Source organism: Sphingobium wenxiniae, assembly GCF_007830065.1.
GTDB lineage: Bacteria > Pseudomonadota > Alphaproteobacteria > Sphingomonadales > Sphingomonadaceae > Sphingobium > Sphingobium wenxiniae.
Map to the genome: position 1 here is coordinate 111,117 of NZ_VLKK01000006.1, position 55,417 is coordinate 166,533.

Sequence of the window (55,417 nt, forward strand, 5' to 3'; positions counted from 1 at the left end):
TGGGCGTGGCCTATAGCTGCGGCACCGGAGGCATGGGCATCGACCTGGTCGAGGCGCATAAATGGTTCAATCTCGCCGCGCTCAAGGGCAGCGGGGAAGGACAGACGATGCGCGCCGAAATCGCCGAGGAAATGACCGCGCGCGAAATTGCCGAGGCCCAGCGCCAGGCGCGCGCCTGCATCGCCGCGACGCAGTTCGGCGCCGCCTGAACCGCACGGAAGTCCGGATCGGACGGGAGCCTGCGTTGCAGGAACTGATCCGCCTTAAGCCCGATTGACGCGGGCAAGCCGCCGAGGCGCTGTTTCCGGCATCGTCAGGACGATGGGCAGCACGGCGCAGGCAACGATCGCGATCATCGCTCCGGGCACGGACGCCCAGCCAGTCCGCTCCAGCAGCAACTGGGCGACATAAGGCGCCAGGCCGCCGAAAATGGCCGTCGCGGAGGTAACGCCGAAGGCCAGGCCGCTAAGGCGTCCTTCGCCGGGGAACTGCTCGGCCGTTGCCGCCGCGGCGACGGCGCTCACGCCACCGGCAACCAAGGCGAGAACAACCGCGCCCGGCATTCCGTAGGCATGGGCCGAAGTCCCCATCAACCCGAACATCGCGATCGGCAATGCGGCGCTCAGGATGGCAAGTCCGGCGAGCACCGGCTTGCGCCCCCAGCGGTCGGACAAGGCGCCGACGAACGGGGTGACGGCGATCACGGCAACCGCCGCGATCGTGGCCAGCCACAGCGCGCCGGTTTCGTCGATCGCCCTCGTCGACGTCAGGAATACCGGCACATAGGTGATCCCGACATAGTAGGTGATCGAGCCGAGCGCCGAAATCGCGAATCCGCGAACGATGCCGGCGCGATGATGGGCGAGGCTGTGGCGCAGCGGATTGCGGGGAATCGTGCCGCGCACCCGTTGCCGCTCGAACTCGGGCGACTCCCGCATGGTTGCGCGGGCCAGCAGAATGGCGGCCGCAAGCCCCGCGCCGACGAGGAAGGGTATGCGCCAGCCCCATGAGACGAGCGCCTCTTCAGACATGGCGCTGACGGTGAGGGCAGCAACCGCGGCGGCCAGAAGCGCTCCCGCCTCGCTCGCTGCGGCGGCGAGCGAGGCGATGAGGCCGCGCCGGTCCTCCGGCGCGCCTTCCAGCAGATAGGCGACGACGCCCGTATATTCGCCGCCCACCGAGAACCCCATGATGCAACGGATGGCGAGCAGCAGTGCGCCGGCGGCTGGCCCGATCCGGGCGTGGGTCGGCAGCAGCGCCGTCGCCAGCATGGCGAACGTCATGAGCGTCATCGACGCGAGCATGGTCTGCCGCCGTCCATAGCGATCGCCGATGTGGCCGAACACCATCGCGCCGACGGGACGCATCAGATAGGCGACGGCGAAGCCGCCGAGGGTGACGAGGATCGAATCGCCGGCTGTGAAGAACACCCGCGAGAGCACGGTGGCGAGATAGAGATAGAGCGTGAAATCATACCATTCGACGATCGTGGAGAAAGCCGCGATCGCGAGTGAGGCGCGCGGCAGACGGGGGGAAGCGCCGTGCGGTTCGTCCATGCGCGTGCGGCCCGGCTGGGAACTAACGTCGGCGATCGCCGGTTCATGCGTCATCCTCTCGTGCAAAGGAACGACAGCATGGCGCTGAAGGCGATCGGCCTCAACTGCAGCCTGAAAGGTTCAGGCAAGGAGCCCTCTTCCACCGACAAGATGATCGCGCTGATCGCCTCGGAACTGGCCGGGAGGGGGGTCGAATGCACCGGAACGGTCAGGGTCACCGATCTGAATGTCAAGCCCGGCGTCACGTCGGACGAGGGCGAGGGCGACGACTGGCCCGATCTGCGGCGCCGAATCCTCGCGCATGATATCCTCATCTTCGGCACGCCCGTCTGGCTCGGACAGATGTCCAGTCTCGCCAAACGCGTGCTGGAGCGAATGGACGCATTCCTGAGCGAGACGGACGAGCGGGGGCGGATGCCGAGCTATTCGAAAGTCGCGGTTCTGGCTGTCGTCGGCAACGAGGACGGGGCGCACGGGATCAGCGCGCATGTCTATCAGGGGTTGAACGACACCGGTTGGACGATCCCGGCGGGCGCGGTATCCTATTGGGTAGGCGAAGCCATGGGTAAGACGGATTTCCAGGATTTGCCGCAGGTGCCGGAGAAGGTGTCGCAAGCGGCGGCCATGGCGGCTTCGAACGCCGCGCACCTCGCGCGGCTGCTGAAGGATGAGGCATATCCGGGCGTCAGCAACTGAGACGCCGCACCGGCCCGCAGGGCGTCAGGCAAAAGGCGAAGGGCGCCCGCTGGTGAAAACTCCATCGTGAAAGGCACAGGCATGACTGAACTTATGGCCGACGTCGCGAGCGATTTTGGCGAAGCGGTCATCAGCGGCCTGTCCCAGCCGCGCAGGATCATTCCGGCTCGCTACCTCTACGACGTTCGCGGCTCCGAACTGTTCGAACAGATCACGCGGCTTCCGGAATATTATCCCACTCGAACCGAGACGCTGCTCCTGAAGCGGCATGCCGCGGATCTGGGAAGGCTGTCCGGGCGAGGGCGCCCGGTGGTCGAATTCGGGGCCGGTTCGGCAGCCAAGACGCCGCTGCTGCTGGATGCGACCGGCGCTACGACCTACGTGCCGATCGACATCTCGAAAGAGTTCCTTGAAGGAGCGATGGCCCGGCTCGCGGTGGCCCGCCCGGCATTGCGGATAGTGCCGATCGCCGGGGATTTCACCCATCCCCTGAAGCTGCCGCCCCTTGCGGGGCCGTTGACCGGCTTTTTTCCCGGATCGACCATCGGTAATTTCGATCACCGTTCCGCCGTGAACCTGCTGCGCTCGCTTCGCCAGACGCTCGGTCCCGCCGCCAGCCTCGTAATCGGCATCGACAGCCGCAAGAACTCCCGCCTGCTGGAGGCGGCCTATGATGACGCGGCGGGGATCACGGCCGCGTTCAACCTCAATCTCCTGCACCGCATCAACCGGGAACTGGACGGCACGATCCCGATCGACGCCTTCGAGCATAGAGCGGTGTGGCATGACGGCCTTGGCCGGGTCGAGATGCACCTCGTCGCGAACCGCGATGTCGCGTTCGCCGCCGCGGGACGGCGCTTCTCGATGGGCGCGGGGGAAACGATCCACACCGAAAACAGCTACAAATACACGCTGGAGGAAGCCCGGCTTCTCGCGCGCGCCTCGGGCTGGGAACCGCTCGCCTTCTGGACCGATCCTGACGGGCTGTTCGGATTGCACGTGTGGACCGCAGCCTCCGACGAGCTTCAGCCATGAGTTCGCGGCTCCAGCGGTGCGAAGGTCCCGACCTCTTGCCCGAGCGGCAATATCGGGCGGTGCGCGCGGCGACGGAGGCTTTAGCCGCACCCCTTTCGTCCGAGGACTGCCAGGTGCAGTCGATGCCCGACGCGAGCCCGGTCAAATGGCATCTGGCCCATACGAGCTGGTTCTTCGAGACGTTTCTGCTTACGCCGCTGCTGCGCGGCTACCGGCCAGTCGATCCGGCCTATTCCGTCCTGTTCAATTCCTATTATGTCGGGGTGGGCGAACGCCATCCGCGCGGGCGGCGGGGGCTATTGACCAGGCCGTCGCTCGAAGACGTCTACGCCTACCGCCGGCATGTCGATGCGGCCATGGCTGAAATGATGGCGTGCGTTCCGGCGGCCTCGTGGCGAAACCGCGTCGAGCTTGGCCTGCATCATGAGCAGCAGCATCAGGAACTGATCCTGATGGACATACAACACGCGCTGTCGTGCAACCCGCTTCAGCCGGCCTATCGCGCAGGAGAGGCGGCGCACGGGGATGGTGCGCCGACGCAATGGGTCGGAGTGCCGGGCGGACTCTATGAGATAGGGCATGACGGGAACGGCTTCGCCTTCGACAACGAGGCGCCGCGCCACCGGGTCTGGCTTGAGCGGTTCGAGATCGCCGACCGGCTCGTCACGGCCGGCGACTATCTCCGCTTCATCGAGGCAGGCGGCTACCGCTCTCCCCAACTGTGGCTCTCGGACGGCTGGGCCGCGGTCGAAGCCGACGGCTGGGCGGCGCCGCTCTACTGGCGCGAGGGCGGGGACGGGTGGACCTGTTTTTCACTCGAAGGGCGCAAGCCCGTCGACCCTTCCGTCCCGCTGCTCCACGTCAGCTATTACGAAGCCGATGCGTTCGCCCGCTGGGCGGGTTGCCGGCTTCCGACCGAAGCGGAATGGGAAGTCGCGGCCGGTCAATCCCGGCTCCGCCAGTGCGATGACCGCGCGTGGCAATGGACCGCCTCGCCCTATGTCGCCTATCCCGGCTACGTCCCCGCCACGGGCGCCATCGGGGAATATAACGGCAAGTTCATGGTCAACCAGTTCGTGCTTCGCGGCGGCTCGCCGGCGACGCCGCCGGGGCACTCGCGGCCAAGCTATCGCAACTTCTACCCGCCCTCGGCCCGGTGGGCATTCAGCGGGATCAGACTCGCTCGCGGCTAAGGGGCCGACGCGGAACCGGCATACGCCGCGCCTTGGGGATCGACCGCTTCGTCCGCCGCATCATCCTTTCAACCTCCCGGCGTGCCAGGCGACATGCTCCGCCATGAAAGTGGAGATGAAATAATAGGAATGATCATAGCCCGCCTGCATGCGGATCGTCGCGGGAATGCCCGCGCGAGCCGCCGCCTCTTGCAGCAGGTGAGGCTTGAGCTGTTCGTCGAGGAAGGCGTCCGCCGTGCCCTGATCGACCAGCAGATCGGGCAGGCGCGCGCCGTCATCGATCAGCGCGCAGGCATCATAGTCCCGCCACGCGGCCCGGTCGGGGCCAAGATAGCCGGCCAGCGCCTTCTCGCCCCACGGACAGTTGAGCGGGCTGGCGATCGGGGCGAATGCGCTCACCGAACGAAAACGCCCCGGATTGCGCAGGGCGATGGTCAGCGCGCCATGCCCGCCCATCGAATGACCGGTGATGCCCTGCCGCGCCATGTCGACCGGAAAATGCGCCGCGGCCAGCGCGGGCAGTTCCTGCTCGATATAGCGGCGCATATGGAAATGCCCTGCCCAGGGCTCCCGCACCGCATCGACATAGAAGCCGGCGCCCTTGCCGAAATCATAGGCCGCGTCGTCGGGCACGTCTTCGCCGCGCGGAGACGTGTCCGGCGCAATGAAGACGATCCCCTGTTCGGCACAGGCCGCGCGGTATTCGCCCTTTTCGGTCACATTGGCATGGGTGCAGGTCAGGCCGGAAAGATACCACAGCACGGGCAGCTTCGTGCCCGGCGGATGATCGGGCACGAAGGCTGAAAAGGTCATCGGGGTGCCGGTGGCGGCCGAAGCGTGGCTGTACACGCCCTGGACGCCGCCATGCGCCTTGTTGATGGAAACGGTTTCCACCGGCGTCACATCCGGTGGAGGCCGCACAGCTTGTTGCCGTCCGGGTCGCGCAGATAGGCAAGGTAAAGCTGCCCCCCGCCTGCCTCACGCACGCCCGGCGGGTCTTCCACCGACTTGCCGCCATTGGCGACGCCGGCCTCATGCCAGGCATCGACCCGTTCCGCGCCGTCCAGGGCGAAGCCGATCGTGCCGCCATTGGCGTGGCAGGCGGGTTCCCCGTCGATCGGGTTGCCGACCAGGAACATGGCGCCTTTGTGCAGATAGATCAGCCGCCCCTTGGGATCGGTGATCGCGGGCTTGCCGCCCATCGCGGCGAACAGGGCGTCGTAGAATTTCTTCGACCGTTCGGTATCGTTCGAACCGATCATCACATGGCTGAACATTCGTCATCCTCTCTTGCTTGAACCTTTTGCCACAAGTCCGCGAGCGGCCCGGCAGGCTCCGGGCGGGTCGCGGCCCGCATTTCTATTGCATATGCCGCATCCTTTCCCACCCTTTCAGCATATGCCAGCCAGCCATTCAACCGGGCCATTCAACCAGAATCGCCTACCGCCTTTTCCACAAGACCGCGCAGCCATCTAAGCCCCTCGTCCCGGTCCCGCCTGACGCTCCACATCAGCCGCATCGGCGTGGAACTCGTGCGGTAGGGCGGCGCGAGCAGGCGTATGGCGGGGCCTCCATGCGTTTCGGCGACACGGCGGGGGCATAGCGCGATCATGTCCGTGGCCTTGACGACTTCAAGGGCGGACAGCGTGTCCGGCACGATGATGCCGATGCGGGGCGTCAAGCCATGTTCGGCCAGGGAGCGCGCTATTTCCGCATGTTCCATCGTTTCCTTGACGGGCCGGTCGCGGGCGGTGGCGCGGTAGAAGTCGGTCGCGCGGATGTCGACATGCCGCCAGTGCGCCAGTTCCGCGATCGTGAGCGGGCCGGACCCGCGCGGGTGATCCGCGCGCACCGCGAACACGACGTCTTCGTGCCGCAGCAGCGTGCTGCTGAGACCCGGCAATGGCCGGTCGACGGTGGCGATGGCGAGGTCGGCCCGTTCCGATTCGAGGTCGGCCTCGAAGCTGTCGTCAATCTGCCTGAGGTCGAAGCTGATCGCCGATCCCGCGTCCTCGACGGCGGCCGCCAGCATCGGAGCCAGCTCCATGCGGAGCGACAGGAGGCAGCTGATCCGAAAGCGCCGGTCGCTGTCGCCGGGATCGAAACGGCGCACGCTCAGCGCATGGTCGAGGATACCGAGCGCCTCGCGGATCTGGGGGATCAGGTCATCCACCCGCTCGGTAGGCTCCATCCCGTGCGGCCCGCGCCGGAACAACTCGTCGCCGAGCGTGGCGCGCAACTTCCGCAGATTGTGGCTGACGGCCGAAGGCGTGATAAAAAGACGGCGCGCCGCGGCCGTTACGCTCCGCTCCTGATACAGAGCATCGAGCGTGCGCAACTGATGCAGTTGCAGCCCGCCGGCTGCACCGGGCGATGAGGAGGAAGCGGGAGTGAGCGCCGTGAACATCGTTCCCGTCAATGTGAGTAATATTCAATCGACATGCAACCGGGATGATCGCTATTCAGTCACGGGAAATGCCGGAGGGTGAATGTTGACACAGATTCGCGAAGCGTCCGTCGATCCCGTGGCCGCACCCTTTTTCCTGCCGCTCCAGTTGCGCGGCCTGACGATCCGCAACCGCATCGCAATGGCGCCGATGACGCGGGAATTTTCACCAGGCGGCATTCCGGGGCCGGACGTGGCGGACTATTATCAAAAGCGCGCGGCCGGCGGCGTCGGCCTGATCGTCACGGAAGGCACGGGCATCGACCATCCCGTTTCCGTCGACGGCACGAGCATCCCGCAACTCCATGGCGAGGCGGCGCTCGCGGGGTGGAAAGCCGTGATCGACGCGGTCCATGCCCAAGGCGCGGCGATCGTGCCGCAATTGTGGCATCAGGGATGCCTGCGCGATCCGCTTCGTTCCGCCTATCCCGAGCAGGCCGGCCACCGGCCGTCCGGCTTGTGGGGCACGCCGGGCCTGGTATCCTACGAACCGGACTATATCGCGCGGGTGAGCGGTCCCACCGAACCGATGACCGACGAGGAGATCGCCGACGTCATCGCCGCCTTTGCCCGCTCGGCGCGCAACGCCGCCGCGATCGGCTTCGACGGCATCGCGATCCATGGAGCGCACGGCTATCTGATCGACACCTTCTTCTGGCGCGACACCAATCGCCGGACCGACCGCTGGGGCGGCGATGCACGGGCGCGGGCCGCATTCGGCGTCGAGGTGGTGCGCGCGATCCGGCGGGAGATCGGCGAGGCGATGCCGATCATCTTCCGCTTCTCCCAGCACAAGCAGCAGGACTATAAGGCGCGCTTCGCCGACACGCCCGAGGAGCTGGGTATTATCCTGGGCGCGTTGTCCGATGCGGGCGTCGACCTGTTCGACGCCAGCAGCCGCCGCTTCGACATGGCGGTGTTCGAGGGTTCCGACCTGACCCTGAGCGGATGGGCGCGCAAGCTGACCGGGAAACCCAGCATGGCGGTGGGCGGCATCGGCCTCAACAACTGGCTTCAGGACACGTTCAAGGGCCGGGGCGAGACGATCGCCGTCAACAATCTCGATGAAGTACGCCGCCTTTACGACCGCGGCATGTTCGATATGATCGCCGTTGGACGCGCGCTCATCAGCGATCCTCAATGGGTCATGAAAATGCGCAGCGGCGAAGCCTTCGTTCCTTATGATGTAACCAGCCTTGGACGCCTGACATGACAGCAATACTGACTTCCACGCTTTTCAAGCCGCTCACCGCACGCGGCGTGACCATCCCCAACCGCACCGTCATGGCGCCGATGGGCCGGATGTTCGCGCAGAACCATGTGCCGCATCCCGATGCGCCGGCCTATTACCGCCGCCGGATCGAAGGAGGGATCGGCCTTGTCATCACCGAGGCGACCGGCGTCGACCACCCGCTGGCGGCCGATCATGGCGGCACGCCCCATATGCATGGCGAGGCGGCGCTGGCCGGCTGGAAGAAGGTCGTGGACGAGGTGCATGGCGTGGGGGGCCTCATCTTCCCGCAGCTCTTCCACCAGGGGATGCTGCATGGCGGCGGCAATCCCGACGTGCCGGTGAACAGCTTGCGCCCGTCCGGGACGATCGGCACCCCCGGCCCGACCAGTTTCGCACCGCAGTTCATCGAACGCGCGCTGGCGCCTACCCGGCCGATGAGCGAGGAGGAGATCGCGGACGCCATCGCCGCCTATGCCCGGTCGGTGAAAAATGCCGTCGCGGTCGGCTTCGACGGGATCGCGCTGCACGGCGCGCACGGTTACCTGATCGACAGCTTCCTGTGGGGCGAGAGCAACCGGCGCACGGACCGCTGGGGCGGCGATCACAAGCAGCGCACGGCTTTTGCGGTGGAGGTCATCAAGGCCGCCCGCGCGGAAATGCCCGACGACATGCCGCTCGTTTTCCGCTTTTCCCAGCACAAGTCGAGCAATTATGACGCGCGCAATACCGAAACGCCGCAGGAGCTGGAGGCGATGCTCGGCCCTATCGTCGATGCGGGCGTGGACATACTCGACGCGAGCATCCGCCGCTTCTGGCAGCCCGCCTATGAAGGTTCGCCGCTCAACCTGGCCGGCTGGGCCAAGAAGCTGGTCGGCAAGCCGGTGATCGCGGTGGGCAGCGTGGGCCTGGGCTTTACCGCGTCCGAAACGTTCATGAAGACCGGCACCGAGCAGGCGGACGATAATATCGCCCTCCTCATGGAGCGGTTCAACGAGGGCGAGTTCGACATGATCGCCATCGGCCGCTCGCTGATCAGCGATCCCGACTATGTGAACAAGCTGCGGCGCGGCGAGGAACCTGTGCGCTTCTCACGCAAGGCGCTGGAAACCCTGGCATGACGCAGCGCCTCCCCCTTGCCGGCAAGGTCGCTCTCATCACCGGCGGCGGACGCGGGCTCGGGCGGGCAATCGCGCTGCGGCTGGCGGGCGACGGCGCGGCCGTGGCGGTGGTCTCCCGTACCGCCGCGCAGGTCGAACAGGCGGCGGCGGACATCCGGGCGGACGGAGGACAGGCGCTGGGCTTTGCCTGCGACATGACCGCTCCCGGCGCGACCGCGGCCGCGGTTGCGCGGGTCGCCGCCGAACTGGGGCCGGTCGATATCCTGATCAACAACGCGGCCGACACCAGCGTCGAGGGTATGACGGGTTCGGTCGAAACGGTCGGCATCGCACAGATCGAGAACCAGATGCGCACCAGCCCCTTCCTGGCGCTGGAGGCGATGCAGGCATGTCTCCCGCATATGCGGGAGTCGGGCGGGCGCATCATCAACATGGGGTCCGCCGTGGGGACGCGCGGCATGGAGGGGTTCCTGCCCTATGCCATGGCGAAGGAGGCGGTGCGGGCGCTGACCCGCGTCGCGGCGCGCGAATGGGGCCGTTACGGCATCACCGTCAACGCCATATGCCCCGCCGCCGATACCGAGGCGGCGCGTGACACCGTCACCAGCGGCGTGCTGGACAAGGTCCGCAGCAGCGGCCCGCGCAGCCCCATCAACCGGCTGGGATCGCCCGAGGATGATGTCGCGCCGCTGGTCGCCTTCCTGGCGGGACCGGGCGCCGCCTATCTGACGGGCTACACCTATATGGTGGACGGCGGCGGAAGCATCGACGCGGCGCGGTGAAGAAAGGTTTGGAGGAATTGTGACCGATCTCGAAAAGCTGCTCGCCATCGAGGCGATCAAGGACATTTTCGCCAAGAAGCTGCGCTATATGGATCTCAAGCAATGGGACGATTACGCTTCGCTGCACGCGGAAGATGCCTATTCCGAAACCTGGAAGCACAGCCTGCCCACGGACGAACAGCCCATGACCGCGGATGGCCAGCGCGGGCGCGTCGTCGGGCCGGAGGCGATCGCCGGGCAGCTCGCCCGGGTCTTTACCCACCCGACGCCGATCACCTCGGTGCATCATTGCCACGGGGCGGAAATCGAATTCCTGTCCGATACCGAAGCCAGGGGTATATGGGCGATGGAAGATTCGCTCTGGTGGCGGAATGGCGATGTCGAGGAACATCTCCACGGCTATGGCCACTATCATGAGACGTTCCGCAAGACCGGCGGCCGCTGGCTGTTCACATCCCGTCAGCTCATCCGTATCCGGGTCGACATGACTCCCGATTTCTGGTCGCGGCTCACAATGGCCTGACCGGCATCAGGGACCCGACCGGCATCAGGGCACCATCTCGTCAATGTGCCGCAACATTGCAAGGGCATCGGGATCGCCGGTCATCAGCCGATTGGTCCGCCGCCTGATCATCCATCGCGCCTTCCGCCGCACCAGATCCCACCGGTTGGCGGATATGCGCCAGGGGAAGAAACGATCCTCGCCCTCATGCTGGAAGACGCAGCTGTAGTTGAGTGCAACCGCCTCGTCTCCCGCGACGGTCACATAGGGCAGGCCCATGACATGGCAGATTCCTTCGGGCACCTGACTGAAATGCCGCGTTTCAAAGGCGCCGGCGATCGCCTCGCGCCCTTCATAGGCGCCCAGGCCGCCGATGTCGTAAACGCCGTCCTCGGTCCACAGCTCCGCCAGATTGCGCGCGCGTTCGAGCCGGTCGGACGTATCGACCAGCGGGCCGTAGCTGGCGATGAGCTGGCGGATTTCGATGTGATCGCGCTGGAGCCGCACCTCCTGCTCCAGAGCCGCCAGCCTTTCCTCGATCGATGTCATATTCCTCTCCTCCACGGCCCGCCCGGGCGATTCCCGTTCGCAACGGCGCCGACAGCGCCATGCCCTTCTGCCCCAGCACCGCATCGTCCCGCACAGCTTTACCCGATCGCCCCTATCCATCAGATAGATGATCACCCGATACGCCGGCTTCCTTGAAATCCTCGATTGCAATACTGAACCGTTCAGTTAGGCCAAAACCGGCGTTGACGGAGCCTCTGGGAGAAATGGGATGAGTGTCTGGTCTTATAAGGGCAAACGGGTCGTTGTGGCCGGCTGCTTTTCCGGCATGGGCGAGGCGACGGCCCGCGAACTGGTGGCGCTAGGCGCCGAAGTGCACGGCGTCGACATCAAGGAGTCGCCTGTCCCGCTGGCATCCTTCACCAAGATCGATCTTCGCGATCCCGCGTCCATCGATGCGGCGGTCGAGGCGATCGGCGGCGAAATCGACGCGCTGTTCAACTGCGCGGGCCTGCCGCAGACCTTCCCCGCCATCGAGGTGATGAAGGTCAACTATATCGGCATGCGCTACTGGACCGAAAAATGGCTGCCCCGGATCAGGAAGGGCGGCGCCATCGGCATCATCACGTCGACCGCGGGCATGGGCCACATGCTGCACGCCAGGGAAATCGGCGAACTGATCGCGATCCCCGACTTTGCCGGCGCGGTGGCGTGGGCCGAAGCGCATCCCGATCTGGTCGGCGACGGCTATGCCTTCTCCAAGGAGGTCAGCTCCTTCTGGACCATGCTGATGGGAACGATCACCATCAAACAGGGCGTGCGGATCAACTGCGTCGCGCCGGGGCCTACCGAAACGCCGATGATGCCCGACTTCGAATCCGTCGCGAGCGCCAAGATGATCGACGTGTTCATTCAGCCGATCAATCGCCGCTCCAAGGCCGTCGAGCAGGCTTATCCGCTGATCTTCCTGAACAGCGATGCCGCCAGCTTCATCAACGGCCATATCCTGAACGTCGACGGCGGCTTCGTCGGCGGCGTGATGACCGGACAGATCGATATTCAGGGATCGATCGAAAAGGCCATGGCGAGCATCTGAGGCCGGCCTTCCCTCCCCTCCCCATGAACGAGGAGGCGATGGGAGCCGCCAAGAGGGTTGGTGCCTCACGATATGCAGCCGCATGAGGCACGCACCGGCAATAAACCGCGTCCCGCCGGCCCGCCGCTATATCCTATGATCATGGCCCTAACGGGTCATGCGCGGCCTTTCGGCATGACCGGATTGTCCTCCATGGCCCGGATGCCTGAGCGGTGTCGTCATGAACGGACGCGATATCTCCAGCACATTCGATACGAAATCGTCCATGGGTACGGCAGATAGCGGGACGGGTGCATCGGGTTGGAAAATAGCGGCCCTTGAGATGGCTAACCTGCTCCATGCCCGTGGGCGCGCTCGTTCTTCCTTCCTTGCCTTTGACGCTTTGATCGGGACAAGCTGCCAGAGGGGAAAACCATAGCCCATTACAGGGCACGACCTTTGCTGGACTTTGTTTGAGGAACTGAAATGTCGGACAGGATTGCAATTGTTACGGGCGGCAGCCTTGGCCTGGGCCGGGAGGTAGCGCGCGGTTTGCTGGCACAGGGATATCGGGTCGCGATATTCGGGCGCAGCCAGGCGTCGCTGGATGAAGCGGTGGCGGATCTGGGCGGCGACGTCCTTGGCGTATCCGTCGATGTCGGAAACGAAGCCTCGGTTGCCGCTGGCTTTGCGAAGGTGGACGAGGCGATGGGCCCGGTCACCACGCTCGTCAACGTCGCGGCGATCTTCGAGCCGTTTGCGATCGAGGAGGCCACGGCGGAGCGGATATTGCCGCTGGTGCACATCAATTTTTGCGGGGCGGTCTATTGCATGCGGGAGGCCGTGACGAGGATGCGGCGGGCCGGACATGGCGACATCGTCAATGTATCGTCCGAATCCGTGCGCCAATCGACGCCGTTCTTTTCCATCTATACCTCGACCAAGGCCGCGCTCGAAACCATGACGACCCTTATGGGAGAGGAATTGCGGGAGGACGGCATTCGCTGCACGATCTTCCGCGTCGGCCGGATGCATAGCCACGGCGCCGCCAATACCAGCTGTTCGCCCGACCTTCTTCCGCGCTTCATCGACCGTTGCGAGGTCACGGGCGCAAGTTATTGGACGGGGGCGGGCATGCAGCCCGCGTCAGCCGCACTCGCCTTGGTCAACCTCCTGCTCACACCGCGCGATGCGCGCGTCGAACTGATCGAGGTGCGGTCCTATTGATCCGGGCGGGCTATCGGCTCCAGGGCGCATAAGGCCGGTACGGCCGGCGGGACATGATATGGCGCGGCACGCCCTATCATGTCCGCCCTAACCAGCGGTCAGTTGATATCCGAGCGGTTCAGGCTCGTCTGGAGACCCTTCTCGCCCATGCTGAGCGTCGATGTGGGAATGCGATACATGCGCATATCCATAATGACATATACGGAGTCGCCGCGGATGCTCTCGATGGCGGCCAGGCGGCGGCCCTTGGCGTCACGCACGACCTGACCGACCTTGGGCGTCAAAGGCGCAGCGGCCGGCGTTGCCGCATCATCCTGCGCCAGGGCGCTGCCGGCGACAGGGACCATTGCGGCGATAGCGAGAATAGGAAACAGGATGCGAAGCATGGCAAACTCCATAATATTATAAGCGCGGCCCCTTTGCCGCAGACAGTATGTTTCCCCAACATTGATTTACTGCCGTAGTCAATGTTTTTGATACGGCGCAATAACTTCGTCCGTGATGATGCAGAGCGAGAGGAAAAATACCGATATTGCAAGCCCGGACGCGGATGCTGACGACGGTGGAGGATTGTTTGCCCGTGCGATCGGATAGCGGTGGGATAGGTACGGCACTGGGCCGCAAGAAGGACTGAAACGCGCGCTCGATTATTGGAAGCGGCGCGCGAGCTGCTTCAGACCGTACCGCCTTTCGGTCTGACGGCGGCCGCTAACACCAAGGCCGGCTGAGCGGCATCGGTCCCAACAGAAAAGGCCCCGGACTTTCGCCCGGGGCCTTTCTTCAACTTCAACCAGAGATCATGAACCGAATTTGTAGAGCAGTTGGAGGCCAACCGTCCGCGACTGGCCGAGGATGAAGCTGCTCACGCCGACGCCGGACGGCGAGGTCGAGCCGCCACCTATGCGGGTATATTCGTTCGTCAGGTTCTTGACATAGGCGGTTGCCGTCACGCCGGTTTCGCCGATGTCCGCCAGCCTGACGCGCAAGTCGAACTGGTGCTGGGACGGAACCCTGACTTCCACCTGCTGGTAATCCGTATTGTAGTGGAAATCCAACGATGCGCTAAGATTGCCGCCCAGGACCTGTCCCGGAACGTCCACGGTCATGTTCCCATTCACGGTCCATTTCGGCTGACCCTGAATGATGATGGTCGTGGGCGCATAGCGACCCGCGCTCGTCAGAAGGTTCAGAAGGGCGGGGTTAAGGTTGATCTTGTCCACCTTGGTATCGACATAGCCGACATTGCCGCTGAGGGTCAGCCCCTCGATCGGCGTGATGCTGGTCGCCAGTTCGAAACCGCGAAGCGTGATTTCGCCCGCATTGTCGGTGGTCGTCTGGGTGCCGTGGCGAACCAGGGCGCCGGGGACGCCGCCGACCGAGCAGTCAGAGACGCGGCCGCCCGTCAAGGCTTCCGGAATACAGGTGCCGCCGTTCAGGTTGGACGTGTTGATCGGCAACTGGTTGTTCTTGTCCTTGCCCGTGAATACGGCCAGATCGACCGATCCCCGCATACCGCCGGCATTCCAGCGGAACTTCGTCCCGATTTCGTAATCGGTCAGGGTTTCGGGCTGATAGGTCTGCGCGGACGCCAGATAAGGGTCGAAGATCGGCGTATTGTAGCCGCCCGCCCGATAGCCGCGGCGGGTGGTCGCATACACCATGAATTGAGGCGTGACCTGCCAGTTCAGGCCGAACGTATAGGTCAGCTTCTTGAACTTCGCCTTGGGCAGCGACTCTGCCGTGATGTCGGCCGCCACGTCACCGGAATTGCACGCATCTTCCGACGGAATGATGCCAGCCTGACCACCGGCGGAGGTAATGAGCATCGACGGCCCGAACGGATTGACGGTCTGGCCCGTCGTGCAGACGGACTGCGAATCCCAGGTCTGACGGGCGCCGGCCGTGAAGCTCAGACCTTCCACCAGGGCGTCCAGCGCATAGTCGATCTGACCGTAGACCGCCTTGCTCTTGTTATACAGATAGGTGGTCGAGAGCGAGTGCGAAAGACCGAAGAGCGCGTTGACTTCCAGTGCCTGGTAGCCGCCCAGACCATCGGGCTTTTCCGTGTAGTAGAAGCCGCCGACCGTATATTTCAGCCTGTCGTCGAAGAACGAACCGGCGAGCTGAAGCTCCTCGGTGATCTGCTTCAGGCGAACCTGCGAGGCCGTGGTGATGACCGGCAGCGGCAGACCGCTCAGCGAGGTGTTGCTGAAGGAGTCGACCGAGCGATAGCCGAAGATGTTCTTCAGCGTGTGATCGCCCAGGGTCACCGAGGTCGTGTTGGTGATGCCCTTGACGATCGTGCGCGCCTCCCAGGGATCCTCCGTGGCATATTGGATGCGCGACTTATTGCCGGCCGCCCTGAAAGCGTTGGCGGCGACCTGGTAATTGCACTGGATCTGGTTGGTCGCGCACTGGGCCAGCGCCGGAATGATGGCGTTGGCATAGACATTGCCGAAGAACTGCTGATCTAGCGGCGTATCCGGTCCGCCGATACTTCCCTGAATCGCGGCTGGCGAGAATTGATATATCGCCGGAAGGCCGTTGTTGAAGCTTCCGAACGATGCGGTGACCGTGCTCGGAATGCCCCGAATCAGGCTATGATCGAAAACGGTGACGTTTTTGAGCCAATCCGTCGGCTCGATCAGCAAAGACGCGCGGAACGAGGCGGTGCGATATTCGTCGACATTGCGATTGGAAGGCACTAGCTGCCCCGGCGTCGCGAAGCCCGGGCTGTTGGCCGGATCGGCGAAATTGAGCTTGCTCATGTCGATGGTGTACGGACTGAACAGAAATGTTTTCACGTTTCCGCCGTCGTGGCCGATCTGCCCGGCGAGGCGCAGGGCGATCTTGTCCTGGACGATGGGCAGGTTGATCGCGCCCTCGAACTGGGTGCGGTCGTAGGAGGCGAGGTCGACCGAGCCGTAACCGCTGAACTCATGGGTCGGCGCCTGCGAATAGGTCAGTATCGCGCCACCGATCGAGTTACGACCGAACAGCGTGCCCTGCGGACCCTTGAGGACCTGAATGTTGGCCATGTCGAACGTCTGGATCAGCGAACCGTAGTTCGGAAGCGGCACGTCGTTGAAATAGGTCAGCACGCCGGGCGCGCCGGTGCCCGTGACCGCCTTGGACTGGCCGCGCAGCACGACGAAGGGATTGGCCACGGTGCCGCCGCCGGCAATGTTCAGGCCAGGCGTCAACCGCGTCAGTTCGAGCGTGTTGGTGACGCCCTTTGCCTGGAGCTGGTCCCCGGAAAAGGCGGTGATCGCGATCGGAACCTTCGACACGTCTTCCGCGCGGCGGCGGGCGGTCACGATGATGGCATCGCTGTCATTGCCGGCAGCGGCCTGGGGCGTGGTATCCGTTTCCTGGGCGAAAGCACCCGTAGGCGCCATGACCATGCACGCGGCAGCCGAAGATAGAAGAATATACTTTTTCATATGTCCCTCCCTGAAATAGGAACTTGATTAACCAGATCGTTTATTTGTGGATTGCCCAAACGCGACGACGGCGCCCGTTCTTCGGGTCGCATCGTGCGGCTTTACGTCTTTGGGGAATGCCTAAAATCAAAAAACAGCACCTCCCCGCAACGTCTTTTATTGGCCTATCACTGCCCTGCGCGGAAATGTGCGGAACAGCGTGGCGTGAAGACGCAATAGCGTGGCGGAGCCTGTGCCGCAAGTCCCGCGCACGAAATAACTTACAACTGGTATGTAGCAATCGGGCGCCGGACGGCCCATCATATCCGTGCGATTTGGCGGGTCAGGTTCCCATTGCACGGCCCGCATCTTTACTGATACACCAATGAATAACTATTAATCATAAATGAGATGGAGGGCGATCGAATGGGGCATGATTATACAGGCAAGGCGGCGCTTGTCACCGGGGCCGCGTCGGGTCTGGGGCAGGCCACGGCGCTTGCGCTCGTGCGGGCGGGCTGCGGCGTGCTGGCGGTCGACGTGGCGGCAGAGGGGCTGGCCGCGACGGCAGCCGCGGCGCAGGCCGGGCCAGGTTCCATACAGACGCTGACCGCGGACCTTTCGGACCTGGAACGCTGCGCGGCCGTCGTGGAAAAGGCGGTCGGCGCGTTCGGACGTCTCGATCTTCTCTGCAACATCGCCGGGATCGCGCGGATGGACTATATCGCCGCCGTGACGCCTGAGCAGTGGCGGCGCATCATCGATATCAATCTCGCCGCGCCCTTCTTCCTGTCGCAGGCCGCGCTGCCGCATCTGATCGAAACAAAGGGCGGCATCGTCAACGTGGCATCCAGCGCCGGCATCCAGGGACAAGCCTATATGAGCCCCTATAGCGCCAGCAAGGCCGGGCTGATCGGCTTGACCAAGGCGATGGCGATGGAGCTTATCCATGCGCCCGTCAGGATCAATGCCGTGGCGCCCGCGGGCATGAAGACGCCGATGGCGGCGCCCGGCCATCTGGTTCCGCCGGAAGGCTTCTCCGTCGATCTGCTGATGCGCTATGCCGGCATCCGCGAGCAGGCCGATCCGGAAGCGGTGGCGGACTTCATCCTGTATGTGGGGTCCGGGCGCGGCGCCTTTTTCCATGGCGCGTGCCTCAGCATGGATCAGGGGCAGACCGCGGGCTGACCGGGAGGGCGCGCGTTGAAGATCGAACCCTTTACGATTGCCGTGCCGCAGGAAGAGATCGACGCCCTGCGCGCGCGCCTGGCGGCCACCCGCTGGGCGCCGGAACTGGGCAATGCCGATTGGTCCTACGGCGTCAACGGCGCCTATCTGCGCGACCTTGCGGCCTATTGGCGGAACGGGTTCGACTGGCGGGCACAGGAAGCGCGGATGAACGCGTTCCCGCACTTCAGGACGGAGATTGACGGCGTTCCCATCCATTTCATCCATGTGCGCGGAAAGGGACCCGACCCGGTCCCGCTCATGCTCAACCATGGCTGGCCATGGACCTTCTGGGATTTTCAGGACGTCATCGCCCCGCTTGCCGATCCGGCCGCCTTCGGGGGCGATCCCGCCGACGCCTTCGACGTGATCGTGCCGTCCTTGCCGGGTTTCGCCTTTTCAGGGCCGCTGCCGCGCGAGGGGATCGGCTATGTCGAAACCGCCGACCTCTGGGTCCGCCTGATGCGCGGCCTGGGCTACGATCGTTTCGTCGCCCATGGCGGCGATGCGGGAGCATTCGTATCGGCACGCCTCGGACATGCGCATGCCGATGCCATGATCGGCGTGCACCTGAACCTGCCGGTGCTGCCGGGCGTGCCCTTCGATGCGATAGACCCGGACGATTTCGGGTCCGAGGAGCGCGCCATGTTCGAGGCGCAGGATTTCGAGGGACGCCACCTGACCCACCTCATGGTCCACATCCACGAGCCGCAGACGCTGGCCTGGGCGATGCACGACAGCCCTGTCGGGCAGGCGGCCTGGATGCTGCACCGCCGCCGGGCGTGGAGCGATTGCGGCGGCGACGTGGAGACCCGGTTCGACAAGGACCGCCTGCTCACCCATTTTTCGCTGTTCTGGTTCACGAACAGCTTCGCCGGCTCGATACGCTATTACCGGGCGTCCGCTTTCCATCAACCCATGGGGCTTGCGCATCACCGGTCCCCGGCGATCGAGGCGCCCACCGGCATCGCCGTGCTGCCGCGCGAGCTGGGGCATCTGCCGCGCTCGCTCGTCGCCGCGCACAGCGACCTCAGGCATTGGTCCATCCTGCCGCGCGGCGGGCATTTCGCGGCGGCCGAGGAACCTCAACTGATAACCGGCGATATTCGCGCCTTCGTGCGGCCCTTGCGCGCCGCCTCGGGCAAGGAACGGTGATGCCGCAGGCCGGGCAGCGCACGCCGCCGATCCGCGGGACAAATACAGCCCGGTACAGCACCGGCCATCCGTGCTATGCCGCTGAAATGGAGACAGGATCATGAACGGACTTCTGGGCGTTGGCGTTATCGGGGCGAGCGTGGCGGGGAGCTGGGGCGGACAGGCGCATATTCCGTCCATTGCCGCCTCGCCCGACCTCACGCTCGCCGCGATCGGGACCAGCCGGATGGAAACGGCAAGAGAGAGCGCGGCGCATTTCGGCGCACCGCTCGCCTTCGACGATCCCGCCGCTCTGGCGCGCGATCCGTCGGTGGATATCGTTGCCGTGTGCGTGCGCGTGCCGGAGCACGAACGGCTGGTGATGGCCGCGCTCGACGCGGGCAAGCATGTCTATTGCGAATGGCCGCTGGCGCGCGACACGGCGGAGGCGGAACGCCTGGTCGCCGCCGCGCAGGCGGCGGGCGTCGTCCATCTGGCGGGGATGCAGGCGCGCGCGGTGCCGCATATCCTGCATCTGAAGCAACTGATCGAGGCGGGCGAGATCGGCCGCGTCCTTTCCGCCTCCCTCGCCATTGCCGGCCAGTGGTCGCCGGTGTTTCCCGCCAGCATGGAATATCTGCAAAAGCTGGAGAGCGGCGGCAATTACTTCACCATCGCGGGCGGCCATGCGATCGATGCCTTTCGCCATGTGCTCGGCCCGGTCGCGGAACTGATGGCAACCGCGGCGATCCAGGTGCCGGAGGTGCAACTGTTCGATGCGGGCCGCGCGACGGCCCGCACGGCGCCCGATCATTTCGCCTTTTCCGGCCGCCTCGCATCGGGAGCGTTCGCATCGTGCGAGGTGCGGGGCCTTCCGGCGGGCGGATCGGGCCTGCGCTTCGAGGTCAATGGAGAGAAAGGTTCGCTGCTGATCACCGCTGCCGGGGCCAATCCGATGATCCAGATGTCGGATCTGACCCTGTCGCGGGTGGCGGAAGATGGCGCGCTGACGGCCGTGGAGCTGCCCGCCGACTGCTTCTGGGCCGATGCTTCGGTCGGTCCCCATGCCATCGGGGTCGCACAGAATTACGCGCGGCTGGTCGAGGCGATACGGGGCGGCAGGCCGGTGCCTGCCGATTTTGCCGCGGCGCTCGACAATCATCGTCTGCTGGACGCCATCCGGCTGTCGGCGGCGGAAGGGCGCAAGGTGGCGGTCGGGGCCTGAAGAGGCAGGCGGCCGCCCGGTTGAATCCATCAAACAGGCGTGGATTCAACGCCGGCCGCTGCGCAGCCGCCACGGCGGGGCCGGTGGCGCTTTCGCGGCGCCCGATAACGGCACCGGCATGGCGCGCCATGCGGGAACCAGCTTTCTTTCATAGCGCCAATTGGCCCAGAGCTGCTGCATCATGCGGGACGCGGTGCGCGCGCGGCTGGGCCGCGCCAATGTGAAGCCGGAGGCGGCACGGTCGGCCAGCGAAAGGGGAAGATCGGCAAAGCCCCCCATCCCGATACCCGGCAGGCGCCGCGCTTCCCGGCATAATCGCTCGAACCGGCGCATGACCGCGCGGTTGGGCCGCTCCCGGTCGCGGGAGAGCATTTCGAAGCTGTGCGTGACGACCATGAAGACATCGTGCCGTTCCTGCGCGGCATGGCGCAGCCCCGCCCGCATTTCCGTGGCGGACAGGGCGCAGATCTGCGCGGGCCGGAAACGGCCCGGACGATCCGCTATGCCCGAAACCGGCAGTTCGATCACGCCCAGCCTGCGATGCGGCCCGGCGAGGCCGTCGACGCGGATGTCGCAGCCATTCCCCAGATAGGCCAGGTTGACGCTGCTGTCCCATGGGATGCCGACGCGGGACAGGGCGCGCAACGTGTCGTCGTTCGCGCCGAAATTCCCGGCGCGAAAGGCGGTGACGGCCGGCGCGCCCGCCTGTTCGAGCAAATTCCTGCCGAGATCCAGAAGCCGCGTCTGGTCGGCCAGGGAAAAATCGCCGATATTCCGGCCCTGCCGCCCCTCCACCGGCGATGCCTTCGCCCATTGCAGCCATTCGGTATGGACATGGAGCTGGATTTCATGGCCGCGCTCGACGACAGCGGCGACGATGGACCGCAGGAAGTCGGGGCCGTAGACAAGCGCGGGCATCGGATCGAGAAAGAAGACGCCCTTGACGCCGTGACGCTCCATCAGCGTCATCTGCCAGCCTATGCCATAGGGCTGGCCGTCCACCTCGCCCCATATGGATCGGCGCAGATTCTCCTCCAGCCCCGCTCCGCGCTGGAAAAGCGCGGCGGACAATTCGGTATCGACGGTGATGCACAGCATGGTCATGGGCGAGGAGAATCTCCGGGGCATGACGGAGGTTCTAGCCGCCAGATGTTAAGGACCTGTAATATCGCCGTTCCGGGGCCGGGTTCCGCTTATTCCCTCAGCGCGATCATGGAAATCTGGCGGCCATAATCCGCCTCGCCGCGATGGCAGGATCGGCGGTAGCTGTAGAAGCGGTCGGCCTGGCCATAGGTGTCCTGGTCCAGCATCTCGATGGTGCGGATTCCGGCGTCGGCCAGCCGCGCGGCGACATAGGCGGCGATGTCGAACTGATGATGCCCCTCCCGCCCCGGCGTGAAGAAGCGCGCATTTCCGGCGTCGTCCGCTTCGAACCGATGGACGAAATCGGCCGTCACTTCATAGGACGCCCGGCCGATGCAGGGGCCGATGGCGCAGGCGATGGCCTCCCGCCGCGCGCCCAGCGCTTCCATCGCCGCGATCGTGTTGCCGGTGACGCCGCCGATCGCGCCTTTCCATCCGGCATGGGCCGCACCGATCACCCCGGCCTGCGCATCGGCGAAGAGCACGGGCACGCAGTCGGCCGTCAATATGCCCAGGATCAGGCCCGGCCGGTCCGTCACCATGGCGTCGGCGGCGGGCCGCGCCTCTTCCGCGACGGGACCGCCGACCGTCACGACATCGGGCGAATGAACCTGCCGCACCGTCACCAGCGCAGCGCCCGGCAGCAGCGCGTCGCGCGCCAGATCGCGGTTGCGGAGTACCGCTTCCCGGTCATCCCGCGATCCCAATCCCACGTTCAGGCCGCTGTGGATGCCGGTCGAAACGCCGCCTTTCCTGCTCGCAAAGCCGTGCATGACACCCGTCAGGCTCCGCGCCCGCAGCAATTCTATCATCCTGTTTTCCTTTGCGGCCCTTTGAATAGGCGTGTCCCGGATACGCAACATACTTGCGCGGAGCGGATTAGGCGATAGGTTCCGCTGCAAGGACATAGCGGGAAGGGCGCGCGCCGCCCTCGGGGAAAAGATGATGATTAAGGGGCTGCAACCATGATCTTCGGACGTATCAAGCCTCTGGACGCCATATTGGCCACGGCGGAGAAGAAATCCCTCGTCCGCACATTGGGGCCGATCCAGCTTACGCTTCTGGGGGTCGGGGCGATCATCGGCACCGGCATTTTCGTTCTGACCGCCGCCGCCGCGCAAAAGGCCGGGCCGGGCATGATGTGGAGCTTCGTGATCGCGGGGCTGGTCTGCGCCTTCGCGGCGCTGTGCTATTCCGAACTCGCCTCGATGGTGCCGGTTTCGGGGTCCGCCTATACCTATACCTATGCCGTGGTGGGCGAACTGCTCGCCTGGATGGTCGGCTGGGCGCTCATCCTCGAATATGCGGTCGCGGCCAGCGCGGTGTCGGTGGGATGGTCCGGCTATTTCATGGGCCTTTTGAAAAGCGTGACGGGGCTGGAACTGCCGCAGGCGCTGTCCGCCGGTCCCGTGTGGACCATGAACGGATTGATACCCCATGCGGACTTCACCCATGGCTTCATCAACATCCCGGCCATTGTGATCGCATTGGCGGTGACGGCGCTGCTGGTGATCGGCACGACGGAAAGCGCGCGCGTCAATGCCGTGCTCGTCGCGATCAAGGTGGCGGCGCTGACCGCGTTCGTCGTGCTGACGCTGCCGGTGCTGGACACAGGCAATTTCTCGCCCTTCGCCCCTAATGGCTGGTTCGGGCCGGAAGGGACCAGCGGCATGGGGATCGTCGGCGCGGCGGCTTCCATCTTCTTCGCCTATGTCGGCTTCGACGCGGTTTCGACCGCCGCCGAGGAAACCAAGAACCCGCAGCGCAACGTGCCCATCGGCCTGATCGGCAGTCTTGCGATCTGCACCGTCTTCTACCTCTTCGTCGCCGCCGGCGCGATCGGCGCGATCGGCGCGCAGCCGGTGGTCGGCCCTGACGGCGGGCCGGTAGCGCCCGGATCGCAGGGCTTCGCCATCGCCTGCGCCACCGCCGCCCATGCGGGCGATCTGGTCTGCTCCAACGAAGCGCTGGCCCATGTCCTGCGCGCGATCAACTGGACGGTGGTGGGAAATGCGCTGGGCCTCGCCGCCAACCTTGCCCTGCCCTCCGTCATCCTGATGATGATGTTCGGCCAGACCCGCATCTTCTTCGTCATGGCCCGCGACGGCCTGCTGCCGGACAAGCTCGCCAGCATCCATCCCAGGTTCAAGACGCCCCATGTCGTCACCATGGTCACGGGCGTCTTCGTCGCCATCGCCGCGGCCCTGCTGCCGGTGGGTCAGTTGGCGGATATCTCCAATTCCGGCACGCTGTTCGCCTTTTTCATGGTGTCCATCGCCGTGCTGGTGCTGCGCGTGAAGGATGCGGACCGCCACCGGCCTTTCCGCACGCCTCTCGTCTGGGTGATCGCGCCGCTCGCGACCGTCGGCTGCGTGTTCCTGTTCCTCAACCTGCCCGTCGACGCGCAGATGGTGCTGCCGATCTGGGGCGGCTTCGGTCTGGTGCTCTATTTCCTCTACGGCCATCGCAAGAGCCATGTCGGGCGCGGCATCATCGACATTCATGAAGAGGACGCTGACGCGCCGCCCTTGCCGGTGCCCCCGATGCCCGGCGCGCCGACGCCGGGCGGCAGGGACGCCTGATCGAACGGGGCGGGGTTGCGAAGGCGGCTCCGCCCCTTCCTCATCCCGCGCGGCGCAGACCGGCTGCCGGAGCCTCCCCGACAAAGGGCAGGACGTTGGCGATGGCCCTGTCGACATAGGCCGCCTTTTCCCCCACGGGCGCCACATAGTGCAGCGCCGCTTCCGCATCCGCGCGGGTCGCCAGGCGCAGGATCAGCCAGGCCGCGAGATACTGGCTGGCAAGACAGCCGCCCGCCGTCGCCACATTGCCATGCGCGACGAAGGGGGCTTCGATCACCTCCACGCCCGCCTCCTCGACCCAGGGCTTCGTCGTCAGGTCGGTGCAGGCGGGGAGCTTGCCGATCAGCCCCAGCTTCGCGAGCAGCAGCGTTCCGGAGCATTGCGCCCCGATCAACTGGCGTTCGGGGTCCGGACGGATTTGGCGCAGCATATCGGCGTCTTCCGCGATCCGGCGCGTATGGATGCCGCTGCCGATCAGGACCGCATCGGCCTGCGCCGCATAGTCCAGCGGCTCTTGCCGGGCGATGGCGGCGCCGTTCATGGACGTCACGCTTTCCGTCGGCGAGGCGATGGCGATTTCCCACCCTTGCGGGCGCATCCGGCCCAGAATTCCGGCCGCTATGAAAGAATCGAGTTCATTGAACCCATCGAACGTCAATATGGCTATCCGCATTCCTGCCCTGCCTTCTCAAATCCCGGCCTGCCTTGAACAGGTCCATGCGGGCGAATCCAACGCCCGTATAGGGCCAGTCGGCGCGATCCGGCCCTGAAACCCGGCGGCGTTGCACGTCGAAGCGGGATCAAAACGGCAGATCGGTTGTTTGCGCAGCAGCGGCTCCTTCCGGGGCTTCCCAACCGGGCCGATCGCCACCCTGAACCCGGCTATCGAGAGAGAGGATCGTCGTCATGGCCCGCTATGACAGGCTTCGGAATCAGATGGTGGATGTCCAGATCGCGCGGCGCGGCGTGCGGGACGAGCATGTCCTGGCCGCGATGCGCGCCGTCCCGCGCGAACATTTCGTTATCGAAACGATGGCCGAGTTCGCCTATGAGGATTCCGCCCTGCCGATCCAGGAAGGGCAGACGATCTCCCAGCCCTATATCGTCGCCGTCATGATCGAGGCGGCGCAGGTGCGCCCGGGCGACCGGGTGCTGGAGGTCGGCGCCGGGTCGGGCTATGCGGCGGCGGTGCTTGGCCGGATCGCCGGCCGCGTCTTGGCCATCGAACGCCACGAGGCGCTCGGACAACTTGCGGCGGAGCGCATGCGGGCGCTTGGCTATGTCAATGTCGATGTGCGGATCGGCGACGGGACAAGGGGATTGCCGGAAGAAGCGCCTTTCGACGCGATCCTGGTCGCGGCGGGCGGGCCGGCCGTGCCGCACGCGCTCAAGGAGCAGCTGGGGATCGGCGGCCGTCTGGTGATCCCGGTCGGGCAGGCCGGCAACCAGACGCTGTGCAAGGTCACGCGTCATTCCGCGACCCGTTATGAAGAGGAGAATCTGGGCGCCGTCACCTTCGTCCCGCTGATCGGCGAACAGGGGTGGCAGGAGGACGGTCGCCGCGCCGCGACCAACCATTTGCCCGGCGCTTCCCGCGGACAAGGCCCGGCCGGGATGATCGCCGATGCCGCCGAGGATCTGCCCGCCTTCGACGATCCGGCCTTTGGACGGCTGTTCGACCGCTTCGCCGACCGGCGCGTCGTGCTTCTGGGCGAGGCAAGCCACGGGAGCAGCGAATTTCATCAGGCCCGCGCCGCGATCACGCGTCACCTGATCGAATATCACGACTTCACCATAGTGGCGGTGGAAGCGGACTGGCCGGATGCAGCGGCGGTCGACCGCTATGTCCGCCATCGCGGCCCTCATGGCGATACGGAACAGCCCTTCCGGCGCTTTCCGACGTGGATGTGGCGCAATACCGATATCCATGCGCTGATCGCCTGGATGCGCGGCCATAATGCGGGCGTCGACGACATGGCGCGGCGGGCGGGCTTCTACGGCCTCGACATCTACAATATGTCGGGGTCGATCGGCGCCGTGCTCGACTATCTCGACCGCGTCGATCCCGAAGCGGCGAAGGTGGCGCGCCAGCGGTACGGCTGCCTCACGCCGTGGCAGACAGACCCCGCAACCTATGGCCGCGCCGCGCTCAGCAAGGGCTATGCGGAATGCGAGCAGGCGGTGATCGAGCAATGCCGGGACTTGCTGAAGAAGCAGCTCGACTATGCCGCTGCGGACGGGGACGCCTTCCTCGACGCGGCGCAGAACGCCAGGCTGATCGCGTCGGCCGAGCGCTACTATCGGATCATGTATTATGGCGGCGCGGAAAGCTGGAACCTGCGCGACACCCATATGTTCGAGACGCTGCAAAATCTTCTCGAAGCCAAGGGGCCGCACGCCCGCGCGATCGTCTGGGCGCACAACAGCCATATCGGCGACGCGCGCTTCACCGACATGGGCGCGGTGCGCGACGAGATCAATATCGGCCAGCTCTGCCGCGAGGCGTTCGGGCGCGAGGCGGCGCTCATCGGCTTCGGCACGCATGGCGGCACGGTCGCCGCGGCGGCGGACTGGGACGGCGCCATGGAGGTGAAGCGGGTGCTCCCTTCCCGCCCCGACAGCTATGAGCGGCTCTGCCACGACAGCGGCAGGGACCGGTTCCTGCTGGACCTTTCTCCCGGTGCGAACGAGCCGCTCCGACGGCGGCTAGCCGAGCCGCGGCTCGAACGCTTCATCGGCGTCATCTACCGTCCCGAAACCGAGTTGCAGAGCCATTACAGCCAGGCGATCCTGCCCGAGCAGTTCGACGCCTATGTCTGGTTCGACGAGACGCAGGCGGTGACGCCGCTCGGGCCGGAACATCATCGCGGCGTGCCCGAAACCTATCCGTTCGGGGAATAGGCCGGCGGCGCGCGGACAGATGCCCCGCGCATGTTGAACATCTTTCGACACCGCGTATAGTCGGACAGGTGCATCCAAGCGGCCGTTCGCGCGTTGGCGCAGAAGAGAACGCGCCAGGCAAATGGAAAGGACCAAGCGCGATGGCGGATTTGCCGGAGCTGGACATCTCCCGCCGGGGCATGCTCGGCGGAGGCACGGCGACCGTCGTGATCGCGGCGAGTCCCGTTGCAGCAGCACAGGACAAGGAGCCGATGCAAGCCGATCCGCCCGCGCCGATACCGCTCAGCTTCGAGGTGAATGGAGAGAAACGCGATCTCACCCTCGACTCCCGCACCACGCTGCTCGATGCGCTTCGGGAGCATCTGCACCTTACCGGCACGAAAAAGGGCTGCGACCATGGCCAATGCGGCGCCTGCACGGTGTTGGTGGACGGCGTGCGGATCAATTCCTGCCTGACACTGGCCGTGATGCACCAGGGCGACAGGATCACGACCATCGAGGGGCTGGGCACGCCCGATAGGCTGCATCCGATGCAGGCCGCGTTCGTGCAGCATGACGGCTATCAATGCGGCTACTGTACGCCGGGGCAGATCTGCTCGGCGGTGGCGGTGCTCGACGAGATCGGGCGCGGGGTGCCCAGCTATGTCGCCGCCGACCTGACGGAGCGTCCCCGGATGACCGACATCGAGATGCGCGAGCGGATGAGCGGCAACATCTGCCGGTGCGGCGCCTATTCCAACATCGCCGAGGCGATGGCCCAGGTGGCGGGAGAGCGCGCATGAGGGCCTTCACTTATGAACGCGCGGACTCCGCGCGGGATGCTGCCGCCAGGGCGGCGTCCACGCCGGGCGCGAAGTTCATCGCGGGCGGCACCAACCTGCTGGACCTCATGAAGCTGGAGATCGAGACGCCGCGCCACCTGATCGACGTGAACGGCCTGGGCTTCGACAGGATCGAGAAGACCGGCGACGGCGGCCTTCGGATCGGCGCGCTGGTCAGGAACACCGACCTGGCCGCCGACATGCGCGTTCGCAAGGATTACGGCGTGCTCAGCCGCGCGCTGCTGGCGGGCGCCAGCGGGCAGCTGCGCAACAAGGCGACCACCGCCGGCAACCTGCTCCAGCGCACCCGCTGCCCGTATTTCTATGACACCAACCAGCCCTGCAACAAGCGCAAGCCCGGATCGGGCTGCGCCGCGATCGGCGGCTATTCGCGCCAGCTTGCGGTGATCGGCTCCAGCGAATCGTGTATCGCCACCCATCCGTCCGACATGGCAGTGGCCCTGCGCGCGCTCGACGCGACGGTGGAGACGGTGAATGCGGCCGGTCAGGCGCGGGCCATTCCCATCGCCGATTTCCACCGCCTGCCCGGCGATACGCCCCATATCGAAACGGCGCTGGCGCCCGGCGAGTTCATCACCGGCGTGACCCTGCCAAAGCCCATCGGCGGACGGCATTATTATGAGAAAGTGCGTGACCGCGCCTCCTACGCGTTCGCGCTCGTGTCCGTTGCCGCGGTGATCCACAAGGACGGCACGGGCCGCGTGGCGCTGGGTGGCGTAGCCCATAAGCCGTGGCGCGTCGAGGCGGCCGAAACGGCGATGCCCGAGGGCGCGCGGGCGGTGTCGGCCCGCCTGCTCGCGGGGGCCAGGCCCACCCATGACAACGCCTTCAAGGTGCCGCTCGCGGAACGGGCGCTGGCGGCCGTAATGATGCAAGCGAGGACCGCATGAAGTTCGACACGCCGGCCGGCGCCAACCCCATCGACCGCACGGCGGTGGTCGGCCGGCCCCACGACCGCATAGACGGGCCGCTCAAGACCACCGGCACCGCCCCTTACGCCTATGAGCATCATGCCGAGGTGCGGAACCCCGCCTGCGGCTACATCCTTGGTTCGGCCATCGGGAAGGGACGGATCGGGGCGATGGACCTGGCCGAGGCGAAGACCGCGCCCGGCGTGCTTGCCATCGTGACCGCGCAGGATGCGGGCAAGCTGGGCAAGGGGAAATTCAACACCGCCAAACTACTGGGCGGCCCCGATATCGACCATTACCATCAGGCGATCGCGGTGGTCGTCGCCGAGACGTTCGAGCAGGCCCGGGCCGCGGCAGCGCTGATCCGCGTCGACTATATTCGCGCCAAGGGCCGCTTCGACCTGGCCGAGGAATTGAAGACAGCGCCGCTTACGGGCAATTCCAACGGCGGCGCGCCGCCCAAGGAAGCCCGCGTCGGCGATTTCGAGCAGGCCTTTGCCGCCGCTCCGGTAACGCTCGACGCCACCTACACCACGCCCGACCAGAGCCACATGATGATGGAGCCGTTCGCATCCCTCGCGGCATGGCACGGCGACGAGCTGACAGTCTGGACTTCCAACCAGATGATCGACTGGGGACGGACCGACCTTGCCATCACGCTGGGCATCCCCAAGGAGAAGATCCGCTTCCTGTCGCCCTATGTGGGCGGCGGGTTCGGCGGCAAGCTGTTCCTGCGCGCCGATGCGGTGATGGCCGCTCTGGGGGCAAGAGCGGCGAAACGGCCGGTCAAGGTCGCCATGCCCCGCCCGCTGATGGCCAACAATTCCACCCACCGCCCGGCGACCGTCCAGCGCATCCGCATCGGCGCGACGCGCGAGGGAACCATCACCGCGATCGCGCATGAGAGCGGATCGGGCGACCTGCCGGGCGGCCGCCCCGAAACGGCGGTCAACCAGAGCAAGCTGCTCTATGCTGGCGCCAACCGGCTGACGGCGATGCGGCTCGCCGTCCTCGACCTGCCGGAAGGCAATGCGATGCGCGCACCGGGCGAGGCGCCCGGCATGATGGCGCTTGAAATCGCGATCGACGAGATGGCGGAGAGGTTGGGCATGGACCCGATCGCCTTTCGGGTGAAGAACGATACGCAGGTCGATCCGGAAAAGCCCGAGCGCCCCTTCTCGGAACGCAACCTCGTCCGCTGCCTGCGCGAGGGGGCGGACCGCTTCGGCTGGGCGCGCCGCGATCCCCGCCCCGGCCAGGTGCGCGACGGCCGCTGGCTGATCGGCATGGGCATGGCGGCGGCATTCCGGAACAGTTCGCTCGTCCCGTCCGGCGCGCGCGTGCGGCTCGGCCGGGACGGCATCCTCGTCGTCGAGACGGACATGACCGACATCGGCACCGGCAGCTACACCATCATAGGCCAGACCGCGGCCGAAATGCTGGGCCTGCCGCTGAACAAGGTACAGGTGAGGCTGGCCGATTCCCGCTTTCCGGTTTCAGCGGGATCGGGCGGACAGTTCGGCGCCGCCAGTTCGACGTCGGGGGTCTATGCCGCCTGCCTCAAGCTGCGCGAGGCGGTTGCCCAGCGGCTGGGCTTCAATACCACCGACGCCGTATTCGAAGGCGGCACGGTGAAGAGCGGCAACCGCTCCGCGGACCTCGCCGACGCCACGCGCGCGGGCGATCTGACCGGCGAAGACAAGGTCGAACCGGGCGACCTTGAAAAGAAGTACCAGATATCCACCTTCGGCGCGCATTTCGTCGAGGTGGGCGTGGACGCTTATACGGGCGTCATGCGCGTGCGCCGGATGCTGGCGGTCTGCGACGCGGGCCGAATCCTCAATCCCAAGACGGCGCGCAGCCAGGTGATCGGGGCGATGACCATGGGCGTGGGCGGCGCGCTGATGGAGGAACTGGCCGTGGACAAGCGCTTCGGCTTCTTCGTCAATCACGACCTCGCCAGCTACGAAGTGCCCGTGCATCTCGACATTCCACATCAGGAAGTGCTGTTCCTCGACGGAACCGACGACAAGGCCAGTCCGATGAAGGCGAAGGGCGTGGGCGAGCTTGGCCTGTGCGGCGTAGGCGCGGCGGTCGCGAACGCGGTCTATAATGCGACCGGTGTGCGCGTGCGCGACTATCCGGTGACGCTCGAAAAGCATCTGGACCGCCTGCCCGGGGCCGCCTGACCGACCTTCCCGGCACCATGCGCCGTGAGGCGTCCGGGCAATGACCTCTCTTGTCGCGTCCCCCCAATCCGGGTTTGCTTTTGGCCATATGTAGTTGCAGCCCCGATCCTGCGCGATGGTTGTTTTCGGCCAGGAGCGGACATTTCCCCTCATCCGTTGGCCATTCAGCGCGCTTCGGAAATGCGATGGCGGAGTCTGCGGCGTCCCTTTCATTGCGGGTTGTTAACTAATAGCCGGTAGGATTTTTCGGAGCAGCAGCAAGAGCTTGGATTGAGATGCATTCGCGACGGGCATCCGTTGACAGATTGACGACATGGCTTCTGGGTTCGCGGTTGAGCGTTCCCGAAGCCATTGCGGTTCAACTGATGAACGGCCTGTTCACGTCGGTTCCCATCTTTCTTGGCGGCATCATGAACATCTCCGCGGTGGCCGCCGTCGCGGCGTCGCGCCATCCGTCGGCCGCGTTCATCGGCTGGCTGCTGTTCGAGATCGCACTCGGCATGCTCCGGCTGGCTATCCTCGTTCATGGGCGGCGGGCGATCCGGGCGGGACGAACGCCGCCATGCCTGCTGTCCGCGCTGCTTTCCTGCGTCTGGGCCGGTTCGGTAGGTTTCGGCACATATCTTTGCATCACCAGCGGCGACTGGGTCCTGGCGACGATCGCCTGCCTGTCGGCCGCCGCGATGGTGTGCGGCATATGCCTGAGGAATTTCGGTACGCCCAGACTCGCGGCGATCATGGTTTTTCTGGCGCTGCTGCCCTGTGTCGTCGCGGGATTGCGGACGGCCGAACCGATCATGCCGATCATCAGCGTGCAGTTACCGATATTCTTCCTGACGATCTTCTCTGCGTCCTACTCGCTGCACCGGATGATGGTGTCGCGGATGACTGCATTGAACGACCTTCAACGCAGCGAATTACTCAACCAGACCATCCTTCAGGCCAGTCCGGACTACACGCTCATTCTCGACCCCACGGACAGGGTGATCTTCTGCAATCGGCCCAATTCGGCCGATTCCGATCAGGATTCGTTGATGGGCCGCGAGTGGATGGGCTTGCTGCCCGAAGAGGATCATGCCCTGGGCATCCAGGCTCTCGAGGATGCGAAGGCCGGCAAGTCGGCCAACCTGGTCACCCATCACTTCGATGCAAGCGGCCGGAAACGATGGTTCGACATCATCGTCAATGAGATCTGCGACGGCTCCGGACGCCTGATCGTGGTGTCGAGAGACATCACCCACCAGAAGAAATCCGAGGAGGAAGCGATCTGGATGGCGCGGCATGATGCGCTGACCGGCCTGCCGAACAGGGCCTTGCTCCAGGATCGCCTGGACCAGATGCTCGATGATGCGGGTCCCGCGATGACCGGCGCCCTGCTCATCGTCGACGTCGACAATTTCAAGTCGATCAACGATACGCTTGGCCATGACGCGGGCGACGCATTGCTCTGCGCTTTCGCCGATCACCTCCGCGCGGCGGCGGCCGGGGACGACATCGTCGCGAGGACCGGCGGAGACGAATTCGCGCTCATCCTGGCCGCCCGGTCGGATGCGGAGGTCGAGCGCACGGCGGAGAAGATATTCGAGCGATTGCGTGAGCCGTTCGCCCATGGCGGCCGCCTGATCGATTGCGGCGCCAGCATCGGCGCGAGCTTCATTCCGCGCGACGGCAAGCTGCGTTCGGAAATCATGAAGGCGGCCGATATCGCGCTCTACGCCGCAAAAGCCGGTGGCAGGGCGCAGCTGCGGATTTTCGAGCCTGCGATGATGGTCGAGGTCGACAGGCATCAGACCATGATCGCATCAGCGCGCTATGCGCTCCAGTGCGACACCATCATTCCCCATTATCAACCCAAGATTTCGCTTCGCACGTCGCAGGTCGTGGGCTTCGAGGCGCTGCTGCGCTGGAGGGATCGCGACGGCGAACTGCGGCATCCGGGCCTTATCCAGGCGGCATTCGGCGATCCTGTCCTGAGCGGTCCCCTGAGCGAACGGATGCTGGAAAGGATCCTGGATGATGTCGGACATTGGGTGCAGGCCGGGATCGCATTCGGTCATGTCGCGATCAATGTCACCGCCGCGGACTTCCGAAGGGGCGGCTTTGTCGAAACCATCCTGCCTCGGCTGGGCGCAAGGGGCGTGCCGCCCTCGTGCATCCAGATCGAAGTGACCGAAACCGTGTTCCTGGGACAAAGCGCCGAAGACGTCAAAGACGCGCTGCGGCGGCTCAGCGATCACGGCATCCGCATTGCGCTCGACGATTTCGGCACCGGCTATGCCTCGCTGTCCCATCTGAACCAGTTTCCCGTCAATCTGCTCAAGATCGACCGCTCCTTCGTCGAGAAGATCGGATCGAACGCGGATGCCGAAGCGATTTCGGCGACGGTCATCAACCTGGGGCATTGCCTCGGCCTCGAAGTCGTGGCGGAGGGCGTCGAAACGGCGGATCAGGAAATGCATCTGATGGCCATGGGCTGCGATACAGGACAGGGCTTTCTGTATTCCAAGGCCATGCCGATGGAGGATGTCGAGGCGTTTCTGGCGTTCAGGAGCAGGACGGTCCCACGCAGGGAAAGGCTGGCCAGCGGATAGCATGCATCCACGCGCGGCCCCCGCGCGTTGAAGGCGGATGTCATTCAGGATCGGAACGGCGGGGTGGAGTATCGCCTCGCACCATGCAGAGCGGTTTCCGGGCCAGGGCTTCGTGCTCGAACGCTATGCCGAGCGATTCTCCTGCGTCGAGGTCAATTCCTCCTTCTATCGGCCGCACCGTCCAACGACCTGGACACGCTGGGCGTCGATCGTGCCCCCGGGATTCCGCTTCGCGGTCAAGATGCCCCGCACGATCACCCATGAGCGCAAACTCCGCGATTGCGGCAGCCTCGTCGCCCGGCTGCTCGACGAGACGTCCGGACTTGGCGAGAAGCTCGCAGTTCTGCTCGTGCAGCTTCCGCCCAGCCTTAGCTATCAATCCGGCGTGGCCGAAGACTTCTTTCTCGAACTCACCGCCGCGACCCCGGCGCGCATCGTTTGCGAGCCGCGACATGCAAGCTGGTTCGAAACGGCGCCCGATCACCTCCTCGCGCGTTTCGAAATCGCGCGGGTCGCCGCCGATCCCGCCAGGGTTCCAGCGGCCGCCGTGCCGGGCGGCTGGCGCGGTCTATCCTACTGGCGCCTGCACGGATCGCCCGTCATCTACCGCTCGCCCTACAGCGCCGAACAGCTCGACCATTATGCGGCGCTGCTCGCGCGCGAACATGCCGCCGCCGAGCCGCCCTGGTGCATATTCGACAATACCGCGGCGGCGGCGGCCACGGGCGATGCCCTTGCGCTTTGCGAGCGGTTATCCTCGCTCGACGGGCGCGCGTTCTAGCTGCCGTTGGCCTCCACGGCGTTCGCCATGTGCGAATTGTCGGCCCCTGTTTGCGCCGTGTTGAAGAACCCTGTGGCAAGCAGGATTGCGAAGGCGATCACGACCAGCGCCAGACTGATGCCCAGAACATAGCGGGTGACATGGGTGGACGCGCCGCTGCGGGCTTCCGTCCTGGAAACATGCGTGACCACCTCGCCGTCTTCATTTTCCTTGCGCATCGAGACTCTCCTTCGCAAGGACAACAAGATCCCGTCGCGCTTGTTCCCCGACGCGACGCCATGGTTCGGACAGAGGAAGGCCCGCCTGAAATTCGCTTCATCTCGCGCGGCGTCATGCAACGAATAGGGCGCCCGCGCGCTTCACCCTGGCGATGGATATGAGCACGCTGGATGAAGGAGAACCCGTCCCTCCGCGCACCGGCCGCAAAGGCCGGCGCCTGCATGTCCTGCGCACCGCGCTGCTCGCTGTTTTCGGCGCGATTGTCCTGGCGTGGCTGATCCTGTTCGTCACCAAGGGCCGATTCCTGAAGCACCCCGTCGAACGGACCGTCGGCAGCCTCATCAACCGCAACGTCGCGGTGAAAGGCGATTTCCAACTCTACTTCGCTCCGCTGGAGCTGAAGTTCTACGCGGAAGGGCTGTCCATTTCCAATCCCGGCTGGGCCAGCCGGCCTCATCTGTTCACGGCCAGGAAGATCGATGCGCGGATCGCGCCGCTCTCGCTGATATTCGGCAAGCGCCGCCTCTATCGGCTCGACCTGACGGACGGGGCGGCCGACCTGGAATGGAATAGGGCGCATGATCGCAATACATGGACTTTCAGCGACAAGAAGGGCGGCGAGCCGCTCCAGTTCCCGCGCATCGATCGCGCGACCGTCGCGGGGACGACAATGCGTTATGCGGATCCGCAAATGCCTCTTCTTGCCGAACTCGGCATCGACACCATTACATCGGCCAATGCCCGGATCGGGAAGGCGGTCAAGGTCAAGGGAACCGGCCGTATCCGCGATACGCCGTTCCGCCTCGCCGGAGACCTCCTGTCCCCCGATGCAACCGTCAATCGGGGCCGGAACCAGTTGTCGCTGCGCATCTGGGCGGCGAACAATATCGTCGATATCGCGGGTGTCCTGCCCTCCATCGCGGATGTCGAGAACGTCCCTTTGCAAACCCGCGCAAGGGGGCGGGACCTGTCCGAGCTGCTGTGGATCATCGGCGTCGCCATCCCGTCCACGCGCACCTATGCCCTCAAAGCGCAACTGGTGAAGGATAAGGAGACTTTCCGCTTCACCGGCCTCAGCGGCACGTTCGGCAACAGCGATCTGGCGGGAAGGCTGACCGTCACGAACGGTCAACGCCTCCGCCTCGATTCCGCATTGACGACACGGCGCCTCGACATCGTGGATGCCGCCCCTTTCATAGGCTATAATCCGGACATCGTGGCGTCGAAAGGCGCTGTGGCAGCCGCGGCGGCAACAGGCGCGGGGCCGCAACGGGTCCTGCCCGAAGCCGCGCTGCCGGTGGCGACGATGCAGCGCTTCGACGCCGCCCTCAAATGGACGATCGGCGTCGTGCGGTCGCGGAACGTGCCGGTTTCGAATATCGATCTGACGCTGGCGCTGGATCGAGGCCGGCTGGCGCTGTCTCCCCTCACATTTTCCATGGCGCGGGGCAATGTCGCCTCCGACCTCATATTCGACACGCGCAGCCGTCCCGCCGCCAACAGCTACGATATCCGGCTGGCGCCCACGCCGATGGGCCGGCTGCTGGCGGGATATGGCGTCGCTGAGGCGGGCACCACGGGGATGGTGAGCGGCCGCATCAAGCTGGATGGCCGGGGCGATACGATACATGACGCCCTGTCGACGGCGTCCGGCCGCATCGCTTTCGTGATGCCCAGGGGCAGCTTCTGGACGCGCAACGTGCAATTGTCGGAACTGGACGTGGGGACGTTCGCCTACAAGATGTTCCAGGGCCGTCTGAAGGAGCCGGTCGCCATCAATTGCGGATTGATCGCGTTCACCGTTCGCAACGGCATCGCGGCGGCCGACCCGATCCTCATCGACACCAGGAAGAACGTCATCCTGGGACGCGGCGGATTCAGCTTCCGGACCGAAGCGGTCGATCTGGCGATCAGGGCCGACGGGAAGAAATTCAGCCTGTTTTCCGGACAGTCGCCGGTTGGCCTCGGCGGCACATTCGCGCGGCCCTCGCTGAACGTGATCAGCCCGGAATTACTCGGCCGGGCGGGCGCCGGGCTGGGCCTGGCGATTGTGGCGACGCCCTTGGCCGGGGTCCTCACCTTTGTGGATATCGGGGATGCCAAATCCGCGGCCTGCGGACCGGTGCTGTCGGCGGCAACCGCGAGCGCGCAGCGCACCACGCGGGGCAAGAAGCGCGACGATGTAGGCGCCGGCACCCGAAACTGAGCCGGATCGGCCGCCGCGCCGGCAATCGCGTCCGCCAGCAGCGGCGGGCCAATCGGACTAATCTGTGTGAGTCCGGCGGCGCTTTCCGGGAACGGCCGACGCGCGCTCCGGTTGGGATCATCGGGCCGACATCACAGGGAACCGTTTTCTATCATGCGACAGGCGGCTTCAGGGCTATGGGAAATCGCGCGCGCATGACCGATCGCACGCATCGCTGGATCGCGGCAATGCGCGCGCAGGATTACGCCGCGGCCTGGGCGATCTCGGACGAAGCGCTTGCGCAGCGCGATGCCGCCAGCCGCGACGATCCCGCGCTGCCCTATCATCTGCGATGGGTCTGGGATGGGCGGGACTATCGCGGCAAGCATTGCCTGGTGCGCTGCTATCATGGCCTGGGCGACACGATCCAGTTCGCGCGTTTCCTGCCCTTGCTGGCGGAACGAACGGCGTCGCTGCGCGTCGAGGCCGATCCCCGGCTGCTCCCTCTCATCGATGCCGTCGTGAGCAAGGCGGGAGGCAGCGGCATCGGCCTCATCCCCTTCGATCCTGCCCGTCCCGCCGCCCCTTCGGACTGCGATATCGAGATTACCGAACTGGATTTCGCCTTGCGCGCCACGCCGGCCGATGCGCGCCTCCCTTATCTTTCCGTCAGCCAGGCCCTGTTGCCGCGCGGCACCGTCGGCCTGTGCTATGGGGCGGGGGCATGGGACAGCGGGCGCTGCGTGCCGCCCGATCTGCTGGCGCCTGTCTGCAGCCTTGCCCCTTGCCTCACGCTGATGCCGGAGCCGACCGCCCTCGACGTCCTGAACCCGGCCGGCTGTCCCTTCGACATGGAAACCACCGCCGCCCTGACGGCGGCCACGGATCTTGTCATCACGGCCGATACAATGATCGCTCATCTTGCCGGCGCGATGGGCAAGCCGACCTGGCTGCTGCTGAAGGCCGAGCCGGACTGGCGCTGGCCCGTCGGCAGCCACCGCACGCCATGGTATCCTTCCATGCACATCTATGCCCAGTCCGCGCCGGGGGACTGGGTCGGCGTACTCGCGCAAGTGTGGCACGATCTCGCGGCGCTCAGGTTCAGGACAGCAGAAAGGTAAGTCGCCCATGGCCACCATGCGCAGTCCCAGCGTGCCCGTTTCGTGGGGCGAGCTGCTCGACAAGCTGACGATCCTGGCGATCAAGCGGAAGCGCATCGCGGCCCCCGCCGCACGCGCGCATGTCGACAGGGAATATCGCCTTTTGCAATCGATCGGCGCGCAGGCGCTTGTCTCACAGGAGGTCGGCCGCCTGGTCGAGCGGCTCCGGCAGGTGAACGAGCGGCTTTGGGAGGTCGAGGACGCGATCCGGGGGCAGGAGGCAGCCGCGGACTTTGGACCCGGCTTCATCCGTCTTGCCCGGACGGTCTATAAGGTGAACGACCGGCGCGCGGCTATAAAACGCGAAATCAACGCCCTGCTGGACTCCGAACTCGTGGAGGAAAAGAGCTACGCTCGTCCGGACAGCACCGCTCCGGCGCCGATGCCCGGGCCGGCCATGCCGCCGGGGGCACAGGTGCGGGGCATGGCGGGCCGGGCCGGAAACGGCCGCTGATGCACGGGACGCAGACGATCACCCCCATGCGCGTCCAAAGGCTTGGCGTCCTCACCTTTCACCGCTGCATCAACTATGGCTCCTATTGGCAGGCGCGCTGTCTGGTCGAAGGTCTGCGCGGCATGGGCGCGGACGCGGTCCTGCTCGATCATCAGTCCACCCGGGTGGAACGGGCCGAATTGCGCTGTGCCTTCCGTCCCGTTTTGCCGACCCGCACGCCCCGATCCGACTTTCCGGCCTATGCCCGAAAGGCGCGCAAGTTCCGGCAGGCCTTCGAGCGGCTGCCCCTTTCCCCCGCCTTCCCGCTCGACCGTCCGGAAGAGATTCAGGATTATGACAGCGTCGTCGTCGGCAGCGACGAGGTGTGGAATTTGCAGCACCCCTGGTATGGCGGGTGCGCGACATTCTATGGGGCGGGCATATCCGCGCGGCTCGTCGCCTATGCCGCGAGCTTCGGCAATCATGATGCCGCAAACGGTCTGTCGGAGCATTGGGCACGGCGGCTTCGGAATTTCGCGGCCTTGTCCGTCCGCGACGCGAACAGCCGGGAGATCGTGCGCGGAGCGCTCGGATACGAAGCCGAGCTGGTCCTTGATCCGTGCCTGCAATTTCCGCCGCCGCGCGCAGCGGAAGCGCGCGAAGACAAGGCTTATGTCGCACTCTATGGCCACAATTTTCCGACCTGGCTCAGCGAACCCGTCCGGCGGTGGGCGCGGTCGACCGGCCGCCGCGTCCTCAGCATCGGCTATCGGAACGACTGGGCGGACGAGCAGCGCATCGCGGCCGGTCCCGAGGCGTTCTCCGATCTGATCGCCGGCGCGGACGCGGTCGTCACGAATTTCTTCCACGGCTGCGTGTTCGCCCTCCTGAACAAGCGGCCTTTCATCACCGCGCCGTCCCCCTACCGCGTCAACAAGGTGCGCGGCCTCATGCACAGTCTGGGCACGGAAGAACGGATGATCTCGGAAGCGACGGACGATCCTGCCTATGCGCGCCTCCTCGAAGAGCCGATGGATGCGGCTGTCGACGCGCGGATCACGGCATGGCGGCGGCATTCCGAGGCCTATCTTCGCCGGGCGGTGATGCCGTCATGAACGATCGCGATGCACTCGTCAGCCCGCGCGACATGGTTTCTTCGGGGCTATGCACCGGCTGCGGCGGCTGCGTGAGCCTGGCCGGCGGCGCACAGGCCCGCATGGCCTGGGACGCCGACGGGCAGTTGAAGCCGCAGGGCGACAGGCGCTGGCACGAAGGCCGAAGCGCGCCGTTTTCCGAGCGCTGCCCCTTTTCCCCGCTGGCCGCGAACGAGGATGCGATCGCCGCCATGCGCTTTCCTCAAGCGCCCCATGCCGACCCATGGATCGGACGCTTCGAAGCCGCTTACGTCGGACATGCCGCGGAAGCGGGCTATCGCGAGCAAGGCAGTTCGGGCGGCATGGTGAGTTGGGTCGCGGCCGAGCTTCTGCGGCGGAAAATGGTCGACGGCATCGCCCATGTCGCACCGGCCGATCCCCGCGAGGGCGCCTTTTTCCGCTATCGGATCGCACGCGATCAGGCTTCGTTGCGGGGCGGCGCCAAGTCCCGCTACTATCCGGTCGAGATGTCGGCCGTCCTGCGGGAGATGAGGGAGGTGCCCGGTCGCTATGCCGTGGTGGGCATACCCTGCTTCATCAAGGCGGTTCATCTCGCCTGCCGGAGCGATCCCGTCCTGCGGGAACGGATCGCCTTCACTCTGGGACTCGTGTGCGGCCATATGAAGAGCCGTCATATGGTGGAAAGTTTTGCCTGGCAGATGGGACTCGGGATCGATGAAGTGCGCGAGGTCGACTTCCGCGTGAAGAACCCGGACCGGCCGGCGAACTGGTACACCGCCCGTCTTGCACGTCGCGACGGCGAGGTGCGAATGCGGGACTGGTGGCACCTTGTCGATGGCGACTGGGGATCGGGTTTCTTCCAGAACCGGGCCTGCGACTTCTGCGACGACGTCGTGGCGGAGACGGCGGACATCTCCTTCGGCGACGCCTGGGTGGAACCTTACTCGTCCGATGGCCGGGGCACAAATGTCGTGGTGGTCCGTTCGCCTGCTCTGCACAGGATGCTGGAAGACGGCCGCACGGAGGGCCGCCTGGCGCTCGATCCCATAGATGCCGCGTTCGTCAGGGAAACGCAGGCCGCCGGCTTTCGGCAAAGGCGCGAAGGTCTGGCCTATCGCCTCGCGTGGAAACGATCGGGCGTGAAGCCGCGCAAGCGCGTTGCCCCCGAACGGCGTCATCTGCCGCTGCGCCGCAAGCTGGTCTACCGGCTCCGCCATTGCATCACACGCGGCAGCGCCGTCATGTTCCGGCTCGCCAGATGGCTGCGCAGGCCGCGCGTCTTCATCCTCTGGGGACGCGCCGCCCTCGCCCTTTATCAGGGACTTACCTATTCGCGCGGGCGGCTGGGACGCGTCTTCGACCGGACGGAAGCCTTTTTGACGCGGATGCGATGAGTTTCCGGCGAAGCAATGGGCCGCTCGCAAATCGGGGCCCATCACATCTCTTATCCCAGCAGCCCGGCCATGCTTCGGACTGAGGGGAAAGGAGTCTAGCTCCCGTTGGGACCACCGCCGGGGCTGGTCGCGCCGCCGCCCATGCCGCCCATGCCGCCGGCGCCCACGGCGCCGATATTGCCGAAAATCTCCTGGAACAGGCTGCGGTGACGGCCAAGGGTGGGGGTCTTCTCGCCCCAGGGACTGACCTTGGCGACCTGCTCCAGTCCCATGCGGTCGACCGCCAGGACATTGCCCGCCGCATCGAATCGCACATGCAGCACGGTCTGCGCCACGGGCTTCGGATTGGAAAAGGCCAGCGCGCGCATGTCGCGCGACACATAATACCAATCCTGGTCGCCGAACTGCGCCGCGAAGCTGGGGCGGCCCAGCGTGCCTTCGACCGAAGCGCGGTTATCGATGCCCGGCTGGATCGAATCGACCAGCAGCTTGTCGACCTGATACCCCTGATGCGTGCGGATTCGCGCGCAGCCCGACGTGCCCAGAAGCAGCGCGCAAAGGCCGACCGCGAGCATGATCCGCCCGCTGCGGGACTGGCGGCTGAACTGGCGCATGAACTTCTCCTGCGGGGACCGGCCCCCAAACCCAAGAAACATAAAGCCGCCATTGCATCGGGCGGCCCGCCGATCAATATGGAAATGCGTCGGCCTCGGCAAGGGGCCGCGGCGCGGGCGGCCCATGCCGCCCTTCAACCGACCGTGAAAAGCAGGCAGACCATGTCCGATACCGCCCCGTCCTTCCTCCAGCGCCTGTTCGGGCGGCGCGATCCCAAAGAGGGGATGATGCCGCTTTACAACGCCATCGTGGCGGAGGGCCGTCGGCCGCATTGGTATCTGGATGGCGCGGTTCCCGATACCATCGACGGGCGCTTCGACATGATCGTCGCCATTCTGGCGCAGACGCTGATCCGGCTGGAGCAGCAGGGGGCCAAGCAGGAAAGCGTCTGGCTGACCGAATTGTTCGTGGACGACATGGACGGCCAGCTTCGGCAGGAAGGCATTGGCGATGTCGTCGTGGGCAAGCATATCGGCCGCATGGTGAGCGCGCTGGGCGGGCGTCTGTCCGCCTATCGCGGCGCGCTGGAAGGCGGCGGGGATTTCCGCGAGGCATTGCGCCGCAACCTCTATCGCGGCGCGGAGCCTGCGCCCGAAGCGCTCGCCCATGTCGAGGGCGCGTTGCGGGAACGCTGGGTGCGTCTGGGCTGCCTGTCCCGCGACGCGCTGCTGACGGGAGATATGGGATGAGCGTCACGCCCGCGCCCGAATTTTCCCGCCCCGTCCGCCTCGATCAGCTCGGCCGTCATGCCGGTCCCATCGTCATCGCGGCGGATGCGGCGGAACGCGAAGCCTTGGCCCGCCGCTTCAACCTGCTGGCGCTCGACCGGCTGGAGGCGGACTATGCGCTCTCCGAAGAGGAGGGCGCGATCATCGCGCGCGGCCATGTGCGTGCCGCCCTCGCCCAGCCCTGCGTCGCGACCGGCGTGCCAGTGCCGGAGACGATCGACACCGGCTTCACGCTGCGCTTCGTGGCCGAGGACGGCGCCGAAGCCGAAAGCGAGGAACTGGAGCTCGACGCGGAGGACTGCGACACCATCGGCTATAGCGGCAACGTCATCGACATGGGCGAGGCGGTCGCGGAAACGGTGGCGCTGGCCATGACGCCCTTTCCCCGCTCGCCGCAAGCCGACGCCTACCTGCGCGACGCGGGCGTGCTGACGGAGGAACAGGCCAGCCCCTTCGCGGCGCTGCTCTCGCTCAAGGGGGACGGGAAATGAGGTCGCTCCTCGGGGCGTTGCTGCTTTGCGGCCTGACCCTGCCAGCCTTCGCCGCCGAGCCGTCCGCCCTGATCGGCGAAAGGCGCGCGCGGGCGGAATGGGCGAAGGCGGAAAACCGCCAGGACTGCGCCCCGCTGGCGCTCGCGGCATCGGGCGAGCCGGAAGGCGCGCCGCGCGCCGCCGCCTTCGGCGGAGGATGGGGCGTCGCCTTCGACCTGCCGGAGCTTCGCAGCGCCTATGGCTTCGCGGGCACGGGCCTGCTGCCGGACGATGATGCGGATGCGGCGGTCCAGCGCGACAGGCTCTATCGCCAATGGCCGTATTTCCGCGATCTCGCGCAATTCCCCGCACCGTCCTTCGCGGGCTATGGGCAGGAAGGGGCGGAACCTTATCCCGCCGGCAATCCCGAAGGCGCGGGCCTGCAATCGCTCGCCTATGTGCGGATCGCGGGACAGCGATGCACCTATAATGTGTGGAGCCGGATCAGCCGCGCCCATCTGGAATGGATGCTCGGCACTCTGCGGATCGCGGCCGACTGAGTTCTGTTTTCCTTTCGTTCCGGCCATGGCATAAGGCCGCGCCATGGAAGCCGCGCCGCCCCCGCCGCGAAAGATCATCCATATCGACATGGATGCCTTTTACGCATCGGTCGAGCAGCGCGACGATCCCACCCTGCGCGGCAAGCCCATCGCGGTCGGCGGCGGCGGTCCGCGCGGCGTGGTGGCGACCGCCAGCTATGAAGCGCGGCCCTTCGGCGTGCGGTCCGCCATGCCCGGCGCGCGGGCGCGGCGGCTCTGCCCCGGCCTCATTTTCGTGAAGCCCCGTTTCGAAGTCTACCGCTCCGTTTCCGCGCAGGTGCGCGACATATTTTCGCGCTTCACCGACATCGTCCAGCCGCTCTCGCTCGACGAAGCCTATCTGGATGTCACCGCCAACAAGGCGGGCATCGTCTCCGCCACCCGCGTCGCGGAGGAGATCCGCCGGCTCATCCACGAGGAAACCGGTCTCACCGCCTCCGCTGGCGTGTCCTACAACAAGCTGATCGCCAAGCTCGCTTCCGACCAGAATAAACCGGACGGCATATGCGTCGTGCGCCCGCAAGAAGGCGAAGCCTTCATCGCGAAGATGCCGGTGCGGCGCATCCACGGCGTCGGCCCCGTCACCGCGCGGCGGATGCAGGCGCTCGGCATCGAAACCGGCGCAGACCTGCGCGCCCGCGATCTCGCTTTCCTCCAGGCGCATTTCGGCAGCTCTGCGCTGTTCTATTACCGGGCGGCGCGCGGGCGGGACGACCGCGCCGTCCATGAACGGCAGGACCGCAAGTCCGTGAGCGTGGAGGACACTTTCTTCGACGACCTCACGCAAGAGGCGCGGCTGGTGGAGGAGATCGACCGGATCGCGGCCAATCTCTGGGGCCGGATCGAAAGATCGGGCGGCTATGGCCGGACCGTGGTGCTCAAGATCAAGTTCGCCGATTTCCGCATCATCACGCGCTCGCGCAGCTTTTCCGCGCCGGTGCGCTCAGCGGAACTGCTGGCGGAAACGGGACGCGCGCTCCTGCGCGGACAGCTTCCGCTTCGCATGGGCGCGCGGCTGCTGGGCCTTGGCGTGCACAATCTGGAAGGCGAACCGCACGGCGACGATCAACTCGCCCTCGCCCTGTGAGCCTTGCTCAGAAGGGCAGCCAGGTCCGTTTTTCGGTGAACTTCATATAACCGGCATTGATGCCCAGCCGGTATCCCACGCCCATGCGGATGGGAATCAGCACGACGCTGCCCCAGCGCAGATAGCTGGCGTTGAACCCCCCGACCAGATAGGCCGTGCCTTCCGCGGCGGGAAAGCGGTGATACAGGTCCTGCGTGTCATAGAGATTATAGACCAGCACGAAGGTGTTGCCCGCATTCCCGCCCACATCGAAGCCGATAGAGGGACCGGTCCAATAGACTTCCCGCTTGCCCTCGATCTTGTGGTTGAGCGTGCCCGATCCGTAGCGCAGGCCGACAACCAGCGCGCCCGAAGCCTCACGCCCGGCGATATAGGCATTGGGGCGGCCCTGGTCCTTCAGGATCTTCTCGATGATGCCGGCCAGCCCCTCCGCGCCCTTGCCGAACACGCCTTCGGCCGCGCCGATCAGATCGTCTTCCTGATAGGAGTCGCCGGGCGAGGGCGCGGCAGGCGGAGCGTCCGAGGCAAGGGAAGGCGCCGCCGCGCCGGGAGCGGACGACGCATTGCTGCCGTCATAGACGCCGCTATCGCTCCGGACGGCCGGGTCGATGCCCGGATCGGTGGGCGCGCTGCTGGCCGGGGGTGGCGGCGCAAGATCGGCGTCGATGGCGGTATTGGGGTCGACCGTGCGCACCTGCGCCTGCGCGGCCAGCGGCGTCAGCGCCATGCCGGCGATCGCCGCGGCCAGCGTGCCGCCGCGCGCGAAGCGGGCCGTGACCCGCGCCAAAGTCCCGATCATGCCTTGAGGCTCCCCGCATTCCCACTCTTAACCATCCCACAGATTATCGCCAGTCAAGCTGAAACGGCAATGAACGAACGGCGACCCGAGTCGATTCCGCGCCGGAACGAATCCGGCATGTGTTTTCCGATGACGGCAAGGCGAATATGGCCGTTGCCATGGGGCCGGTCCCTCGCTATAGCCCCGTCCCAGCCAAGCCGCTGCCCGCCTCATTGGGATGGGCATGATTGCGGAGACGTGGGTGAGTGGCTGAAACCAGCGGTTTGCTAAACCGTCGTGCCCTGAATGGGGCACCCCGGGTTCGAATCCCGGCGTCTCCGCCAAATCATCATCCGGTTATCCTTGCACGGATCACAGCATTCCCTTCACGCCGATCGGTATCGCGTCCTTGGTCTTCATGCGCTTTCGCAACCCTGCTGCTCGCACGGGCGTTGTCCCGGGAGGAATATCGGAAACAGGCTCCTGATTTGGGGAAATTCTTTAATCAGTGCGTTATGGCGGTGGAAGCAGTCACCTGCGAGCCGCTCTCTGGTGCGCCTTTCCGTTTTGACGGGAGTTAACCGGAAATCGGCTGTTTCGGGAGCATAGATGCCCGACACTGGGAGCCGCGACACCGCCGTCCGCTCCCACATCCCCATGGATTTCCCGCGGACCAATAACGGGAATTCAGATCCGCTCTTTCGGTGGAATTAAGACTCTTGCACTTGCCTCGGCGGAAATCCCACCAAGTTGCGAAACAGCGCGTAGCGAAGCGACCACCGATGCAGGCTGCCCCTCCCTTTATTGAAATACTAGATTGTTTAAATGTTAGTGATTAGCATGAAGCGGAACAAGGAGAGGTGAGTCATGATCAAGATTATCTGGTTGCTGAAGCGCAAGCCCGGAATGTCGAAGGAAGCGTTCCGGGAACATTATGAGAACAGCCATGTGGTGCTGGCTCACAAATATGTCGGGCATCTGCTGGAAGGCTATCATCGCAACTACCCTATCGAAGGATGGCTCGCACCCAGCAGCAAGCGCGAGGACGGCGTGGTCGAGCCGTTCGAATATGACTATGACTGCATCACCGAGATGCGGATCAAGGATGAGGAAGCCGCAGAGGAAATGCTGCGTATCTTCAACGATCCCGTCATCGGCAAGATTTTCGTGGATGACGAGCATCGCTTTCTCGATCGCAAACTGGTCGTCATGCTGAAATGCGATGAGGTGAACACCGGCACCGGAACCGGCCATATGGCGCCGCCCAAGGAGCAGCTGGCAACCCAGAGCCCGGTCCTGGCGCGCTGAGATAAACAAAAGGGCGCGACTTGAGGAAGCCGCGCCCTTTTCCCATGCGCGCCGAAGCGCGCGTCATCAGGCCGCCTGAGCGACCTTCGCCACCTTGCGGGGCGTGATTTCCTCAAACAGTTCGCAATACAGGTCTTCCGCCATCGCCTCGCTCATCGGCATCCTGTCGGTGCCCACCCGCGACATCATGTCATCGATCACCGCCTTGGGGTCATCATGGCTGACTTCATAAATGGCGAAATAGTTCCATGCGCCGGGCTTCATGGGATCGCCCTTCAACCTGAACCGCTGGGCAGCGGTGAAGCCAGGGATGGCCAGCACGTCGTCGAGATGCTGATTGTTGTACCAATCGTTGAATTCCTCTTCCCGGCCTTCGACCGGCCGGGTCAACACCACTAACTTATACTCACCCATAGTCCTTCTCCTCTTCTAGCTATAAGGGGCGACCGTCACCCGCATTCCATCCATTTCCGGCGTTACGACCACCTGGCAGGACAGGCGGCTCGTCGGCCGGCGATCAGCGCCGAAATAGAGCGTGCCGTTCTCCATTTCCGATGGTTCTCCCACGACGCCGAACCATTCCGGATCGACATAGACATGGCAGGTCGCGCAGGCGCAGCTTCCGCCGCAATCCGCCTCGATCCCTGGAACGCCATATTCGACCGCGGCCTCCATCAGGCTTGTCCCGCTCATCGCCCGGACCGGACATTCGCGCCCATCGGCCGTGACGAAGGTGACGCCGATGGAGGCACCGTCATTATTCTGCTCAGCTTGCTGCAACGGCCGCCTGTTCCTGCTGGGCCACGCGCTCCATCCCCTGGATGACCGACATGCTGTAAACCTTCTCCAGAAAGCCTTTCACAAAGTCGGGATCGCCATCCTCGGGCACGTCGAAGCGGCTTTCGCATGTGATCCGTGCACGGTTGGCGCCCAGATCCTCGACGATCGTCGTCGCCAGATAGTTGCGCATGCCGCCCGCCGCGACGCCCTCGACATTGTAATAGATGCGCCGCGCTTCGGGGTCGGCGTGGATCAGCGTTTCCTCAAAAGTCGGCGGAAAACCGCTATCGGGCGCGAAATGGCACACGCGGGTGCAGGGGAGCACATCCACGCGACTGCCTTCCTTCAAGGTCGTATCCGTAAGCGGGGCCGGTGCATCGGGGCCTTTGGCCGCCCATTTCATGACCGCCGGCCAGTCCCGCAGGATGGCCCATATCGCGTCGGCCGATGCATTCACCTCACCGGACGAAAAAGCCGATCCTCTTTTGAAATTCGCCATTTTCCACTCCTTATACTGCCATGGCTGTTGGTCGACGGGCGTCATGCGGACGCCCGCCAATATGGTTTTCGTCCAGAATCTGGCGCACCGTCACATGCGCGTCGCGCGCATAATCGCGATACTCTCCCAGCGCGCGCTCGAATCGCTCTATGGCCGCCAGATCCTCCCGCACTGATCCATCCACCGCCAGCGCAGCATGAAAGATCCGCAAGGGCCGACCGTCGCGCCGCGTGATACAGGCTGCGGTTCCGGCGAGCTTCCGCCCCTGCCAACGCAGATTATATTTGCCGTCGCAATGGGCGCCGGGGACGTCGCCCTGATCGCAGAGGATGCCGATCCGGGCCATCGCCTGGCGCAGGACGGACAGGAGCATCGCATAGTCACGCTCTATCGCGACATCCTCTGCCGGAGCGGCAAAGCGGATCAAGCTGAAATTCCATATGCCGGGACGATGCACCACCGCCGTCCCGCCTGACCGGCGAGCGACCACCGGCCATCCGGCGGCGGCGCTTTGCGCGCGGGCGGCGGCGAAACGGGGAGATCGCGCCTGTTTACAGGATGCTATAATGGACGATTGGTTGGACCAGAGGCGAAAGAGGAGCGGACCGCGATCAGGGAGGTTGAGGTCGCGGTCGACCGCCTGCTGCCGCCCGGGAAAGCCGGTGTCGACAAGGAGCGGCCCCGGCGCGGCGTCCTGAAGGGCGCGGACGAGGCGTCGACCGAGGGGCGAGCTGAAATCGCATCCCCCCGTCCGTGCGGACAGGGGCAGCGGCGGATTACCCTCCCTATATCTCATTCATCCGCCTCCATTAATTATTCTAACATTCTAATGCAGTTTTCCGGGGGAGTCCATGCCGCTATTGCCTACGGCGCTGCTTGCTGCGCGGCGGCCGCGAGATCCCGCCCGATCGCATAGCCGAAGGTCATCGCCGGCCCCAATGTGATGCCGCCCGAAGGATAAGTCCCCGCCATGACAGAGTTCATGTCGTTCCCGCAGGCATAGAGCCCCGGTATCGGCCGGTCATCGTCATCCACGACCCGCGCGCGCGCGTCGGTTCGCAGCCCCAGGCTGGTGCCGATATCCCCGGGATAGACCCTGACCGCATAGAAGGGCGCGCGCACTATGGGTGCAAGACAGGGGTTCGCGCCCGCATGATCACCATCGCCAAGGTAGCGATTATAGCCGCTGTCTCCCTTGCCGAAGGCGCGATCCACGCCGGACCGGGCATCCGCATTGAACTGCTCCACCGTCTGTTCCAGCGTCTCGGGCGGCAGCGACAATGCCTCGGCCAGTTCACCAATGCTGTCGGCGCGGAACAAATAGCCCGCCTTGAGAAACTTGCGGTGCGATCCCGGCCCCGGGCGGACCAGCCCCATTCCATATTTGCGGATGAAATGATGATCGCAGATAAGCGTCGCCGGAATCGTCGGCACATACGCATGGTCCCGATGCATGGCGGCCACGAAGTCGTGATAGGATGAAGCTTCGTTGACGAAACGCCGCCCGACCCCGTTGACGGCGATCAGGCCAGGCTTGGCCCGGTCCATGATGAGATGGGGACATTTGAGCAGGGTCCCGTCGGCCTGCTGGAGAATGGAAACCGGCGTCCAGAAACCATTGTCGCGGTTGATGTCATCCAGCCGCCCACCCGCCGCCAGGCCTAGCCGGATGCCGTCCCCGACATTGGCGGCCGGGGCCATGGAATGATGCAGATCAGGGAAGGGAATATGCGCGCGCATCATATCCCCGCTACCCGGAAAGCCGCCGGTCGCCAGCACGACGGCGCGATTGGCCTTCACCCGAATCCGCCGTCCATCGCGCTCCACATGCAGTCCGGACACAGTACCATCGGCGGACTGGAACAGGTCGAGGACGCTGGTGTCGTTCCAAAGATCAACGCCGGCATCCATGGCGGAACGGAGCAGCCGGCCGGCAAGGGCATTACCCAGCGCCAGCCGCGTTCCACGCCGGTGAAAGGTCAGCCGATCCCGCACATATCGCCCCACCAGCGCCGCCGAATGACGAAAGGCGGACCAGGACTTGTGCGCTTTCAAAAGTGCTTCAATGTCGTATTTCCCCACCATCATTCCGCCGAAGAGCAGGAATGTCGGCAATGGCGGGCGGAGCTGATCGAACGCCGGGCCCAGTTCGCGGCCATCGAATATGACGGGGTCCATCATGCGACCGCCGGAGGTCGCGCCCTCTTCCTCTGAATAATAATCCGGCCCCACCGACCGCGGCACCAGCTTCACGGCGCTCCGGGCATGCATATATTCGACCATTTCCGGCGCGGTATCCAGATAGGCGTCGATCAGATCCCACCGCGCCCGATTGCCCAAGATACGCCGCAGATAGAGCGCCGCCTTCTCCCGGCTGTCCTCGACCCCCAACGCATCCATGCCGCCATGGTTGGGAACCCAGACCACACCGCCGGAAATGGCGGCGCCGCCGCCAAAGACCGGCAGTTTTTCCAGCAGGAGAACATGTAGCCCCTCATTCGCCGCGACCGTGGCGGCGGTCAGGCCGCCGGCTCCCGATCCCAATATGACGACATCCGCTTCCTCGTCCCATCGTTCGGGAGGCGCCTTCAGGGTCACGCGCCGTTACCGCGCCGCGACCGGAAAGATGCGCTTGAAATCGAGGAAGGACATCCGCCACCGGACGAATTCGACCCGTTCGAACAGGTCCGCGGCCGTGAAGGGGTCGGCATCGATGAACGCCTGCGCCTCATCGCGGGTCTCCACGTCCAGCAGGATCAGGCCGCCGATCACCGACGTCCCTTCGTCATTCAGGAAACCGCCGCCGGCGATCACCTTCGTCACATTGGCCTCGAGATATTCCAGGTGGCTTTGACGCACACGGTCCCGGACATGTTCGTGGCCGGGCTTGTCATAAGTCGCGATCATGTAGGCCAAGTCTATAACTCCTTTGGTTTCGAAACGTAGTTCAGCTTATCGCAATGGCGGGGCTGCGCCGCTCCAGCCGCAAGCGCGTCAGCTTCAGCCGATGGATGGACCACCGGCCGTTCCTGCGCACATATTCCTCATGATAATGGCCAAAGCCGTGGACGGATTCGACTCCTGTCTCCCTGGCGCGGTCGGGCGGGAAAAAGACGAGGTCCTCCATCGCCCAGATGCCCGTTGCGTGGTCGGCCGACAGCAGTTCGATCTCCGGCATATGGCCGTGATGCACGCTGACCACGCCAGCCAGCACCTTCTTTATGTGCGCGATGGATTCGTCGCGGGGAAGAGGCTTCTCCTGCCCCTCCGGAAAGAATAATGTCGCATCGGGGGTGAACAGATCCCGCAAGGCGTTCCAGTCCTGGGTATCCGCGAACCGGAAATAGCGCGCCTTGAGGACCGATATCTCTTCTATGGCATGCAGCCGTTCTTCGACACTGAGCATGGTCACTTCCTTATGGACTGAGGCACCCAGGCCAGCGGGCAGCCATGCGGCGCCCGCCAGGGCACCGGCGCCGCCCAGCATTGCCCTGCGATCCATGGCCTATTCAGCCGCCAGCGCTTCGGCCCGGTCGCGCTGATAGGTCCCCGCCTTGGGCCCTTCATTCATGAACTGCCGCAGCGACCGATAGAAATTGGTGACCGACTTTTCCTGTATCGGATTCATCAGCGAACCGTTGAACGCTCGCGACTTCATGCCCTTGCGAACCGCCAGCATATTGGCAAAGTCCTGGACCAGGATGCGCCCCCAGTCCGCCGCCGGATCCTTCCAGTCGGCGAAGAACTGCCGCTTGAGCGGAGGCGCCTGCCCCTCGCCATATAATTCCAGCGACCAGACATCCATGATGCAGGTGTCGTGGTCATGCCCATTGGGACGGAAACGATACCAGATCACGCTGTCGATGCTCCCGTGCAGATAGATGGTGTTCGGGAACACATGCCAGTCGAGCCGGCTCTCCATGATATATTCGGGCGTAAGTTCAGTGGGCCAGGGCGCGCCTTCCTTGGTCGCTTCCTCCACCTGAATCCGGCCCCATTCGGCCAGCACCTCGAAATCCGACAGAGTCGAAGGGATCGCATCGAGCTTTTCGAGCAGGCGATAGGAACGGCCGCTGGCCATCGCCCCCAGATTGTTGTGGAATTCCGTCACGACGCCGCGAATGTGGTCGCGCACGTCCCGCTTGGGCGCGGGGGGAAGACGCGATGACCGCTGGTACGGGTAAATGCTGTCATTGTCGTACCACATCGCGGCATGACGGCCAAAACCGCTACTGGCCGAATAATCCTCCATATGCTCGATCAACTGCGGGTGCGATTGCTGCACATGGTAGAATTCGTTGAAGAAGCCCATGCCGGTCTTCCAGTTGCACGGCATGATCGCGGTCTTGTAATAGCGATAGCGCAGGTTCTGGAAATTGAACTTGCCGCAATAGTCATCCACCGGCGCCAGAAAATCGGCGAGCGGCTCGCAATCGGGGTCCATGTTGATGAAGACGAAACCACCCCACATGTCCACCCGGACAGGCTTCAGGGCGATGTCCGCGTCCGAGAAATAATCACCGAAATCCTTGCGGTCGATGACCAGGGCATTCTTGCCGTCGAGGTCGAATTCCCAGCCGTGAAAACGGCATTTGAACATCCTGGCCTTACCGCATCCTTCCGTCAGTTGCCGGCCCCGGTGCGGACAGACGTTATGAAAGGCCTTTACCTCCGTCTCGCTGGAGCGGACAACGATGATGGAATCGTCCACCACTTCGTATGTGACGAAATCCCCGACATGGGGGATCTCTTCAAGCCGACAGGCGATCTGCCACACATAGGGCCACAGCCGCTCTTCTTCGAAGCGCGCGAACGCGGCGCTGGACTGGTCATCCCTGGGCAGGAAATTGTCGGTCACTTCGGCCGTGGGAAATTGCTGCCTTGACTGGGTGCTCATCGCATTCCTCTCAAATCCGTTCTTTTCTCTTGTCTACAACGGCCACGAACCGGTAGCAAGGAACTTAAGTTCTAATATTTTATTGTTTTGAGCCGTTCGCGGAGTATCGATTGGCCGACAGACGCCGCCGCCAGCAACGGACGGCGAACCACAGAGGAGAATGTCATGCGCGTAAACGTCCCAGCCGAGCATCAATTGCAGCCAACCGCCTTTGTGGCGACACATTACGCCCCCGACGTGGTGGGACCCGCCTTCGCCTATTCCAAGGCCACCTACGAGCATAGCCGTCTTTCTCTTCGCGAATTCGAGGCCGCACGGGCGCGGACCGCACAGATCAACGGATGCCTTCTCTGCCAGACCTGGCGCTCCGATCGCGATACGGCAGCCTATCTCGAATCCCTTGGCAGCAAAGCGGATTCGGTCGCCACGCGAGGCGGTCCGGCGCCCGACGAGCTATTCTATGATTCGGTGGCGGAATGGAAAACCGCGCCGCTTTTCAGCGAACGCGAGCGGATCGCGATCGAATATGCCGAAGGATTGGGCCTCGACCCGCATGGCATCGCCGGGAACGAGGATTTCTGGCGGCGCGCCAAGGCTGTCTATTCGGATGAAGAGATTGTCGATCTGTCCTACTGCATAGCCTGCTGGATGGGCCTTGGCAGGGTCGCCCATGCCCTAGGCATCGATGGCATTTGTCAGATACCGGCTCTGGCCAGGGAAACCACGCCCGCCTGAGGGCTTGGCGGACACCGGCGACCGTCCCGATGAGGCAGGGTCGATGCGACCGGGCGCTCAGACCGGGACGGCGTCGGGCTGGCGCTCCGGCTGGGCATCAGCGAAGGCGGGTATCTGCAGCAGACGCGCCTCCAGATCCAACAACGCCGGGAAGCGCGAGAGGTCCGTCTCGACACGGCGGGCATTATAGAGTTGGGGAACAAGGCAGATATCGGCGATGCTGAGCTTGTTTCCTGCCAGAAAGGCGCCCGAAGCCGCCGCCGCATCCTCCAGAACCGCAAAGCCGGATTCTATCCAGTGCCGTGCCCAGACGTTGATGCCCTCCTGCTCAAGGCCGAGGTCTCCGGCCAGATATTTCAGCACCCGCAGATTGTTGAGCGGATGAATGTCGCAGGCGACGATCTGGGCCAGCGCACGGACATGTGCCCGCTCCGCCGCGTCTCCCGGGATGAGGGGGGGGTCGGGATATATCTCTTCCAGATATTCCAGGATCGCCAGGCTCTGGCTCAGGCTGTGCGGGCCATCCACCAGGCAAGGCACGAATCCCTGTCGATTGATCGCCCGGAACGCGTCGCCCTTTTGCTCGCCGGTTCGCAGGTTGATCGAAACGGCGTCATGGGAAAGCCCCTTCAGCGCCAGCGCGATCCGAACGCGATAAGCGGCCGTCGATCGCCAATAGCCATACAGAACCCGATCCATTGCCTTCCCTTCAGGCGTGAAGCGACTGATGGACCCAGGCAGCTTTTGTCGAAACCTGGCGGGTTTCCGCCCATTCCTGCAACATGGGTTCCGCGAGTTCGCTTAGTTCCTTCAGCGCCTCAGCCGTTTCGGTGCGATAGGTCAGTTCCACCCGATGGCCATCGGGGTCATGGAAATAGATCGACTGGAAGATATTATGATCGATGGGACCGATCACGTCCACGCCATAATCGCGCAGCCGCTTGATATGCTCTTCCAGCGCCTCGGCATTCTCCACTTCAAGTGCGAGATGCTGCACCCAGGGCGGCGTGTTTGGGTCGAGTTGCATCGGCTCCGCTTCGGAAAGGTCGAAGAAGGCGATATGGCTGCCGTCCGCCATTTCGAAGAAGATGTGCATATAGGGACAGCGCGCGCCCGTCGTGGGCACACGGTCTTCCGACATGGCCATGGTGAACTTGAGTCCAAGCCCCTTGGTATAGAAATCGACCGTCCGCTTCGCATCGCGACAGCGATAGGCGACGTGATGAAGCTTTTGGATCGTCATTATACGCTCTCCGCCTGGCTGGTGTTGGAAGACGCCTGGTCTTCTGTGCTCGACTGGACGGCGGCCGGATCCGCGATGAAGGCCAGGTGCAGGGCATTGAACCGGTCCGGCTCCTCGAGTTGCGGCATGTGGGAGGATTCATGGAAGACGACGAAACGCGAATCGCGAATTCCGTTCGCATAATTCTTGCCGTCTTCCAGCGTCGCGGTCGGATCATCATGGGTCCAGACAACCAGCGTCGGCGCCTCCACCTTTGCAAGTTCCGCCTGCGTCAACAGGTTGCGCTGCCTGATCTCCATATCCTGAAGGCACATGATGTTCTTGACCGATCGCTTATAGTCTTCAGCCGAATAGATATCTTGCCGAATATCGATCAGTTCCTCGGTCAGCGATTCCGGATGCTTCAGAACGAAGTCGAGGCGGATGCGAACGCCTTCGCGACCACTGACCAGTGAAGCGCGTTCAGTCAGGGTCTTGAGGTTATGCATCACCGACGGATGGGCGGTCAGTCCGGCGCTGGCGATCAGCGACAGGCGATCGACCTTTTCGGGATAGCGGGCGGCGATACGAGCCGATATCCAGCCGCCCAGAGAGGTTCCCGCGAACGTCGCGCTCTTCACGCCCATGACTTCGAGAAATTCCAGGACGTGATCGACATAGCGTTCGATCTCATAATCGCCATCGGGCTTGGCGGTATAGCCATGGCCCAGCATATCGATGGCAAGAACGCGATGCCCCGCTTTCGCATGCGCCGCGATATTGAGGCAGAATGTTTCGATATGGCCGCCAATGCCGTGAAGGAAGAGAACCGTGGAATCGCCTTCTCCGGCTTCAACCACTCTGGTGCTCAAAC

Annotated in this window: 56 protein-coding genes and 1 tRNA gene (2 of these 57 only partly in view); 33 read left to right on the plus strand and 24 right to left on the minus strand. The window is 64.8% G+C overall.

Annotated elements, in window-relative coordinates:
* A protein-coding gene (locus tag IQ35_RS09820) for a hypothetical protein (protein ID WP_021245389.1) crosses the window boundary here: on the plus strand, positions 1-209 show its 3' portion. Its footprint begins 88 nt before the window's first position; the window shows 209 of its 297 coding nt (coding positions 89-297); the start codon falls outside the window, past its left edge; it ends in the stop codon at positions 207-209.
* Positions 210-263: 54 nt separating this feature from the next.
* Here IQ35_RS09820 and IQ35_RS09825 read toward each other — a convergent pair whose 3' ends face one another.
* Positions 264-1,556 (minus strand): MFS transporter, encoded by a 1,293-nt coding sequence (locus tag IQ35_RS09825; RefSeq protein ID WP_145073251.1) that lies wholly within the window; start codon positions 1,554-1,556, stop codon positions 264-266.
* Between the two features lie 78 nt (positions 1,557-1,634).
* Between IQ35_RS09825 and IQ35_RS09830 the strand changes: the two genes are divergently transcribed.
* The 3 genes from IQ35_RS09830 to egtB all read left to right on the plus strand — a co-directional run bounded on the left by IQ35_RS09830 (position 1,635) and on the right by egtB (position 4,480).
* Complete coding sequence (locus tag IQ35_RS09830) at positions 1,635-2,252, plus strand: flavodoxin family protein (RefSeq protein WP_145073015.1); 618 nt, start codon at positions 1,635-1,637, stop codon at positions 2,250-2,252.
* Positions 2,253-2,333: 81 nt separating this feature from the next.
* The gene (gene egtD / locus IQ35_RS09835; protein WP_145073018.1) at positions 2,334-3,287 is read left to right on the plus strand and encodes an L-histidine N(alpha)-methyltransferase; all 954 of its coding nucleotides are present in this window, start codon (positions 2,334-2,336) and stop codon (positions 3,285-3,287) included.
* Positions 3,284-4,480 carry an ergothioneine biosynthesis protein EgtB gene (egtB, locus tag IQ35_RS09840; RefSeq protein WP_145073021.1) on the plus strand — a complete coding sequence of 399 codons (1,197 nt, stop codon included), beginning with the start codon at positions 3,284-3,286 and terminating at the stop codon, positions 4,478-4,480. Before egtD ends, egtB begins: the two co-directional genes overlap by 4 nt.
* Positions 4,481-4,540: 60 nt before the next feature.
* Here the strand turns inward: egtB and fghA are convergent, their stop codons facing one another.
* From fghA to IQ35_RS09855, 3 genes are all read right to left on the minus strand, one after another.
* Positions 4,541-5,374 carry an S-formylglutathione hydrolase gene (gene fghA / locus IQ35_RS09845; RefSeq protein ID WP_031291366.1) on the minus strand — a complete coding sequence of 278 codons (834 nt, stop codon included), beginning with the start codon at positions 5,372-5,374 and terminating at the stop codon, positions 4,541-4,543.
* Between the two features lie 5 nt (positions 5,375-5,379).
* The gene (locus IQ35_RS09850) at positions 5,380-5,757 is read right to left on the minus strand and encodes a VOC family protein (RefSeq protein ID WP_021245395.1); all 378 of its coding nucleotides are present in this window, start codon (positions 5,755-5,757) and stop codon (positions 5,380-5,382) included.
* Between the two features lie 149 nt (positions 5,758-5,906).
* The gene (locus tag IQ35_RS09855; RefSeq protein WP_158636636.1) at positions 5,907-6,887 is read right to left on the minus strand and encodes a LysR family transcriptional regulator; all 981 of its coding nucleotides are present in this window, start codon (positions 6,885-6,887) and stop codon (positions 5,907-5,909) included.
* A gap of 82 nt (positions 6,888-6,969) precedes the next feature.
* On the opposite strand from IQ35_RS09855, the gene IQ35_RS09860 reads away from it, so the two are divergent.
* The 4 genes from IQ35_RS09860 to IQ35_RS09875 are packed head-to-tail and all read left to right on the plus strand — an operon-like array spanning position 6,970 to position 10,583.
* Positions 6,970-8,139, plus strand: a complete 1,170-nt coding sequence (locus tag IQ35_RS09860) for an NADH:flavin oxidoreductase (RefSeq protein ID WP_145073027.1) — start codon at positions 6,970-6,972, stop codon at positions 8,137-8,139.
* A complete protein-coding gene (locus IQ35_RS09865; RefSeq protein ID WP_021245398.1) occupies positions 8,136-9,278 on the plus strand; it encodes an oxidoreductase in 1,143 nt (380 codons plus the stop codon). Before IQ35_RS09860 ends, IQ35_RS09865 begins: the two co-directional genes overlap by 4 nt.
* Positions 9,275-10,060, plus strand: coding sequence for an SDR family NAD(P)-dependent oxidoreductase (locus IQ35_RS09870; protein ID WP_145073030.1), 786 nt, complete (start codon positions 9,275-9,277; stop codon positions 10,058-10,060). Before IQ35_RS09865 ends, IQ35_RS09870 begins: the two co-directional genes overlap by 4 nt.
* 19 nt (positions 10,061-10,079) lie before the next feature.
* Positions 10,080-10,583: a nuclear transport factor 2 family protein gene (locus tag IQ35_RS09875; protein ID WP_021245400.1), complete on the plus strand. Its 504-nt coding sequence runs from the start codon at positions 10,080-10,082 to the stop codon at positions 10,581-10,583.
* Positions 10,584-10,607: 24 nt separating this feature from the next.
* Here IQ35_RS09875 and IQ35_RS09880 read toward each other — a convergent pair whose 3' ends face one another.
* On the minus strand, positions 10,608-11,111 hold the full coding sequence (locus tag IQ35_RS09880) for a nuclear transport factor 2 family protein (protein ID WP_021245401.1): 504 nt from the start codon (positions 11,109-11,111) through the stop codon (positions 10,608-10,610).
* Positions 11,112-11,340: 229 nt separating this feature from the next.
* Between IQ35_RS09880 and IQ35_RS09885 the strand changes: the two genes are divergently transcribed.
* Positions 11,341-12,165, plus strand: a complete 825-nt coding sequence (locus IQ35_RS09885) for a coniferyl-alcohol dehydrogenase (protein WP_145073036.1) — start codon at positions 11,341-11,343, stop codon at positions 12,163-12,165.
* A gap of 465 nt (positions 12,166-12,630) precedes the next feature.
* Positions 12,631-13,371: an SDR family oxidoreductase gene (locus tag IQ35_RS09890; RefSeq protein WP_021245404.1), complete on the plus strand. Its 741-nt coding sequence runs from the start codon at positions 12,631-12,633 to the stop codon at positions 13,369-13,371.
* A 98-nt stretch (positions 13,372-13,469) separates the two neighbouring features.
* On the opposite strand, the gene IQ35_RS09895 is transcribed toward IQ35_RS09890, so the two are convergent.
* Both IQ35_RS09895 and IQ35_RS09900 read right to left on the minus strand, forming a co-directional pair.
* Positions 13,470-13,757 (minus strand): hypothetical protein, encoded by a 288-nt coding sequence (locus tag IQ35_RS09895; RefSeq protein WP_059140327.1) that lies wholly within the window; start codon positions 13,755-13,757, stop codon positions 13,470-13,472.
* 411 nt (positions 13,758-14,168) lie between these two features.
* The gene (locus IQ35_RS09900) at positions 14,169-16,814 is read right to left on the minus strand and encodes a TonB-dependent receptor (protein WP_145073039.1); all 2,646 of its coding nucleotides are present in this window, start codon (positions 16,812-16,814) and stop codon (positions 14,169-14,171) included.
* A 405-nt stretch (positions 16,815-17,219) separates the two neighbouring features.
* Here IQ35_RS09900 and IQ35_RS09905 point away from each other — a divergent pair, with 405 nt between their 5' ends.
* The 3 genes from IQ35_RS09905 (at position 17,220) to IQ35_RS09915 (ending at position 20,379) form a co-directional block, all read left to right on the plus strand.
* Positions 17,220-17,981: an SDR family NAD(P)-dependent oxidoreductase gene (locus IQ35_RS09905; RefSeq protein ID WP_031291376.1), complete on the plus strand. Its 762-nt coding sequence runs from the start codon at positions 17,220-17,222 to the stop codon at positions 17,979-17,981.
* A 15-nt stretch (positions 17,982-17,996) separates the two neighbouring features.
* The gene (locus tag IQ35_RS09910) at positions 17,997-19,175 is read left to right on the plus strand and encodes an epoxide hydrolase family protein (protein WP_145073042.1); all 1,179 of its coding nucleotides are present in this window, start codon (positions 17,997-17,999) and stop codon (positions 19,173-19,175) included.
* Between the two features lie 100 nt (positions 19,176-19,275).
* The gene (locus IQ35_RS09915; protein WP_145073045.1) at positions 19,276-20,379 is read left to right on the plus strand and encodes a Gfo/Idh/MocA family protein; all 1,104 of its coding nucleotides are present in this window, start codon (positions 19,276-19,278) and stop codon (positions 20,377-20,379) included.
* Positions 20,380-20,424: 45 nt separating this feature from the next.
* Here IQ35_RS09915 and IQ35_RS09920 read toward each other — a convergent pair whose 3' ends face one another.
* On the minus strand, positions 20,425-21,483 hold the full coding sequence (locus IQ35_RS09920; RefSeq protein WP_242003317.1) for a polysaccharide deacetylase family protein: 1,059 nt from the start codon (positions 21,481-21,483) through the stop codon (positions 20,425-20,427).
* A gap of 89 nt (positions 21,484-21,572) precedes the next feature.
* Complete coding sequence (gene pgeF, locus IQ35_RS09925) at positions 21,573-22,334, minus strand: peptidoglycan editing factor PgeF (protein ID WP_021245411.1); 762 nt, start codon at positions 22,332-22,334, stop codon at positions 21,573-21,575.
* 153 nt (positions 22,335-22,487) lie between these two features.
* Between pgeF and IQ35_RS09930 the strand changes: the two genes are divergently transcribed.
* Positions 22,488-24,104: an amino acid permease gene (locus tag IQ35_RS09930; protein WP_021245412.1), complete on the plus strand. Its 1,617-nt coding sequence runs from the start codon at positions 22,488-22,490 to the stop codon at positions 24,102-24,104.
* 40 nt (positions 24,105-24,144) lie between these two features.
* On the opposite strand, the gene IQ35_RS09935 is transcribed toward IQ35_RS09930, so the two are convergent.
* Positions 24,145-24,726, minus strand: coding sequence for a DJ-1/PfpI family protein (locus tag IQ35_RS09935; RefSeq protein ID WP_242003322.1), 582 nt, complete (start codon positions 24,724-24,726; stop codon positions 24,145-24,147).
* Here IQ35_RS09935 and IQ35_RS21460 point away from each other — a divergent pair.
* From IQ35_RS21460 to IQ35_RS09965, 7 genes are all read left to right on the plus strand, one after another.
* Positions 24,644-24,874, plus strand: coding sequence for a hypothetical protein (locus tag IQ35_RS21460; protein ID WP_236614777.1), 231 nt, complete (start codon positions 24,644-24,646; stop codon positions 24,872-24,874). The genes IQ35_RS09935 and IQ35_RS21460 overlap by 83 nt on opposite strands.
* A gap of 136 nt (positions 24,875-25,010) precedes the next feature.
* Positions 25,011-27,005, plus strand: coding sequence for a protein-L-isoaspartate(D-aspartate) O-methyltransferase (locus IQ35_RS09940; RefSeq protein ID WP_145073051.1), 1,995 nt, complete (start codon positions 25,011-25,013; stop codon positions 27,003-27,005).
* A gap of 140 nt (positions 27,006-27,145) precedes the next feature.
* On the plus strand, positions 27,146-27,787 hold the full coding sequence (gene paoA / locus IQ35_RS09945; protein WP_145073054.1) for an aldehyde dehydrogenase iron-sulfur subunit PaoA: 642 nt from the start codon (positions 27,146-27,148) through the stop codon (positions 27,785-27,787).
* The gene (locus IQ35_RS09950) at positions 27,784-28,737 is read left to right on the plus strand and encodes an FAD binding domain-containing protein (RefSeq protein ID WP_145073057.1); all 954 of its coding nucleotides are present in this window, start codon (positions 27,784-27,786) and stop codon (positions 28,735-28,737) included. Before paoA ends, IQ35_RS09950 begins: the two co-directional genes overlap by 4 nt.
* The gene (gene paoC, locus IQ35_RS09955) at positions 28,734-30,947 is read left to right on the plus strand and encodes an aldehyde oxidoreductase molybdenum-binding subunit PaoC (protein ID WP_145073060.1); all 2,214 of its coding nucleotides are present in this window, start codon (positions 28,734-28,736) and stop codon (positions 30,945-30,947) included. Before IQ35_RS09950 ends, paoC begins: the two co-directional genes overlap by 4 nt.
* A 332-nt stretch (positions 30,948-31,279) precedes the next feature.
* Positions 31,280-33,538 carry a putative bifunctional diguanylate cyclase/phosphodiesterase gene (locus tag IQ35_RS09960; protein ID WP_158636638.1) on the plus strand — a complete coding sequence of 753 codons (2,259 nt, stop codon included), beginning with the start codon at positions 31,280-31,282 and terminating at the stop codon, positions 33,536-33,538.
* A 37-nt stretch (positions 33,539-33,575) separates the two neighbouring features.
* The gene (locus tag IQ35_RS09965; RefSeq protein ID WP_145073066.1) at positions 33,576-34,319 is read left to right on the plus strand and encodes a DUF72 domain-containing protein; all 744 of its coding nucleotides are present in this window, start codon (positions 33,576-33,578) and stop codon (positions 34,317-34,319) included.
* Here IQ35_RS09965 and IQ35_RS09970 read toward each other — a convergent pair.
* Positions 34,316-34,537 carry a hypothetical protein gene (locus IQ35_RS09970; RefSeq protein WP_145073069.1) on the minus strand — a complete coding sequence of 74 codons (222 nt, stop codon included), beginning with the start codon at positions 34,535-34,537 and terminating at the stop codon, positions 34,316-34,318. The genes IQ35_RS09965 and IQ35_RS09970 overlap by 4 nt on opposite strands.
* Positions 34,538-34,689: 152 nt before the next feature.
* On the opposite strand from IQ35_RS09970, the gene IQ35_RS09975 reads away from it, so the two are divergent.
* The 5 genes from IQ35_RS09975 (at position 34,690) to IQ35_RS09995 (ending at position 40,825) form a co-directional block, all read left to right on the plus strand.
* Positions 34,690-36,744, plus strand: coding sequence for an AsmA family protein (locus IQ35_RS09975; RefSeq protein ID WP_376699477.1), 2,055 nt, complete (start codon positions 34,690-34,692; stop codon positions 36,742-36,744).
* Positions 36,745-36,938: 194 nt separating this feature from the next.
* The gene (locus IQ35_RS09980; protein ID WP_145073075.1) at positions 36,939-37,844 is read left to right on the plus strand and encodes a hypothetical protein; all 906 of its coding nucleotides are present in this window, start codon (positions 36,939-36,941) and stop codon (positions 37,842-37,844) included.
* A gap of 7 nt (positions 37,845-37,851) precedes the next feature.
* Positions 37,852-38,337: a DUF6165 family protein gene (locus IQ35_RS09985; RefSeq protein ID WP_021245422.1), complete on the plus strand. Its 486-nt coding sequence runs from the start codon at positions 37,852-37,854 to the stop codon at positions 38,335-38,337.
* On the plus strand, positions 38,337-39,431 hold the full coding sequence (locus tag IQ35_RS09990; protein WP_242003318.1) for a polysaccharide pyruvyl transferase family protein: 1,095 nt from the start codon (positions 38,337-38,339) through the stop codon (positions 39,429-39,431). The genes IQ35_RS09985 and IQ35_RS09990 overlap by 1 nt, the downstream gene beginning before the upstream one ends.
* The gene (locus IQ35_RS09995) at positions 39,428-40,825 is read left to right on the plus strand and encodes a Coenzyme F420 hydrogenase/dehydrogenase, beta subunit C-terminal domain (RefSeq protein WP_199739934.1); all 1,398 of its coding nucleotides are present in this window, start codon (positions 39,428-39,430) and stop codon (positions 40,823-40,825) included. The genes IQ35_RS09990 and IQ35_RS09995 overlap by 4 nt, the downstream gene beginning before the upstream one ends.
* Positions 40,826-40,920: 95 nt before the next feature.
* On the opposite strand, the gene IQ35_RS10000 is transcribed toward IQ35_RS09995, so the two are convergent.
* Positions 40,921-41,439 (minus strand): outer membrane protein assembly factor BamE, encoded by a 519-nt coding sequence (locus tag IQ35_RS10000; protein WP_145073078.1) that lies wholly within the window; start codon positions 41,437-41,439, stop codon positions 40,921-40,923.
* A 162-nt stretch (positions 41,440-41,601) separates the two neighbouring features.
* On the opposite strand from IQ35_RS10000, the gene IQ35_RS10005 reads away from it, so the two are divergent.
* The 4 genes from IQ35_RS10005 to dinB are packed head-to-tail and all read left to right on the plus strand — an operon-like array spanning position 41,602 to position 44,324.
* Positions 41,602-42,129, plus strand: coding sequence for a ubiquinol-cytochrome C chaperone family protein (locus IQ35_RS10005; RefSeq protein WP_031291392.1), 528 nt, complete (start codon positions 41,602-41,604; stop codon positions 42,127-42,129).
* Positions 42,126-42,659 (plus strand): YceD family protein, encoded by a 534-nt coding sequence (locus IQ35_RS10010; protein ID WP_145073081.1) that lies wholly within the window; start codon positions 42,126-42,128, stop codon positions 42,657-42,659. Before IQ35_RS10005 ends, IQ35_RS10010 begins: the two co-directional genes overlap by 4 nt.
* Positions 42,656-43,198: a hypothetical protein gene (locus IQ35_RS10015; RefSeq protein WP_145073084.1), complete on the plus strand. Its 543-nt coding sequence runs from the start codon at positions 42,656-42,658 to the stop codon at positions 43,196-43,198. The genes IQ35_RS10010 and IQ35_RS10015 overlap by 4 nt, the downstream gene beginning before the upstream one ends.
* Positions 43,199-43,241: 43 nt before the next feature.
* The gene (gene dinB, locus IQ35_RS10020; protein ID WP_145073087.1) at positions 43,242-44,324 is read left to right on the plus strand and encodes a DNA polymerase IV; all 1,083 of its coding nucleotides are present in this window, start codon (positions 43,242-43,244) and stop codon (positions 44,322-44,324) included.
* 7 nt (positions 44,325-44,331) lie between these two features.
* Here the strand turns inward: dinB and IQ35_RS10025 are convergent, their stop codons facing one another.
* Positions 44,332-45,123 (minus strand): DUF1134 domain-containing protein, encoded by a 792-nt coding sequence (locus tag IQ35_RS10025; protein ID WP_021245430.1) that lies wholly within the window; start codon positions 45,121-45,123, stop codon positions 44,332-44,334.
* A gap of 231 nt (positions 45,124-45,354) precedes the next feature.
* On the opposite strand from IQ35_RS10025, the gene IQ35_RS10030 reads away from it, so the two are divergent.
* Both IQ35_RS10030 and IQ35_RS10035 read left to right on the plus strand, forming a co-directional pair.
* Positions 45,355-45,446, plus strand: a tRNA-Ser gene (locus IQ35_RS10030).
* Positions 45,447-45,969: 523 nt separating this feature from the next.
* Positions 45,970-46,410 (plus strand): EthD domain-containing protein, encoded by a 441-nt coding sequence (locus tag IQ35_RS10035; protein ID WP_021245431.1) that lies wholly within the window; start codon positions 45,970-45,972, stop codon positions 46,408-46,410.
* Positions 46,411-46,476: 66 nt separating this feature from the next.
* Here the strand turns inward: IQ35_RS10035 and IQ35_RS10040 are convergent, their stop codons facing one another.
* The 8 genes from IQ35_RS10040 to IQ35_RS10075 form a co-directional block, all read right to left on the minus strand.
* Positions 46,477-46,824 carry a DUF4286 family protein gene (locus tag IQ35_RS10040; RefSeq protein ID WP_031291396.1) on the minus strand — a complete coding sequence of 116 codons (348 nt, stop codon included), beginning with the start codon at positions 46,822-46,824 and terminating at the stop codon, positions 46,477-46,479.
* A gap of 15 nt (positions 46,825-46,839) precedes the next feature.
* Complete coding sequence (locus IQ35_RS10045; RefSeq protein ID WP_021245433.1) at positions 46,840-47,190, minus strand: 2Fe-2S iron-sulfur cluster-binding protein; 351 nt, start codon at positions 47,188-47,190, stop codon at positions 46,840-46,842.
* Entirely contained in the window at positions 47,177-47,689 is a 513-nt protein-coding gene (locus IQ35_RS10050; protein WP_021245434.1) for an SRPBCC family protein, read from the minus strand. Before IQ35_RS10050 ends, IQ35_RS10045 begins: the two co-directional genes overlap by 14 nt.
* A 10-nt stretch (positions 47,690-47,699) precedes the next feature.
* Positions 47,700-48,485 carry a lipoyl protein ligase domain-containing protein gene (locus tag IQ35_RS10055; protein ID WP_145073090.1) on the minus strand — a complete coding sequence of 262 codons (786 nt, stop codon included), beginning with the start codon at positions 48,483-48,485 and terminating at the stop codon, positions 47,700-47,702.
* Between the two features lie 68 nt (positions 48,486-48,553).
* Complete coding sequence (locus tag IQ35_RS10060) at positions 48,554-50,287, minus strand: FAD-binding protein (protein ID WP_199739935.1); 1,734 nt, start codon at positions 50,285-50,287, stop codon at positions 48,554-48,556.
* A 6-nt stretch (positions 50,288-50,293) separates the two neighbouring features.
* Positions 50,294-50,596: a YciI family protein gene (locus IQ35_RS10065; RefSeq protein WP_236614776.1), complete on the minus strand. Its 303-nt coding sequence runs from the start codon at positions 50,594-50,596 to the stop codon at positions 50,294-50,296.
* Positions 50,597-50,636: 40 nt separating this feature from the next.
* Positions 50,637-51,095, minus strand: coding sequence for a nuclear transport factor 2 family protein (locus tag IQ35_RS10070; RefSeq protein WP_031291403.1), 459 nt, complete (start codon positions 51,093-51,095; stop codon positions 50,637-50,639).
* 99 nt (positions 51,096-51,194) lie between these two features.
* Positions 51,195-52,586, minus strand: coding sequence for an aromatic ring-hydroxylating oxygenase subunit alpha (locus tag IQ35_RS10075; protein ID WP_021245439.1), 1,392 nt, complete (start codon positions 52,584-52,586; stop codon positions 51,195-51,197).
* 165 nt (positions 52,587-52,751) lie between these two features.
* On the opposite strand from IQ35_RS10075, the gene IQ35_RS10080 reads away from it, so the two are divergent.
* Complete coding sequence (locus tag IQ35_RS10080; protein WP_021245440.1) at positions 52,752-53,321, plus strand: carboxymuconolactone decarboxylase family protein; 570 nt, start codon at positions 52,752-52,754, stop codon at positions 53,319-53,321.
* A 57-nt stretch (positions 53,322-53,378) separates the two neighbouring features.
* Here IQ35_RS10080 and maiA read toward each other — a convergent pair whose 3' ends face one another.
* The 3 genes in view from maiA to IQ35_RS10095 are tightly spaced (at most 10 nt apart) and all read right to left on the minus strand, a layout consistent with a single transcriptional unit that may run on beyond the window.
* Positions 53,379-54,020 carry a maleylacetoacetate isomerase gene (maiA, locus tag IQ35_RS10085; protein ID WP_021245441.1) on the minus strand — a complete coding sequence of 214 codons (642 nt, stop codon included), beginning with the start codon at positions 54,018-54,020 and terminating at the stop codon, positions 53,379-53,381.
* A 10-nt stretch (positions 54,021-54,030) separates the two neighbouring features.
* Complete coding sequence (locus IQ35_RS10090; RefSeq protein ID WP_021245442.1) at positions 54,031-54,564, minus strand: VOC family protein; 534 nt, start codon at positions 54,562-54,564, stop codon at positions 54,031-54,033.
* Positions 54,564-55,417, minus strand: the 3' portion of a protein-coding gene (locus IQ35_RS10095; protein ID WP_145073093.1) for an alpha/beta fold hydrolase. It continues 61 nt past the right edge of the window; 854 of the gene's 915 nt are visible here — the last part of the coding sequence; its start codon lies off the right edge, out of view; it ends in the stop codon at positions 54,564-54,566. Before IQ35_RS10095 ends, IQ35_RS10090 begins: the two co-directional genes overlap by 1 nt.

Excerpts from the sequence above, each read along its gene's own strand:
- IQ35_RS09825 (WP_145073251.1), bottom strand. The coding sequence starts at position 1,556 with ATGGACGAACCGCACGGCGCTTCCCCCCGTCTGCCGCGCGCCTCACTC.
- IQ35_RS09830 (WP_145073015.1), top strand. The coding sequence starts at position 1,635 with ATGGCGCTGAAGGCGATCGGCCTCAACTGCAGCCTGAAAGGTTCAGGC.
- egtD (WP_145073018.1), top strand. The coding sequence starts at position 2,334 with ATGACTGAACTTATGGCCGACGTCGCGAGCGATTTTGGCGAAGCGGTC.
- egtB (WP_145073021.1), top strand. The coding sequence starts at position 3,284 with ATGAGTTCGCGGCTCCAGCGGTGCGAAGGTCCCGACCTCTTGCCCGAG.
- IQ35_RS09850 (WP_021245395.1), bottom strand. The coding sequence starts at position 5,757 with ATGTTCAGCCATGTGATGATCGGTTCGAACGATACCGAACGGTCGAAG.
- IQ35_RS09855 (WP_158636636.1), bottom strand. The coding sequence starts at position 6,887 with ATGTTCACGGCGCTCACTCCCGCTTCCTCCTCATCGCCCGGTGCAGCC.
- IQ35_RS09860 (WP_145073027.1), top strand. The coding sequence starts at position 6,970 with ATGTTGACACAGATTCGCGAAGCGTCCGTCGATCCCGTGGCCGCACCC.
- IQ35_RS09865 (WP_021245398.1), top strand. The coding sequence starts at position 8,136 with ATGACAGCAATACTGACTTCCACGCTTTTCAAGCCGCTCACCGCACGC.
- IQ35_RS09870 (WP_145073030.1), top strand. The coding sequence starts at position 9,275 with ATGACGCAGCGCCTCCCCCTTGCCGGCAAGGTCGCTCTCATCACCGGC.
- IQ35_RS09880 (WP_021245401.1), bottom strand. The coding sequence starts at position 11,111 with ATGACATCGATCGAGGAAAGGCTGGCGGCTCTGGAGCAGGAGGTGCGG.
- IQ35_RS09885 (WP_145073036.1), top strand. The coding sequence starts at position 11,341 with ATGAGTGTCTGGTCTTATAAGGGCAAACGGGTCGTTGTGGCCGGCTGC.
- IQ35_RS09890 (WP_021245404.1), top strand. The coding sequence starts at position 12,631 with ATGTCGGACAGGATTGCAATTGTTACGGGCGGCAGCCTTGGCCTGGGC.
- IQ35_RS09895 (WP_059140327.1), bottom strand. The coding sequence starts at position 13,757 with ATGCTTCGCATCCTGTTTCCTATTCTCGCTATCGCCGCAATGGTCCCT.
- IQ35_RS09900 (WP_145073039.1), bottom strand. The coding sequence starts at position 16,814 with ATGAAAAAGTATATTCTTCTATCTTCGGCTGCCGCGTGCATGGTCATG.
- IQ35_RS09905 (WP_031291376.1), top strand. The coding sequence starts at position 17,220 with ATGGGGCATGATTATACAGGCAAGGCGGCGCTTGTCACCGGGGCCGCG.
- IQ35_RS09915 (WP_145073045.1), top strand. The coding sequence starts at position 19,276 with ATGAACGGACTTCTGGGCGTTGGCGTTATCGGGGCGAGCGTGGCGGGG.
- IQ35_RS09920 (WP_242003317.1), bottom strand. The coding sequence starts at position 21,483 with ATGACCATGCTGTGCATCACCGTCGATACCGAATTGTCCGCCGCGCTT.
- pgeF (WP_021245411.1), bottom strand. The coding sequence starts at position 22,334 with ATGATAGAATTGCTGCGGGCGCGGAGCCTGACGGGTGTCATGCACGGC.
- IQ35_RS09930 (WP_021245412.1), top strand. The coding sequence starts at position 22,488 with ATGATCTTCGGACGTATCAAGCCTCTGGACGCCATATTGGCCACGGCG.
- IQ35_RS21460 (WP_236614777.1), top strand. The coding sequence starts at position 24,644 with ATGGACGTCACGCTTTCCGTCGGCGAGGCGATGGCGATTTCCCACCCT.
- IQ35_RS09940 (WP_145073051.1), top strand. The coding sequence starts at position 25,011 with ATGGCCCGCTATGACAGGCTTCGGAATCAGATGGTGGATGTCCAGATC.
- paoA (WP_145073054.1), top strand. The coding sequence starts at position 27,146 with ATGGCGGATTTGCCGGAGCTGGACATCTCCCGCCGGGGCATGCTCGGC.
- IQ35_RS09950 (WP_145073057.1), top strand. The coding sequence starts at position 27,784 with ATGAGGGCCTTCACTTATGAACGCGCGGACTCCGCGCGGGATGCTGCC.
- paoC (WP_145073060.1), top strand. The coding sequence starts at position 28,734 with ATGAAGTTCGACACGCCGGCCGGCGCCAACCCCATCGACCGCACGGCG.
- IQ35_RS09965 (WP_145073066.1), top strand. The coding sequence starts at position 33,576 with ATGTCATTCAGGATCGGAACGGCGGGGTGGAGTATCGCCTCGCACCAT.
- IQ35_RS09970 (WP_145073069.1), bottom strand. The coding sequence starts at position 34,537 with ATGCGCAAGGAAAATGAAGACGGCGAGGTGGTCACGCATGTTTCCAGG.
- IQ35_RS09975 (WP_376699477.1), top strand. The coding sequence starts at position 34,690 with ATGGATATGAGCACGCTGGATGAAGGAGAACCCGTCCCTCCGCGCACC.
- IQ35_RS09980 (WP_145073075.1), top strand. The coding sequence starts at position 36,939 with ATGACCGATCGCACGCATCGCTGGATCGCGGCAATGCGCGCGCAGGAT.
- IQ35_RS09985 (WP_021245422.1), top strand. The coding sequence starts at position 37,852 with ATGGCCACCATGCGCAGTCCCAGCGTGCCCGTTTCGTGGGGCGAGCTG.
- IQ35_RS09990 (WP_242003318.1), top strand. The coding sequence starts at position 38,337 with ATGCACGGGACGCAGACGATCACCCCCATGCGCGTCCAAAGGCTTGGC.
- IQ35_RS09995 (WP_199739934.1), top strand. The coding sequence starts at position 39,428 with ATGAACGATCGCGATGCACTCGTCAGCCCGCGCGACATGGTTTCTTCG.
- IQ35_RS10000 (WP_145073078.1), bottom strand. The coding sequence starts at position 41,439 with ATGCGCCAGTTCAGCCGCCAGTCCCGCAGCGGGCGGATCATGCTCGCG.
- IQ35_RS10005 (WP_031291392.1), top strand. The coding sequence starts at position 41,602 with ATGTCCGATACCGCCCCGTCCTTCCTCCAGCGCCTGTTCGGGCGGCGC.
- IQ35_RS10010 (WP_145073081.1), top strand. The coding sequence starts at position 42,126 with ATGAGCGTCACGCCCGCGCCCGAATTTTCCCGCCCCGTCCGCCTCGAT.
- IQ35_RS10015 (WP_145073084.1), top strand. The coding sequence starts at position 42,656 with ATGAGGTCGCTCCTCGGGGCGTTGCTGCTTTGCGGCCTGACCCTGCCA.
- dinB (WP_145073087.1), top strand. The coding sequence starts at position 43,242 with ATGGAAGCCGCGCCGCCCCCGCCGCGAAAGATCATCCATATCGACATG.
- IQ35_RS10025 (WP_021245430.1), bottom strand. The coding sequence starts at position 45,123 with ATGATCGGGACTTTGGCGCGGGTCACGGCCCGCTTCGCGCGCGGCGGC.
- IQ35_RS10035 (WP_021245431.1), top strand. The coding sequence starts at position 45,970 with ATGATCAAGATTATCTGGTTGCTGAAGCGCAAGCCCGGAATGTCGAAG.
- IQ35_RS10040 (WP_031291396.1), bottom strand. The coding sequence starts at position 46,824 with ATGGGTGAGTATAAGTTAGTGGTGTTGACCCGGCCGGTCGAAGGCCGG.
- IQ35_RS10050 (WP_021245434.1), bottom strand. The coding sequence starts at position 47,689 with ATGGCGAATTTCAAAAGAGGATCGGCTTTTTCGTCCGGTGAGGTGAAT.
- IQ35_RS10055 (WP_145073090.1), bottom strand. The coding sequence starts at position 48,485 with ATGAGATATAGGGAGGGTAATCCGCCGCTGCCCCTGTCCGCACGGACG.
- IQ35_RS10065 (WP_236614776.1), bottom strand. The coding sequence starts at position 50,596 with ATGATCGCGACTTATGACAAGCCCGGCCACGAACATGTCCGGGACCGT.
- IQ35_RS10070 (WP_031291403.1), bottom strand. The coding sequence starts at position 51,095 with ATGCTCAGTGTCGAAGAACGGCTGCATGCCATAGAAGAGATATCGGTC.
- IQ35_RS10075 (WP_021245439.1), bottom strand. The coding sequence starts at position 52,586 with ATGAGCACCCAGTCAAGGCAGCAATTTCCCACGGCCGAAGTGACCGAC.
- IQ35_RS10080 (WP_021245440.1), top strand. The coding sequence starts at position 52,752 with ATGCGCGTAAACGTCCCAGCCGAGCATCAATTGCAGCCAACCGCCTTT.
- maiA (WP_021245441.1), bottom strand. The coding sequence starts at position 54,020 with ATGGATCGGGTTCTGTATGGCTATTGGCGATCGACGGCCGCTTATCGC.
- IQ35_RS10090 (WP_021245442.1), bottom strand. The coding sequence starts at position 54,564 with ATGACGATCCAAAAGCTTCATCACGTCGCCTATCGCTGTCGCGATGCG.